Origin of the sequence: Shinella pollutisoli (assembly GCF_024609765.1) — a bacterium.
Lineage (GTDB): Bacteria > Pseudomonadota > Alphaproteobacteria > Rhizobiales > Rhizobiaceae > Shinella > Shinella pollutisoli.
Genome location: NZ_JANFDG010000012.1, coordinates 56,567 through 111,954, shown reverse-complemented (window position 1 = coordinate 111,954; position 55,388 = coordinate 56,567). Strand labels below are relative to the sequence as shown.

The following is a 55,388-nucleotide window of genomic DNA, read 5'->3' as shown; positions in this document are numbered from 1 at the left end:
GCTCGAAGCCCTCAATGTCGGCGCCGTCGATTTCGGTACGACCGGCGAGACGCCGCCGATCTTCGCGCAGGCCGCCGGTGCGCCGCTCATCTACGTCGCGCACGAGCCGCCTGCGGCGCGCGGCGAGGCGATCCTCGTGCCGAAGGACAGCCCCGTCAGGACCGTGGCGGACCTCAAGGGCAAGACGGTCGCCCTCAACAAGGGCTCGAACGTGCACTTCCTGCTGGTGAAGGCCCTGGAGGAGGCCGGTCTCGCATACAGCGACATCAAGACCTCCTTCCTGCCGCCGGCCGATGCGCGCGCCGCCTTCGAGCAGGGCGCGGTCGACGCCTGGGTCATCTGGGATCCCTTCCAGGCGGCCGCGGAAGTCGCGATCGAGGCGCGCGAGCTGCGCAACGGCGAGGGCATCGTGCCGAACCACCAGTTCTATCTCGGCGCGAAGACCTTCGTGGAAAACAATCCCGAGGCGGTCGACGTGGTGATCGAGGCCGTCGCCGAGATCGACGAATGGGCGAAGGCCAATACCGCCGCGGCGGCGGCCGAGCTTTCGCCCTCCGTCGGCATTCCCGAGGATGTGCTCGCCATCGCGCTGGAACGCCAGTCCTACGGCGTCAAGGCGATCGACGAGAGCGTCGTCAGGCAGCAGCAGGCGATCGCCGACACGTTCTTCGACCTCGGCCTGATCCCCGAGAGGATCTCGATCGCCGATGTCGTGCGCAAGGGCGGTGCCTGATGGCGGAGACGTCGGTGGCCGGTTATGCTGCCGGCGAGACCCGCAGACCCAACCTGAAGAGCCTGGGCGGCGCGCTCGCGCCCTGGGTTCTTCCCGTCGCGCTGCTGATCGTCTGGGAGATCGCCGCCCGCACCGGCCTCGTGACCGCCCGCCTCATGCCGGCGCCGACGACCGTCGCCGCCGCCTTCTGGCGGTCGCTGCTGGACGGTTCGCTGTTCTTCCACACGCTGGCCTCGACGCAGCGCGCGCTGATCGGCCTTGTCATCGGCGGCGGGCTCGGCTTCGTCGCGGGCGTCGTCAACGGGCTCTGGCGTCCGGCCGAGACGCTTTTCGACAGCACGCTGCAGATGGTGCGCAACATCCCGCATCTGGCGCTCATCCCGCTCGTCATCCTGTGGTTCGGCATCGACGAGACGGCGAAGATCTTCCTCGTGTCGATCGGCGTCTTCTTCCCGATCTACATCAACACCTTCTACGGCGTGCGCACCATCGACCCGCAGCTCGTCGAGATGGCCTCCGTCTACGGGCTCGACCGCAAGGCGCTCATCCGGCGGATCATCCTGCCCGGTGCGCTGCCCTCCATCCTCGTCGGCCTGCGCTACGCGCTCGGCTTCATGTGGCTGACGCTCATCGTCGCCGAGACGATCTCCGCCACCAGCGGCATCGGCTACATGACGATGAACGCGCGGGAGTTCCTGCAGACCGACGTCGTCCTGCTCGGCATCATCGTCTACGCCCTGCTCGGCAAGCTCGCCGACGTCGCGACCCGCCTGATCGAGAAGCGCGTGCTGGTCTGGCACCCCGCCTATCAGGCGAAGCCGGGAGGCGAGCCGTGAGCCTTGCCGATTTCTACGTGCCGGAAAGCGCCGGCGGCCTGCCGATCTCGCTCGTCCGGGTCGAAAAGGCCTTCGGCGCGCTCAGCGTGCTCGCAAATTTCAACCTGGAGGTCCCGGCGGGCCAGTTCCTCGCCGTCGTCGGCCGGTCGGGCGGCGGCAAGTCAACGCTGATGCGCCTCATCGCCGGGCTCGACGCGCCGAGCAGCGGCCGCGTCGGCATCGGCGGGCGCAAGGTCGAGCGCCTGCATCCGTCCGTGCGCCTGCTGTTCCAGGAGGCGCGCCTCGTGCCCTGGCAGACCGTCGTCGAGAACGTCGGCATCGCCCGCGGGCCGAACTGGCAGGAGAAGGCGAGGGGCACGCTCGCAGATGTCGGACTGGAAGGCCGGGAGGGCGACTGGCCGAGCGTGCTCTCCGGCGGCCAGCGCCAGCGCGTGGCGCTCGCCCGGGCGCTGGTCAGCGAGCCGCAGATCCTGCTGCTCGACGAGCCCTTCGGCGCGCTGGACGCGCTGACACGCATCGAGATGCACCGCCTGCTGGAGCGAATCTGGACGGGCCGCGGCTTCACCACGGTGCTGATCACCCACGACGTCGCGGAGGCCGTCGCGCTCGCCGACCGGGTCGTCGTGCTGCGGGAGGGCGCCATCGCCCTCGATATCGAGATCGATCTCGACCGTCCCCGGCAGGAGCTTGCCGACCCGCGGGCCGTCGATCTCCAGAGGCAGATCCTGGACGCGGTGTAGAGCCGCCGGGGCCGCGGGGCGGCCATCCGCTTCGCGACGAGGTCGAACCATGCCCGGACACGAGAACAACGTCGTTTTCCTTCCCGTCGAGGACGCCGCCCGCGGTGCCGTCGCCGCGCTCTGGGAGACCCTGCGGCAGGAGGCGGGTGCCGCGGCCCAGCGCGACCAGGCGCTGGCGCGCGCGATGAACTCGGCGGTGCTGATGCACGCGAGTTTCGGCCACGCGCTCTCGCACCGCCTGGCGATCAAGCTTTCCGACCACGACGTCGACCGCGACGAGCTGCTCGCGCTGATCCACGGCGCCTATACCGACAGGCCGGGCCTGCTCGGGGCGGCGGCAGCCGATCTCGAGGCCGTAAAGGACCGCGATCCCTGTAATACCGAGGTCCTGACGCCGTTCCTCTACTTCAAGGGGTTCTCCGCGCTGCAGGCCTATCGCGTCGGCCACTGGCTGTGGACGACGGGGCGCCGCCACCTCGCCCGCCACGTCCAGAGCCGGATCTCGGAGGCCTTCGCGATCGATATCCACCCCGCCGCGGTGATGGGTCGCGGCATCATGCTCGATCACGGCAGCGGCCTCGTCATCGGCGAGACGGCGGTCGTGGAGGACGAGGTCTCCATCCTCCAGAACGTGACGCTGGGCGGAACGGGCAAGGAGACCGGCGACCGCCACCCGAAGGTGCGCCGCGGCGTGCTGATCGGCGCGGGCGCGAAGATCCTCGGCAACATCGAGGTCGGCATCGGCGCCAAGGTCGGCGCGGGCAGCGTCGTCGTCACCCCCGTCGCGCCCTATACCTCCGTTGTCGGCGTTCCGGCGAGGCCCGTGGGCAAGCCGCATACGGCCCTGCCGGGCGTGACCATGGACCAGACGCTCAGCGAGCCGGAATACATGATCTGAGCCGGCCGGTCTCCGGGCCGTCGCCGGACGGAGAGTAAGCGCGTCTAAATTCTACAAAAATTATAGAATACTCTGCCTTCCGGGCGGCTCCGAAGCGAGCGATGCTCCTGCCGTCTGATATCGCGCTTAGGGGAGCAATGACATGACGGGAATCCGGGGCATTAAGATTTTTTCGGCCGTCGCTTCGGCGATGACGCTTCTCGCCGGACAGGCATCGGCGTCGGATGCGCTGGTCGATGCGAAATGGCTGCAGGACAATCTGTCGAACCCGAAGGTCCGCGTCTTCGAGGTCAGCGTCGATACCGGCGTCTACGAGCGCGGCCATATTCCAGGCGCCGCCCATCTCGACTGGCACACCGATCTCGTCGATCCGCAGAAGCGGGACATCGCCAGCCGCGAGGCCTTCGAGAAGGTCCTGCGCGACGCCGGCGTCGACAAGGACACGACGATCGTCCTCTACGGCGACAACAACAACTGGTTCGCCGCCTGGGGCGCATGGGTGTTCGAGGTCTACGGCCTCGGCAGCCAGGTCAGGCTGCTCGACGGCGGGCGCAAGCTCTGGGAAGCGCAGGGCCTGCCGCTCGACACCGCGGTTCCGGACCATGCCGATTCCACCCTGACGCTCGCCGAGCGCGACAATTCCGTGCGCGCGCGCTTCGTCGACGTCGTCGCGGTCGCGGAGGGCAAGCACGACATCAAGCTCGTCGATATCCGCTCGGCCGACGAATACGAGGGCAAGATCTTCGCGCCTGAGGGCGTGAAGGAACTGTCGGTGCGCGCAGGCCACATCCCGGGGGCCGTCAACGTTCCGTGGGGCAGGATCGTCAACGAGGACGGCACCTTCAAATCCGCCGACGAGATCAGGGCGATCTATGCGGAGAAGGGCGTCGACGGCTCGACGCCCGTCATCACCTATTGCCGCATCGGCGAGCGATCGAGCCATACCTGGTTCGCGCTGAAGAAGATCCTCGGCTACGACGTGCGCAACTACGACGGTTCCTGGACCGAATACGGCAACGCCGTCGGCGTGCCGGTGAACAACATCGCCGGCACGATCTGGACCGGGAAATAACGGCGATTCCCGAGGCGCGGCGCTCGCGCCGCGCGGGATGCCGACGCGGGCGGACGACCTCCCAGGTCCGCCCGCATTTTCATTTCGAGCCGCCGGATCGCCATGTCTCCCATCGCTGCCCGCCTTCTTTGCCTGTCGGTGCTCGTCCTCGTCCTCGCCTGGAGCATCTGGCTGGCGCAGGATGCCGGCGGGCGGGCTCTCTCCTTCTCGCTCGTCGCCGGCGCTGCGTTCGGCATCGTCCTGCAACGGGGCCGGTTCTGCTTCCTGTGCAACCTGCGCGACTTCGTCGAGGAGCGGGATGCGTCGGGCGTGATCGCCGTCCTGGTGGCGCTCGCCGCCGGGATCGTCCTCTACCAGGCCGTGCTCGGGGCCTGGGTGCCGGTGCCGCAGCCGGACCGCCTGCCGCCCAACGCCCATGTCGGTCCCGTCGGGCCGGTGCTCGCGGCCGCCGCCTTCACCTTCGGCCTCGGCATGGCCGTCTCCGGCTCCTGCCTCTCGGCGCATCTCTACCGGCTGGGGGAGGGCGCCTTCGGCTCGATCGCCGCCCTCCTCGGCGCCGCCGCGGGCTTCCTGATCGGCTTTTCGACCTGGAACAGGCTCTACACCCTGACGGTGTTCGACGACCCGCCGATCTGGCTTCCCGGCATCGCCGGCTATGCCGGCGCCACGCTCGCCGGCCTGCTTGTCCTCGGATCGATAGCATGGCTGGTTCTCCGCAGCGCCCGGCCGGCGCCGAAGAGCGAGCCGCACGCCGCTTCGCCGTACGAGGCGATCTTCGTCCGGCGCTGGCCCCCGGTCGTGACGGGGCTGCTGGTCGCCGCGATCGGTGCCTTCGCCTATCTGCGCGTGGCGCCTCTCGGCGTGACGGCGGAGCTGGGCAGCCTCGTGCGCACGGGAGGATTGTCGCTGGGCCTCGTTCCGGAGACCCTCGTCGGGCTGGACACGGTTCGCGGCTGCGTCAGCGCGGTGAAGGCGGCGCTGCTATCGCCCAACGGTCTCTTCGTTGCCGGGATGGTGCTGGCGAGCTTCGCCGCCGCCCTGGCGGCGGGGCGCTTCAGGCCGTCGTGGCCGGGCCTATCCGGCCTGGCCGCGCGCTTTGCCGGCGGCGTGCTGATGGGATGGGGAGCGATGACGGGCCTCGGCTGCACCGTCGGCGTCCTGCTGTCCGGCATCCAGGCCGGCGCCGTCTCGGGCTGGGTCTTCCTCGTCTTCTGCACGCTGGGTGCCGTGCTCGGCCTGGCGGCCCGCCGCCGGATCTTGCGGGCCGGCTGAGGCGCGGCCTTCGCGCCTCCGCTCCGTCCGGTCATGTCATGCGGCGGCATCCGGACGCCGGGCGCGCGTCGATATATTGCGCGAGGGCCGTGCCCTGGAGCGGCTTGCCGAACAGGTATCCCTGGCCGAAGTCGCAGCCCTGGCTCGCCAGGAATCCGCGTTGCTCCTCGGTCTCGATGCCTTCCGCGACCACCTTCAGGCCGAGGCTGTGGGCAAGGCCGATGGTCGCCCTGCAGATCGCCGCATCGCCGGGATCGCTCGTGCTGTCGCGCACGAAGGAGCGGTCGATCTTCAGGCGGTCGACGGGGAACTGCTTGAGATGGGTGAGGGAGGCGTAGCCGGTCCCGAAATCGTCGAGCGCGATCAGCACGCCGAGTTGCTTGAGCCCGACCAGCGCGCTCAGGATCTTCTCCGGCGCCCGGTCGAGGAGGACGTTCTCGGTGATCTCGATCTCGAAGGAGGACGGCGCGATGTCGTGGCGCGCGAGGCAGGCCGCGATCTGCTCGACGAAGTCGTCGGTCCGCAGCTGCGCCGCCGCGACGTTGACCGCGATCACGCCGTAGTCGAAGCCGTCGTCCCGCATCCGCCGCGCCGCCGCCAGGGCCCGCTCGGTGACCGCCCGGCCGAGGTCGACGATCAGTCCCGTCTCCTCGGCGACCGGGATGAAGGTCTGCGGCGGCACGTGCCGGCCGGCGCGGCTCCAGCGGGCGAGCACCTCGAAGCCGATATGGCTGCCGTCCACGAGGCTGACCTGCGGCTGAAGGGCGATGTCGACGCGTCCCGCGCCGATGTCGGCCTTCAGCCTGGCGGCCAGCCGCTCGCGCTCCTCGACCTTGCGCCGCATGCCGGTGTGGAAGACCCGGTAGCCGCCGCGGTTCGTCGCCTTCGCCTCGTAGAGGGCGATGTCGGCGCTCCGCATCAGCTCGTCCTTCGAGCGCGCCTGGTCCGGGAAGAGGCAGATGCCGAAGCTGCAGCGCGGCTCGATCGTGCGCGCGGCGATGGTGAGCGGCGCCTTCACCGCCCGCACCACGCGCTTCATCAGCCTTTCGACCGCCGCATGCCCGGAGACCCGCGACAGGATGAAGGCGAACTCGTCGCCGCCGAGCCGCACGGCGATGTCGCTCGCGCGCAGCGTCGCCTGCAGCCGACCGGCGATCTCGACGAGGAGCCGGTCGCCGGCGGCGTGGCCCAGCGTGTCGTTCACCCATTTGAAGCCGTCGAGGTCGGCGATGACGAGGGCGGCGGACTGCCCCGTCCGCTTCGATCGCTCGCAGGCGCGTTCGAGCGCCTCCGCAAGCACGGAGCGATTGTAGAGGCCGGTGAGCGAATCGTGCTCGGCCTGCTTCTTGATCGTGAACTCGGCGTTCTTCAGCTCCGTGATGTCCGTGCGCACGCTCACGGTGTTGCCTGAGGCCGACCGGCGCTCCTGCACCTGCAGCCAGGTGCCGTCGGCAAGCTGCTGGGTGTGCGGCCGCGTCGGCCTGCGGAAGGCGCGGATCCGGGTCTCCTTCCAGGCCGCCTTGCGCTCCGGGCTCGTGCTCGCGAGCCGCACCTGCTCGCGCTCGACGACGAGGTCGACGATCTCCTCGAACCGCATGCCGAGCGTGAGCCTGTCGGCGATGCCGGCATGGTAGTCGCGATAGGCCTCGTTGAAGAGGATCAGCTTCTCCTCCTCGTCGAACGCGGCGACGCCGCCCGGGATCGTCTCGAGGATGTCGAGCAGCAGCGCCTCGGCCTGCTTGCGCTTGGTGATGTCGTAGCGGATCGACACGAAGCCGCCGATCTTCTCCGTCTCGTGGCGGAAGGGGACGATCGTCGTGTCGACCCAGTAGAGGTCGCCGGTCTTCGCCCGGTTGCAGATTTCCGCCCGCCAGACCCCGCCCCGGGCGATCTTCTGCCACATCTCGACGAAGAAGCTGCGCGGGTGGTGGCCGGAATTGACGATGTTGTGGCGCTGGCCGACCAGCTCTTCGCTCGTATAGCCCGAGATGGCGCAGAAGGGCTGGTTCACGTGGGTGATCCGGCCCGAGGGGTCGGTGATGGCGACGATCGCGTGCTGGTCGAGCGCTGCCTTGTAGGCGTCGAGCTCGGCCTGCATGCCGGCGAGCTGCCGACGGACGGCCTCGTCATGGAGGCCGTGAAGGCTTGTGAGCGCCCGGCCGGGGAGGCCGGCATTATCGACGATATGAAGCGGACCGGCCTGTGCGGCAAGCGCGGCGCTCATGAGGGGGCGGGGCGGAGCGCCTCCCTCGTCCGTCAGCGAAAGACCCTGAGCGTGGGAAGAATGGTGGGGCGACATTTCTGTCTCCTGTCTGAAGCAGCGGTGAGGAATGGCCGGGGCCGTGCGTCAGAATTCCTCCCACTCGTCCTTCACTGCCGCCGCGCCGCCGCCGGCAAAGCTGCTGCCGATCCTGCGCATCAGGGCGCGGGCGGGGGACTGCACCTCCTTCGCCGGCGCGGAGGCCGTGGGCGCGCCGCCTTCGCCCAGCCGGAACTGGGCCAGCATCCTGTTGAGCCCGGCGGCCTCGCTGGTGAGGTTGTGGGCGGCGGCGGAGGATTCCTCGACCATGGCGGCATTGTGCTGCGCGTTCTGCTCCATCTCGGAGACGGCGCTGTTGATCTCCTCCAGCCCGACGGACTGCTCGCGCGCCGCCTCGACGATCGCCGCGACGTGGCGGTTGACCTCCAAGACCTCGGCGACGATCGCCTTCAGCGCCTCGCCGGTCTCGCCGACGAGGGCGACGCCGGCCTCGATCTGCCCGGCCGAGCTGGTGACCAGGGTCTTGATCTCCTTGGCGGCGGTCGCCGAGCGCTGGGCGAGCTCGCGCACCTCCTGGGCGACGACGGCGAAGCCCTTGCCGGCCTCGCCGGCGCGGGCCGCCTCCACGCCCGCATTGAGCGCGAGCAGGTTGGTCTGGAAGGCGATCTCGTCGATGAGCGCGATGATGCTGCCGATCTCGCGCGAGGAGGCGGAGATCCTGTCCATGGCGGCGACCGCCCGGTCGACCACTGCGCCGGACATCTCGGCGTGCTCGCGCGCCTTGCTCGACAGGGTGCCCGCCTCGCTTGCCCGCTTGCTCGATTCGCGCAGGTTGGCGGTCATCTCTTCGACGGCGGCGGCCGTCTCCTCGACGGAGGCTGCCTGCCGCTCCGTGCGCTGCGCCAGGTCGTTGGTCGCCGCGCTGATCTCCTGCGAGCCGGAATGGATGGCGCGTGCGCTCTCGCCGACCGAGATCAGTGCCTGCTCGAGCTTGGCGACGGAACCGTTGAAATCCGTCCGCAGCTTGTCGAGCTCGCCGGCGAAGGGCGTGGTGATGCGCTGGGCGACGTCGCCCTCGGCGAGCCGCACGAGGCCGGTGCCGATCGATTCGATGGCATGCTGCAGCTGCTGCGCTTCCAGCGCCTTCTGCTGCTCGCGCTCGCGGCGCTCGTCCTCGGAGCGGTTGCGGCCGTCCTCGGCCTCGGCCTCCAGGCGGCGGTTCTCCAGCCCGGCGTCGCGGAACACGGCGACCGCCGCGATCATCCGGCCGATCTCGTCGCGGCGGCGGGCAGGCGGCAGCGGCGCATCGAGATCGCCGGCCGCCAGCCGCGCCATCGTGCCGGTCAGCCGCTCGATCGGCCGGGTGATCCGGGTGATGACGATGAAGAAGGAGAAGGCGCCGAGCGCGATCGCCGCGACCAGCACCCCGATGCTGACGGCGACGCCGAAGCGGCCGTCGTCCTCGACCGTGCCGATATAGGCGTGCGCCGCCGTGCTGACGCTGTCGGACAGCGCAAGCAGGCTGTCGATGCCGCGCGTGGCGGCCGCGATCCATTCCTCGCTGCTCATGGAATAGCCCGCGCCGGCCGTGCCGGCGGCGTAGACGTCCTTGCGCACCTGCTCGTAGCTGCCGAAGAATTCGGCGCGTGCGGCGGCGATGGCGGTCAGGATGCCCTTGTTGGCGAAGTCGCGGCCGGCATAGGATTCGACCAGTCCCCAGGACTGCTCCAGCCGCCCGCGGTATTCGGCAAGCGCGGTCAGGTCCGCGGCCTCGATCGCGCCGCTGCGGGCGATGATCGCGGCGATCGCGGCCCGTTCGCGCCCGGCATATTCGCTCATCACCCACATGGCCTGCTTCAGGTCGAGCATCAGCTGCGAGCGGGCGAGCGCGTTCGCCGGCACGATCTGCGCGGCGATCCGCAGCTCCTGCGACGACATGATGAGCATCGTCGCTGTCGGCACCCAGCTCCTGACGATCTCGCGGTCCCGTTCCGGCCCCCGCAGGGCCATCTGGCGGTCGACGTCCTGGCGGAGCGCGAGCAGCCGGGAATGGTCCGCCTGAACCCGCGCGAGGAGCTTGTCGCGGCCGGTGAAATCGGCACCGGCGGCGATCGCCTCCATCGCGCGCAGGATCGCCGCGTCGGCCCGCTGGCGAAGCGTCGCGATCTGCGCGGCGACCTGGGCGTCGGCAGGGGCCGCGGCGTTGAGCGGCCCGTTGGTGAAGCCCCGCTCGGCCGCGAGCGCCCCGGCGCTTTCGAGGAACAGGTCGCCGATGTCGTTGTTGGAGCGCATCGCCCCTGCGGCCGCCGTCGACGTCCAGGCCGAGCGCAGGTTTATCGAGGCCACCAGAAGCAGACCGGCAACAAACAGGGAAAGTATGATAAGCAGTGACGCCTTGAGGCTTATCTGTCTTCCGGATGCCCTTGCATGTTTATTATGGGCGTGCGTGATGAACGCGTTGTCCACGCTTGAAGTCTTCATGGAATGTCCCCCAAAGCCCTTGCCGATCCCGAATCTGTCGCAAGGCGTAGCTGTTCCTCTTATGAAGACGATTACGCGACCGAGATGTTAATGAATTCCTTCAAGTTTTAGAGTTGTGTCCTTAGCGATATACTTGGCTGTCCTTAGCGACGACGCTGGCGCTTGCGTTCCACGGGCGGCGAGATCCTGCGCCACCAGTCCCGCGGCAGCGAGGCCTGCGACGCCTCGATCAGGCGGGCCTGCTTGCGGAACGCGGTCGGCGCGAAGCCGCTCCAGCGGCGGAACGCGTAGGAGAACGGGACGATCGAGGCATAGTCGAGCAGGCCGGCCACGCTTCCGAGCGGCGCGTCGGTCTCGGCGATCATGCGATAGGCCGTGTCGCGGCGCACGATGTTGCACACCTCGGAGAAGGACGTGTCCTCCTGGGCGAGCAGCCGCTGCAGCTTCTTCGCGCTGATATCCATGGCTTCCGCGATGAATTCCAGGGTGCACAGCCCCGTCCCCATCAGGCTGGCGACGGCGAGCTTGACGGTCGCGGTTATGGTCTGGTCGTACTGCTCCCGGCGCTGCATCTGGTATTCCAGGAACGCGCCGAAATAGGAGGAGAGCACGGTGGAGGTGACGGCGAGCGGCAGGTCCAGCACCGCGCGGTCGAAGACCAGCTCGTAATGGTCGGCGCTGAACTCCAGCCGGCAGCGGAACGCCTTGCGGTAGGGATCGAGGTCGATGGGCGCGAGGTGCGGGAAGCGGACGGCGAGGAACATCCCGTCGTCTATGTCGGCCATTCCCGCCATGATCGCGCGGGCGCCGCCCAGCATATACTCCATCAGCTGCCGCCCGGGGCGCATGATGTAGCGGTTGTCGAACCGGAGGGCGACCGCCCGGCGGGAAGCGCGGCCGGCCGGCTTCGTCTGCGGCGGCGGGACCTCGACGAGCTGCAGGCTGAAGGCGTTGGTGTGGAACCGCCAGTAGCGCATCGTCCTTTCCAGCCACCCGCCGACCGTTTTCGACTGGCCCGCGAGCAGGGAGATCGGCCCGGCGCCCGCGTAGGGCGGCGGCATGCGGACCGCCCATTCCAGCCCGAAGGCCGGATTCTCGCAGTCTCTCGCGGCGATCTCCAGCAGGTGCCCGAGCTTCTGCCAGGAGACCAGCGTCTCCTCGCCGTGCAGGACATTCGCCGGAATCCCCGCCTCGTCCAGGAACGCTTCGGCATCCCATCCGGCAAGGCTCACCGTTTCCGCGAAACCGTGCAGAGCCGCGCTTCTGATATAACGCTCACCACCTCCAACCTCCTTTAGCAAGCGACGTCCTCCCTGTCCCTACCTGTGGATTCTGCTGTCCTAAGATGTGTTGTTTTCGCAGCAAAGTGTTTGAAATGATTGGAAAATCACCTCACTTGACGCTGGTGTCCACCCATACGGCATTTTCTTTGAATGGCAAGTTGCATGCGGTTGCAGATATGCCGACGCGGGGGTGACGCTGGGCGGGATTCCGCCCCGCGCGCGGGCATGCCTCGCCCCTGCGCCGGTCACCGCGTGACCGCCGCCAAAGCCGAAAATCCTCCGTAATCGTTTGTCGGACCTGGCCGCTGCCGCCCCGAACCCGGGCGGCGGCGGTCTCGACGATTGCCTTCAATGTCTGCGTACCGGCGTCGACAGTGCGATTATGCACTCATCGGCGGACCGGGGTTTGACGCGGGTCAATGAGCAGGGCTTTCCCGTCGCCGCGCGCGGACGAAGCCACCCCCGGCAGTGCTTTGCGGAGGGTCCTGGCGCGGTTTCGCAGGAGGGGTGCGGCCCGCAGGCGGGCGGATATGGCCTACGTGCCGGTTTCCTCGATCTTCGGCAGGAACCAGGCGAGAAGGCCCGCGAGCGGCAGGAACGAGCAGATGGAGTAGACCGTCTCGACGCCGTAGCTGTCGGCAAGCACCCCGAGAAGGGCCGCCGCGATGCCGCCGAGCCCGAAGTTCAGGCCGTAGAACAGCCCGCCGATCAGCCCGACGCGGTGGGGCAAGAGCTCCATCGCGTAGATCAGGATCGAGGCGAAGGCGCTCGCCATGATCAGGTTGATCAGCACCGTCAGCACGCCGGTCCAGAAGAGATCGACATGCGGCAGGATCAGCGTCAGGGGAAGCGGCCCCAGGACGGAGATCCAGATGATCCGGTAACGCCCGATCCGATCGCCGACGATGCCGCCGAGAAGCGCTCCCGCGGCGGAGGCCAGCAGGAAGATGAACAGCATCATCTGCGCGGAAGGGATGGAGAGGCCGAACTTCTCCATGAGATAGAAGGTGTAGAACGACCGGAAGCTTTCGCCGTAGGCGTTCTTGGTGAACATTAGCAGCGTCAGGACCACCAGCCCGACGGCGATCGTCGCCGGCGCGTGGCTCGCCGCGCCGCCCGTCTTCCTGCCGTTCGCCCGCATCGCCGCGAACTCGGCGCTGATCTGGCGCTGCTTGCTGCCGATCCACACCAGGAGCGCCATGGCCATCAGGGCGAGGACCGCGAACCAGGCAAGGCTCGGCTGGCCCCAGGGCACGATGATCAGCGCCGCGAAGACCGGGCCGAGCGCGCCTCCGGCCTGGCCGCCGACCTGGAAGAGCCCCTGCGCCAGTCCCTGCCGCCCGCCGGCCGCATAACGCGCCATGCGCGTCGCTTCGGGATGGAAGATCGACGACCCGATGCCGATCAGGCCGACCGAGACGAGGATCACCGCATAGCTGTGCGCGAAGGCGAGGCTGACCAGGCCCGAGAGCGTGAACATCATCCCCACCACCGGCGAATAGGGCGCGGGATGCTTGTCCGTCACCATGCCGATCGCCGGCTGCAGCAGCGACCCGGCGATCTGGAAGGTCATCGTGATCATGCCGATCTGCACGAAATCGAGAGCGTAGGCGTCCTTCAGGATCGGATAGGCCGCCGGGATCAGCGACTGCATCAGATCGTTGAGGAGATGCGTGAGACCGAGGACCACCAGCACGGCAAGATGGGTCCTGGAGCGCGCGGCGGCGGGTACGGCGAGCGTCATGTCTGTTTTCGCGGTCGTGGGAATGCTGTGATGGGAAGGAGGGCGACAAGGGTCTGCGGGCTTGCCGCCCCCGAAGCGCGGTCAGAGCGAGCGGACGTTTTCCGCCTTCGACTTCCCGGTCTTGCGGTCCTGGCCGATGTCATAGCTGACCTTCGTCCCGTCGCGCAGCGGTTCCCCGGCCTGCACTGCCGACACATGGACGAACACGTCCGGTCCGCCATTGTCGGGGGTTATGAAGCCAAAGCCCTTGTCCTGATTGAAAAACTTAACGGTTCCGGTTGCCATGTCATCCTCGTGATCTGAGCGGCGTCCTGGCCGCCGCCGGAGCTTATGCATCGTCCGGCGGCGCTGCAACCGTTTATTCTCGCATGTGCCCCGGTGTTCGCCCACGGCGCCGTCATTGACAGCGTCACGCAGCCGCCTATCCTTCCTTCAACCTTGGGGGTGGCCAATGCGTCTCGGGACAATCTGCGGTGCCGTTTTGCTTTGCGCGATCCAGGCCGTTGCCGTGGCGCGTGCCGATACGGCATCGGATCTGGCCGTCTGCGCCGACGAGCGCGTCAAGACGGCGATGCTGCCGGCGGAGCAGCTGGCCGGCGCGGAGGCCGCCTGCACGCGCGTGCTGGAGGGAAGCGCGAGCGAGCCGGACCGGCAGAAGGCCGCGTTCTTCCGCGGCCTCATGCGCTTTCTGCAGGTGATGCAGGCGGGCATGGCCATGGATCTCAACGCCGACGGCTCGATGCCGGAATATACGCTTCCGACGCGGGAGGACGTGGCTGCGGCCCTTGCCGACGTCGAGACAGCGATCGGGCTGGAAGGGCCCCTGAAGGGCGAGGCGCTTGCGCTGCGCGTCACGATAAACCAGACCGTCGGGCAGCCGGACGACGTCGCCGGCGACATCGAGGCGGCGATGCGCGACGCGCCCGCGGACGCGACGCCCTTCGTGCAGCGGGCGCTGGAGGCCGAGCGCCGGGGCGATACCGGCGCGGCCTTCGCGGACCTCAATCGCGCCCTCGAGATCGACCCGAAGTCCGGCCCGGCGCTGACCGCCCGCGCGCTCCTGCTGCGACGGGTGGGGCACCTGGCGAAGGCGCGCGAGGACCTGGCGGCGGCGATCGCCCTCGGTTCGCCCTTCCGGCGCTTCGCGCTGATCCAGAAATCGGAAGTCGAGATGCGGACGGGCGATCTCAGGGCCGCGTTCGACGACATGCTGGCGGCGACGCGCGAGACCGGCGACATGTCGGCCGAGGACGCGGGCGCGATGAACATCGACCTGCTGATCCGCGCCGGCGACCTCGCGCTCGACAGCCTCAAGGACCCCGATACCGCCGAGACCCTCTTCAACGAGGCGGCGAAGCTCTCGCCCGGCGACTGGCGCTGGCGGCTCGGGCTCGGACGGTCGGCCGAGGCGCGCGGGGAGACGGAAAAGGCGATCGGCATCTACGAGCAGATTCTCGACGGCACCCGCTCGACCCCGAACCTCCTGGAGCGCAACGACGCCGCCTGGCGGCTCAAGCGCTTGACGCAGCCCGCCCTGCAGCGGCGCGCCGGGGAGTTCCTGCCCGGCTTCGAATTCGGTATCGTGCCCGAAAACCCGTCGCCCGACGGGTTGAAGCGCCTCGCCTTCGTCATCGGCTCGGGCAACTACACCGAGTTGCCGAGCCTGCCCAACGCCCGGCGCGACGCCACCGTGATCGCCAACCGGCTGGCCGACATGGGCTTCGACGAAGTGGAGATCGCCGAGGACGTCGACCGCAGGAACCTGATCGACCTGCCCGCCTATATCGCCGGGCGGGCGCGCGAGGCCGACATCGTGATCGTGTTCTATGCCGGCCACGGCGTCGAGACGGGTGGCGTCAACTATCTCGTTCCCGTCGACGCCGCGCTGGAAAACGAGACGGAACTGCAAACAACGGCGCTCGCGCTGCAGGACCTGACGGCGGCGGCGAGCGAGGCGCGCCGCGGTGCGCTCGTCATCGTCGACGCCTGCCGGGACGATCCGTTCGTCGAGGCGAAGGCGGTCGCCGCCTCGCGCGGCCTCGCCCGCCCGTCGCAGGATCCGGTGCCGGAGAGGATGCACATGGGCCTTGCCGTGTCGCCCGTGCCGCCGCTGAACAATGTCGTCCTCCATTCCACCCAGCCCGGAAAGACCGCGGCCGACGGCACCGGGCTGGACAGCCCCTTCGTGATCGCCCTGCTCCAGACGCTGTCGACGCCGGGCCTGACGCTCGACGAGGTGGTGCGGGAGACGGCCGCGCGCGTTTCGGACCTGACCGACGGCAAGCAGGTGCCCGCCGCCTACGGCGACGCGTCCGCCGTCCGCATCCTGCCCGGCGAAGCGCAGGACTAGCGGCCCCGGCCATTCCGGCAGGGTGCGCGGCGGCCTGCGCCGGGCGTCGCCTATCCTAGGGGTTCACCGTCAGGATCACCTGGCCGCGCCCGGTGCGCCCTTCCACGTCGACCGCCTCGATCGCGATGGCGTGCTCTCCCGGCGGCACGACGACGGCCGGCGCCTCGATGCCGTCTGCGGATATGAATTCCCTGAGCCGCGCCGTGAGGTCGATGTGCGGCTCGCGCAGATAGGTGACGCGCACGGCCTCGGGATCGATCTCGACGCCGTTGCGCGGCTTGAACTTCACCGCGAAGCGGAAGGTGCCCGTCACGCCGACGGCGGACGGCGACACGGCGTCGATCCCCGGGCCGCGCGTGATGTTGCGGACGGTGTCGTCCGATTCGGAGGGCGGCAGTCGGGCCTCCTCCGCCGTGATGAGCTGGACGGGCTCGGTCGCGCCCGCGGGCGCGGCACCTGCCGAAAGGAGTGCGCCCGCCACGAGCGCCGCCCGGATTCCCGATCGTAAAGTCATCCCGATAACCCCATGATTCCTGCAAAGAGCCCGGCGATCGCCGACATCACCGTGCCGGCGAGCAGGACGATCAACTCGATCGCCTTCAGCGTGTCCAGAGGTATGCTCTTGTTGACGCTCAAGAGCCCCTGCCGCAAGTGCGGCAGGCTGGTCAGCCCGCGGCTGCCCAGCGCCATGATCGACATGCGCAGCAGCATGCCGGACAGCATCGAGGCGGCGATGCTGAACATGTAGTACATGGTCTCGCGCCATTCGGCCGTATCCTGCGGGAGGATCGGAATGGAGTCCACGAAGCCCAGCAGGGCGCTCATCGAGAACACCGCGAGGCCCGAGAACAGGACCGCCGCCAGCGCATCGACCCGGTGCAGTTTGTACCGCGTGCCGAGATAGGCGAAGCCCGCCGCGAAGGGGATGACGATCGACGAGGCCCGGAGAACCGAAAGCGGGAGATCGAGCCAGAGGACGACCGTGGCATAGGCAAGCAGGAGGGCGGCGAAACCGGCCGGCAGCGACCAGAGCCGCCGCCTGCCGGAGGCGGGCCTTTCGACGGCCGGCCAGGCCGCGGGAGCGGGCAGCAGGGCCTGGGCCGGGCCGGCCGCTCTCAGCGATGCCTCGAGCTCGCCGAAACGGGTCTCCAGCGCCGATATGCGCGACAGAAGCGGCAGGACCGGCGTCAGGTCCCGGCCGCAATGGCGGCAGGAGAGCACGCCCGTTTCCAGCACCGCGCGGCAATAGGGGCAATGGATTGCCTCTTGCTTTGGCGGTTCGATCCTCAAGGCCGGCGTCCTCTTTCCGTCCGGAACCGCGTGGGCCTGAACGGAGGCATTTGGTTGTCGGGCGAACACGCCGCGCGCCGTTTCCGGCGGCCGCCTGCGGGTGCCCTCTTGCCGCATCCTGCACAATCTTGCCGCGAGAAGCCAGCAAAGAATATCGGGCGCAAGAGGGGATCGGGGCGCCTTTCGTGATGGCCGTCCGTTCCGGCTCCGGCGCCGCCGTTGCGTTCCGTCCGCCTGCGTCCTCGGAGGATTCCGTTCGCGGCGTGGGGCGCGACAAATTTGCCCTTGCGTCCGTTCGTAAAAGAAGCATTCTGGATGCATCTTTAAGGAGGCCGACCATGGTGCCGGATCGCGAAACCGCCGACCGCCGCGAAAGGGCGCGCTCCGCCGAGCGCGCGGAGTGCCTCGAGATGATGGTGGCCATCGGCAGCCAGGGGCTCGGGGATTGCCCGAACTGGGTCGTCATGGAGCTCGAGGATTGCGAACGGACCCGCCGCAGGCCCGCCGCGGACGAAAAGAGGTGAGCGCCATGCCGCAGGCAACCGATACCCGATCGTCGCGCGACGAACGCGCCGCGGAGGCACGCACGGGCTTTCCCGGCTTCTTCGACGAGGTGCCGGCCGTCACGCTGCGCGAGCCGCTGGCGTCGTTCCTCGGCGCATCGGCGAGCGGCGTCATCACCTATTGCTATGCCGACGCCGTGAAGCTCGCCGGGCATTCCTGCCCGACCGTCGCCGGCGCCTACCTGATGGTCCGCAACGGCCTCGCCCGCCTCTACGGCGACGAGCTGCCCGAGCGCGGCGGCATCGAGGTCCACATGCGCGACGCGCGCGACGAGGGCACGACCGGCGTCGTCGCCGCGGTCGCCACGCTGCTGACGGGGGCGGCTGCGGAAACCGGCTTCGGCGGCATCGGCATGGACCGCCGCTTCGCGCGCCGCGACCTCCTGCATTTCGACGCGCCCGTCGACGGCCTCATGGCGCTGCGGCGGCGCGATACCGGCCGCGGCGTCGTCCTCGACCTCGACACGTCGCAGGTGCCGCCGGACGCGGGGATGAAGGCGCTCTTTCCGAAGATCGCGGCGGGCTCTGCGAATGGGGACGAGCAGGCGCGTTTCGCCGCGCTCTGGCAGGACCGGGTGGCACGCATGCTGCTCGACCATGCCGACGATCCCCGGCTCGTCCGGGTGTCGGCGTGGCGGGCTGCCGCTTAGGCCATGCACAGCGGAGGCGGACACGGGATGCTGAAGGACCGCCTGCGTCCGGTTCTCATCGATCAGGCCCGGACCGGGAGCCTCGTCACCTACAGGGAACTCGCCGACCGGCTCGGCCTGACGCCGCCGCAAACCATTCATCGCGTCACGCAGGCGCTCGAGGCGCTGATGGCGGAGGATGTCGGGGAGGGGCGGCCGCTGCTTGCAGCGCTTTGCGTCAGCCGGTTGCAGCAGAGGCTGCCCGCCCGCGGGTTCTTCGCGGCCGCCGCGGCCCTGGGCGTCTTCACGGGAGACGCCGAAGGCCCGGAGGCGCGCGCTTTCCACGAGCGCGAGCTTCAGCGCGTCCTTGCCCGGTACCCGCGGTCATGAGGCCCGGGGGAAGGCCGTGCGGCATCGCTCATCCCGGCGGGCCCTGCCGGTTCGACGCCGGCTTGCCGAGATAGATCCGCCTGGCGGCCGGCAGGGCGGCGCAGACGATCATTGCGAAGAGACCCGCCGCGATGCCGATCATCGTCTGGAGATCGAACCATTCCGCGAGCCATCCGAGCACGAAGGCGCCGAGCGCCGGGGCCGCGCGGAAGACGAGCGTGTAGAGCGCCAGCACCCGGCCGCGCATGGCGGCAAGGCTGAGCGACTGGGCCATGGACTGCATGGCGATGTTGCACACGACGTGGAACAGGCCGGCGACCGCGATCGCCGGCAGGGCGAACAGGGCGGATTGCGCAAGGGCGAAGACGACGAGCGCGGCGGCGATGCCGAGGGCCGCGGCATAGCTCGTGCGCGCGAGCGCCGGCGTGCTCTGGCGCCGCAGCATCCAGCTCGCCCCGACGAAGGCGCCGAGCCCCTGCGCGCTCATCAGCATGGCCAGCATCTGCGGCCCGCCGCCGAACGAGCCGCCGGCGAGCGCGGGGAACAGCTCGGTGAAGGGGCGGGCGAGCAGGGAGAACGACAGCGTCAGCACGAACAGCATCGCGATCGGCGGCTCCGTGCGGATGTAGCGGAAACCGGCGAGAACGTCGCCGGAAAGGCGTGCGGCGCGGACGGCGGGCGGGGGATGGTCGATCCATCGCCGCACATGCAGCAGGGCGGCGAAGACGACGGCGAACGAAAGCGCGTTGAAGAGGAAGACGCTCTCGATCCCGCTCCGGACGATGAGGAGGCCGGCGATCGCCGGGCCGGCGGTGCGGGCGACGTTGACGGCGATGGAATTGGCGGCGATCGCCTGCGACACCCGTCCCTCGGGCGCGAGCGTCCCGGTCACCATCATCCGCACCGGCTGGTTGAAGCCCTGGAACGTGGCGTCGGCGACGGCCCAGGCGAGCAGCGGCCACGGTGAGACGAGCCCCGCCGCGACGAGGAACCAGAGGACGCAGCAATTGACGACCGTGAGCGTCTGGGTCAGCCAGATCAGGCGATAGGGGTTGCTCCGGTCGGCGACCGCACCGGCGAGCGGCGCCACCCAGAACGCCGCGATCAGATCGGAAAGCGCCACTGCGCCGACCCAGGCGGGCGACTGCGTCAGCTCCCAGGTCAGCCAGCCGACGGCCGTCTTCTGTCCCCAGGCGCCGGTGAAGCTCGCGCATTGCGCGATGCTGAAAACGATGACGTTTCGGTTGCGCGGCGCCGGCCGCGGGGCGGCGAGGCTGTCGTCGGGGATGGCGGTCATGTGGGATGGCTCTATTCGTCGACGCCGAGCGCGCCCAGCAGCGCGGCGCGCAGGTCTGCGAAGGCGCCGTCGGTCTTGACGCGCGGCCTGGCGAGGCCGACCCGGCGGTCGAGGACGATCTCGCCTTCGCCCATCACCATGACGCGGTCGGCAAGCGAGAGCGCCTCGTCGACGTCATGGGTGACGAGCAGCACGGTCGGCCGGTAGATGGAGACAAGCCGCGTCAAAAGCCCGTGCATGCGGATGCGCGTCAGCGCGTCAAGGGCGCCGAAGGGCTCGTCGGCGAGGATGAGGTCGGGCCGGCGCACAAGCGAGCGGGCGAGCGCGACGCGCTGCTGCTCGCCGCCGGAGAGCATGTTCGGCCAGGCGTCCTGGCGGCCGCCGAGGCCGACGTCCTCCAGCACGGACAGGGCCCGCGCGCGGGCGTCCGGCGAGCGCAGCCCGAGCGTGATGTTCTCCAGCACGGTGTGCCAGGGCAGGAGGCGGGAATCCTGGAAGAGCACGGAGAGGTTTTCCGGTGCGTCGATCGTGCCGCCGCCTTCCGCGTCGTCGTCGAGCTGCGCCAGCGCGCGCAGCAGGGTGCTCTTGCCGGAGCCGCTCTTGCCGATCAGCGCCACGAACTCCCCGGCGGGGATGTCGAGCGAGACGTCGTTCAGCACGACGCGGCCGCCGAAGCCGCGGGTGAGGTTGCGGATGCGCACCGGCTGGTCGTGGCCCGTGGCCGGCATGGGCTCCGCGATCATGTTCCGATCACCTTTCGATAGGAGAGCGCGCGGTTTTCGAGAAGCCGCACCAGCGCGTCGGACAGGAGGCCGAGCACCGCGTAGATGACGAGGCCGACGACGATGATCTCCGTCTGCCCGTAATCGCGCGCGCGGCTCATGAGGTAGCCGATGCCCTTGGTGGTGTTGATCTGCTCCAGCACGACGAGCGCCGTCCAGCAGGTGGTGACGGCAAGCCTCAGGCCCGTGAAGAAGCCGGGCAGCGCGCCGGGGATCGCGACCTGGCGGATGAACTCCCGGTGGGTCAGGCCGGTCGTCCGGGCGAGCTCGACATAGCGCATGTCGATGCCGCGCAGCGCCGCGTGCGTGTTGATGTAGACCGGCACGAGGACGCTCGTGACGATGATGGTGATCTTCATCACCTCGCCGATGCCGAGCCAGAGGATCGCGAGCGGTATCAGGGCGAGCGTCGGCACGGCGCGCTTGATCTGCACGAGGCCGTCGATGGAGGCCTCGCCGACCCGGGTGAGGCCCGAGAGGAGGGCGAGGACGAGGCCCAGCGCGACGCCGACGGCAAGGCCGAGATAGGCCCGCGTGGCGGAGGCGAGGAAGTGCTTTCCGAGCGTGCCGTCGGCCGCAAGCCCCGTCCCGACCGAGAGCACCGTCGCCGGGGCCGCGAGGATGTTCTCCGGCAGCCAGCCGAGCGACGAGGACAGCTGCCAGACCGCGACCATGGCGAGCGGGCCGAAGAGCAGGGCGGCCGGCGAGATCTTGCGGGGAACGAGCGGGCGCCCGCGCTGGCGGCCGGAGGCCGGCGCGAAGCGCAGGGCCGGCGTCGGACGGAGGCGGCGCTGGGACGTCCGGTCGACGAGGAAGCCGGCGGGTTCGATATTCGCGTGGTCGGTCATGGGCCTCTCCTTGACGGTCGTTGGACTAGTGGGCGGGACCGGGCTTCGCCTGCGCCGAGAGGATGTCGGCGGAGAGCGTGCCCGTGTCGGTCAGCCTGCGCAGGGCGGGGAAGCGCCAGGCGCACAGGGCGGCAACGAGGATCGTGCAGACGCCGCCGATCGCCGCCGCCGGGACGACGCCGAGCCAGCCCGCGACCGCGCCGGCGCGGAAATCGCCGACCTCGTTCGAGGCGCTGATGAAGATCTGCGAGGCGGCGCTCACGCGTCCCCGTATCGCGTCCGGCGTGCCCAGTTGCAGCACGGTGTGGCGCATGACGACGCTGACGGTGTCGGCCGCGCCGCTGATGCCGAGCGCGACAAGGGACAGCGCGAAATCCCGCGACAGCGCGAAGACGAGGACGGACAGCCCGAAGAGCGCCGTGAAGCCGAGCATGGCCGCCCCGGCATTGCGCTGCGGCATGGCGCGCACGAGGACGAAGGCGGTGAGGATCGCGCCGGCGGCGGGGGCCGCACGCAGCACGCCGAGACCGGCCGGCCCGACGTCCAGCACGTCCCGCGCGAAGGCGGGCAGCAGCACGACGACGCTGCCGAACAGCACGGCCAGGAGGTCGAGCAGGATCATGCCGAACAGGACGGGCGTGTTGCGGATATGCGCGAGGCCCCCCGTCAGCCGCTGCATCACGCTCTCCGCGCCGGGCACGAATTCGGGGACGCGGGCCTGCGCCGCGAGGCGAAGGGCGAGCACAGCGCCGGCGAGGGAGGCGAGGCCGACCCCGGCATAGCCGGCGGCCGGCCCGGCGAGGAGCAGCAGGCCGCCTGCGGCCGGTCCCGTGATCGTCGCGAACTGGCCGCCGATCGTCGAGATGTTGACGGCCGCGGCGAGCCGCTCCGCGGGGACGACCTGCGGCAGCAGCGCCCAGAGCGCCGGCTTCGTCAGCGCGACGGCGGCGCCGAACAGGAGGGCCAGCGCATAGACGGCTTCCAGCGCCGGGTCGGGCCGGAGCGCGAGGACGAGAAGCCCCGCGGCCGCGGCACCGCCGGCCAGGAAGCCGGCGGCGACGAGGACGGCCCGGTTGAAGCGGTCGGCCCAGTCCCCGGCGAAGATGCCGACGGTCGCCGCGGGCACGAACATGACCAGCCCGACGAGGCCGAGATGCAGCGGATCGCCGGTGAGGTCGTAGACGTGCCAGCCGATCACGACGACCAGCATGCGGGTGACGAGATGGAACGCGAAGCGGCTCAGGAGATAGACCGGGTATCCCGGCAGATGCCCGAGCTCGCGGAGCGTCGTCGATGCGGAAGCGGTCACGATGCCAGCCGGCTGCCGGTGAAGCGGTTGGCCGGCCGGCGCAGCCCGTAATGGTCTCTCAGCGTGTGACCGTCGTAGTCGCGGCGGAACCTCCCCCTGTCCTGGAGGATCGGCACGACCTTGTCGACGAAGTCGGCGAGCGATCCCGGCAGGTAGGGCGGCATGATGTTGAAGCCGTCGGCGGCGTTCCGGTCCACCCAGCCGAGGATGCGGTCGGCCACCTGCTCGGGCGTGCCGACCACCGTGCCGTGGCCGCGCGCACCGGCAAGCCGCCAGAGCAGCTGGCGCAGGGTGAGGCTCTTCTCGCGCTCGATGAGGTCGTAGATGAGCTGCGACCGGCTCTTGGCGCCCTGGACGTCGTCGGGCCTCGGAAGCGCGTGCAGCGGCACCGGCCCGTCGAGCGGGTAGGACGACAGGTCCGCGCCGTCGAAACGGGCGGCGATATGGCGAAGGCCGACCTGCGGGATCGTCGCCTCGTTGAGCTCGCGCTCGATCTCGCGGGCCTCGGCCTCGGTGTCGCCGACGATGGGCCCGAGGCCCGGCAGGATGACGATGTCGGCCGGCGTGCGGCCGTAGCTGCGGGCCTGGGTCTTCACGTCGGCATAGAAGGCCTGCGCCTCCGCGAGGTCCTGCTGCGCGGTGAAGATCGCCTCGGCGTAGCGCGCGGCGAAGGCGCGGCCGGTCACAGAGGAGCCGGCCTGCAGCAGGACGGGATAGCCCTGCGGGCTGCGCGCGACGTCGAGCGCGCCCTTGACCTTGAAATACCGGCCGACATGGTCGACCTCGTGGATGCGGTTGCGGTCGGCGAAGAGGCCGCTTGCCCGGTCGGCGACGATCGCGTCGTCCTCCCAGCTGTCCCAGAGCTTGGTGACGACCTCGACGAATTCCGTCGCCCGCGCGTAGCGCTCCGTATGGGAGGCCCGTTCGGTGCGGCCGAAATTCCCCGAGGCGGCGTCGGACCACGAGGTGACGATGTTCCAGCCGGCGCGGCCCTCGCTGATGTGATCGAGCGAGGCAAAGAGGCGGGCGAGGTTGTAGGGTTCCGTATAGCTCGTGGAGGCGGTGGCGATCAGGCCGATGCGCGACGTGGTGGCGGCAAGCGCCGAGAGCAGGGTCAGCGGCTCCAGGTGGACGCCCGGGCCGAACTCGTAGTTCCGGCCGACCGCGAGATGATCGCTCAGGAACAGCGAGTCGAATTTTCCGCGCTCGGCGATTGCCGCGATCTCCCGGTAGTAGGACAGCGAGAAGATCTCGCCGGGGCGCGCGCCGCGATGGCGCCACGAGGCCTCGTGGTGACCGGTGGTCGGCAGGAACAGGTTGAGATGGATTTGCCTTGCGTCGTCGGTCACGGCGATCTCCCGCATGTCGTTTTCCGGAGGAGGGCGGCGCCCCGCCGGGGGCGCCGTCTCTCAGTTGATGTCGCTTGCCGTCTGGTCGTCGGCCGTCAGCTTGGAGAAGCGGAAGTCGAACTCGTCCTCGGCCTTCAGCTCCTTGTCGGCGAAGGAGCCGGCGTCCTGCAGGAGGTCGATGGTCGCCTGCTGGGTCTTCAGGAGCTCGTCGGTGAAGCCCGGGGTCGAGGCCTCGCCGTCGCCGGCGAGGATCGCCTTTGCGTCCTCGGGGCTCACGCCCTGTTCCTTGACGAGATATTTGCTCAGCCAGACGTCCTGGTTTGCGTTGCGCCAGCGCTCGGCGCGGTACCAGTGGATCACGTAGTCGCGGATGGCGGCGGTGAGCGCCGGGTCGGCGAGCGCCGCGCGGCTTGCGTAGAGATAGTGAAGCCCCGTGTTGGCGCCCTCCGCGCTCGGGATGGAGATCGCGCCGTCCTTGCCCGCGCGGGCGAGATAGCGGGCGCCGGCCGGCTGCTTCAGCGGTGCGGCGTCGACCTCGCGGCTGACGAGCGCGTCGGAATAGTAGCTCGGCGCCAGGATGACGGGCTCGATGTCCTTGAGCGTGAGGCCGACCGAGCGCAGGTTGCGGATGACGGTCGCCTGCGCCGCCGTCGCTTCGCCGAACGCCACGCGCTTGCCCTTGAGGTCCGCCAGCGTCCTGATGTCGGAGCCCGGTGCCGTGCCGATGCTGAGGCCCGTGCCGTCGCGCCGGACGACGGCGACGATCAGCACGTCGGCGCCGGAATAGTGCGCGAGGATCGGCGGCACGTCCGCGACCTCGCCGACATGGACCTCGCCGGCGCGGATCGCCTCCAGGCCGATGGGGCCGCTGCTGAAGTTGACGAAGGTCACGTCGGCCGCCAGCTTCTCCCGCTCGCCGGAGAGGTTGAACAGCGTCTCGAAGCGGTTGGCGTCGTCGGTCACGACGAGCTTGGTGCCGGCCGGCACGGCGAAGGGCAGGTCTTCCGCCGCCGCGTCCGGCGGCAGGAGGCCGGCGGTCACGCCGAGCGCGAGGGCGAAGGCGGCGCCGCGAAGCAGGCTGCGCCGCGCGAGGGTCCATGCATGGGTCATCTGTCTCTCCATTGGGCTGCCGGACTATTCGGCGGCGGTTGCGACTGCGTATCTGTCGAAGAAGGTCAGGCCGACGCTGCGGTGCAGGCCCGCCCGCTGCGCGGCAAGCGTTCCCGCGTCGCGCAGGTCGAGGTTCTCGATGTTCACGTCCGGGCCGAGCTCGCGGAACAGCCAGGCGGCGATCCTCGCGCCGCCGGCCGGGCCGATCTCGAAGACGAGACGGTCGAGGGGAATGCGTTCGGCGAGCCGGTGCAGCTCGTCGCCGTTGCGCTCGACGATCTGGACGATGTCGCTGTTCTCGACGACGATCTTGCCGGCGCCGGCCTCGAGGTCGCGCGCGGCGATCTCTGCGACGGCGTCCACGTCGAGCGGCGCGTCCGGATACTTGCGGCCGACCTCCGTGAAGACGGAGAGGCCCGCGGAAACGGCGAGGCGGATATGGGCGGAGCGCGTCTCGGCCGATTGCGGCTCGATGACGTCCTCGCTCACCTCCACGCCGGAAAGCCCGAGTTCCGCCGCGCGGGCAAAGAACTGCGGCACCTTGTTCTGCACCACCGCGACCTCGTAGATCACGCCGCCGAGCGTCGTGCGGATGCCGGCCTGCCCGTAGATCGCGATCTTCTCGCGCAGCCAGCCTTCCGTGTAGCGGGCGATGTGGCCGTAGTGATCGGGCAGCTTGACCCAGTCGACGAACGGCGCGGCGGTCTCGGCGAACCCGCGGGCCTCGTCCAGCGAATAGCCCTGGTCGCTGGCGATCGTCAGGCCGCTCCGGCGCGGCTTCGGCGCCGGCCGATGGACCTCCAGGAAGTCGAAGACACCGAGCCGGTCATGCTGTATAGTCATTTGGATACCTTTCCCTCGCCGCGAACGGGCTGAACAGGAAGGCATTATGAGTAAATTCCATAGATTTTATAGATAATATCTTCTGCGTTTCCGCAAGTTTGGGAAAACGGTTCACGGCGCGGGTTCGTGCCGTAGAACGCGGCCGCTCCTTGGCGAACACGTTCGCTGCCGCCCTCCTCGGCGGAGAGGCCGGGGAGGGGACGGCCGTTCGCGTGAACGTCGCGGTGAAATCCGGTGCCGTTGATGGCGCCGGCCCGGGCGGGCCGGAGGCTCCGCCTCCGCTCGCCCTTGCCGTGCCTCGGCGCCTAGCCCGCGGCTCGCATCCCCGAGTGGGGGATCGGCCGGCCGAAGGCGTTGGCCGCCATGGCGGGCATGGCAGGAGCCGCGACGAGCGGCATGCCGGCCTCCAGGCAGGCAGCGATGAAGGTCTCCCGGGCGACGGCCGCCGGGGTCGACCTGTTCAGCGCGCCCCAGCACGTGCGGACGGCGCGCTCGTAGCGCTGCCCGCGCCGCATCGGCCATTCGTTCTCGAGGAAGTCGAGGGCCTCGTAGACCGACGCGAATGTCCGCTCGAGGCCGCACTGGAGCCGGATCGTCAGCGGGACGGACCAGGGCAAATCCGGGATGTTCATGATATCCTCCTTTCACATACAAGCCGGATGAAAAAGAAGCGGACTTGATATCGGCGCGCCCGGCGCGGTCTTCAAGGGGGAGGCGCGGAACCGGGCCCGGCTTTCCACGTTAACGCGCCATGGAAGACAGACCGCCTCTCGATCGTGTTATGGCGAATGCCCTGTGGTCCGTGGACCGCGGGCGCTCGCCGCTCATCGGCACCGCGATCCACAACGGCCATCTGCTGCGATCCGGTCTTGCTGCGGGAATGGCGATCGGCCCGGCGGAGCGCCTGCGCGAGGAGGACCCGTTCACCGAATGCTTCATCGGCGATATCCCCAACCGCGTCGTCGTCCACCGCTCCCGCTTCGAGGTCGACCTCAACCGCCCGCGCGAGGGGGCGGTCTATCTCAGGCCGGAGCAGGCCTGGGGCCTGACGGTATGGCGCGAGACGCCGGATGCGGAAGCGGTCGAGGACGTCCTGCGCCAGCACGACGCCTATTACGCCATGCTGCGGCAGATGCTCACCGACATCGAGGCGACGCACGGGCGCTTCGTGCTCCTCGACATGCACAGCTACAACCACCGCCGCGACGGGGCGGAAGCGGCCTGCACGCCGCAGGAGGCCGCCCCCGACATCAATATCGGCACGTTCTCGATGGATCGGGCCTACTGGGCGCCGGTGATGGACGCCTTCCTCGCCTGCCTGCGCGAGCAGCCTTTCCCAGGCCGGCGGCTCGACGTGCGCGAGAACGTCGCCTTCGCCGGCAAGGGCGAGCAGACGCGCTTCGTGCACGCGCATTTCCCGCGCACCGGCTGCGCCATCGCGGTGGAGTTCAAGAAGATCTTCATGGACGAATGGACCGGCGCGCCCGACGCCGAGGCGATCGCGGCGCTGCGCGCGGCGATCCGCGCGAGCCTGCCGGTGCTGGAAGCGGCGCTGGGGGCACGGCCGTGACGGGCGGCGGCAGGCCGAAGGGCGATCTCGAACGGGTGGCCGAGGCGCTCGCGCAGGGCATGCCGATCCGCCTCGACCTCGCGCGCCGGGGCCGCCTCTATATCGACCGGCCCTTGCCCTTCATCGCCGTCCATGTCGGCCGCCGGGCAGCACCGGCCGCCCGCGCGGCGGCGATGGCGAATGCCGCCTACCTGCTCGCCGGCACGCTTGCCGAGGCGGCGGGCGTCGTCCGGCTGGTGGGGGAGGCGATGCGCGAGCAGTTCGGCGCTTTCCTGGTGATCGACCTCGGCGAGCTTTCCCGCGACCAGCTCGCCGCCGACGCGCCCTATCTCGCGCCGTTCGAGATCGCCGTCTCGGCCTCGGCCGACCGGGCGGCGGAGGCGGCGCTGTCGGCCTTCGTCGGCGCGGTGGAGAAGATCGACGCCCGCTATCGCGCGCCGCGCATCGTCCGCCATCCGCTTTCCGGCGATCCCCATGCCGGCCTCGCCCGCCGGCTTTCCGCCTTCCCGACGCTCACCATCCGCTTCGCGCCGATCTACCGGGCGCCGAAGTCCCGCGCGATCTATCCGGAATTGCAGGAGCGGCTGGTCGCCCATATCGTCGATGCCGGCCTTAAGGCCGCCGGGCAGTTTTCCCGCACGCAGACGGCGCTTGCGCCGCCGACGCACCGCGCGCTCGGCCGCCGCGTCTTCGTCGACGCGGTGGTGCGCGCCGACCGCGCCATCGACGAGATCGCCGCGAGCTTCGACTTCCTGCTCGCCGTCACGCCGATCAACGCCGATGCCGCCTGGACGGAATTCGAGGCGGCCGGCTGCGCCCGCGCGCCGACCTTCCTCTACCGGCCGCTGGAGATCGACGTCGCCGCGCGCAAGAAGGCGCTGTTCTCGATCGCGCTCGACCGGTTCGAGGACCCGGTGCTGGCCGGCCTCTACCGCGAGAAGCAGCAGGAGCTGGACCTGCAGCTCTCCATGCTCGCCGCCCGCGAGGATAGCCGCTTCGTCGAGATGAGCCGGGCGCTCTACGGCTCGGTCGACCACCGGCTGGAGGCGGCGGCGCGGCGGATCCTGGAAGAGACGGCCGCCGCCGCGCGCCGGCGCGCGCCCGAGACCGTCGACTATCGCTTCGTGGAGCGGCGGGCGAAGGCGATGATCGCCCGCTACGCCGGCGAGTCCCAGGCCTTCTCCCCCGCCGTCGAGGTGCGCGACGACCTGCCCTCCGGCCTCATGGTCTCGAACGACCGGCTCCTGATCGCCCGCACGACCGCGGTCGCGCGCGACCGGGTGGAGGCGCTGCTGAGCCACGAGGTCGGCGTGCATCTCCTCACCTACTGCAACGGCTCGGGCCACGGCCTCAGGCTCTTCCGCTCGGGCCTTGCCGGCTACGAGGGGGCGCAGGAGGGGCTGGCGGTGCTCGCCGAATATCTCTCCGGCGGCATGACGGTCGCGCGGCTGAGGCTGATCGCCGCCCGCGTGGTCGCCTGCGCGGCGATGCTCGACGGCGCGGATTTCGTCGAGACCTTCCGGCTCGTTTCGCGCGACCACGGCTTTCCGGCGGCGACGGCCTTCAACCTGGCGCTGCGCATCCATCGCGGCGGCGGCCTCGCCAAGGACGCGATCTACCTGCGCGGCCTCATGGAGATCCTCGCGCATCTCGGCGGCGGCGGCGTGCTGGAGCCGTTCTGGCTCGGCAAGATCGCCGCCCGCCACTTCGCCGTCATGCAGGAGCTGAGCCAGCGCGGCCTCCTGAAGGCGCCGCGGCTGACGCCGCAATTCCTTTCGGCCAGGGGCGCCGGGGAGCGCCTCGCCCGGTTGCGGACCGGCCTTTCGCCCATCGATCTGATCAACTAGGAGGCCAGCATGCGCATCGCGTTCTTCGTCAATTCGATCGCCGACGAGACCCCGCAATACACGACCACCGCGCTGGCGCTCGCCGCGCTCAACCGCGGCCACGAGATCTGCTACGTTACGCCGGCCGGCTTCGTGCTGAGCCCGGACGACGGCCTTTCGGTGCGCGGGCTGGTGCTGCCCTCGTCGGGCTACAAGAAGCCGGAGACGCTGCACAAGGACCTGCAGGGCGACGGCACCGAGACGAAGAAGTTCGACATGGCGGAGATCGACGTGCTGTTCCTGCGCAACGACCCGTCGCTCGACGTCACCGAGCGGCCCTGGGCGGCCCATGCCGGCACGCTGTTCGGGCGGCTCGCCGCCCGGCGCGGCACGCTGGTCGTCAACGATCCGGACGGCCTCGCGCAGGCGCAGAACAAGCTCTATCTCCAGGATTTCCCGGCCTCCGTGCGTCCCGCCACGCTCGTCTCCAAGAACATCGAGGAGATCCGCGCCTTCATCGAGGGCGAGAAGAAGGGGGCGATCATCAAGCCCCTGCAGGGCTCGGGCGGCAAGAACGTCTTCAAGATCGCCTCGCCGAAGGACCAGAACCTGAACCAGATCTTCGAGGCCGTCAGCGGCGAGGGCTACCTGATCGCCCAGAGCTTCATTCCCGAGGCGAGCGAGGGCGACGTCCGCTTCTTCGTGATGAACGGCCGGCCGCTCGTGCGCGACGGCCGCTACGCCGCCTTCCGCCGCGTGCCGGCCGAGGGCGAGATCCGCTCCAACGTGCACGTGGGCGGCGGCCCGGCGGCCGTGGAGGTGACGCCGGCGATGCTTTCCATCGTCGAGGCGGTGCGGCCGAAGCTGGTCGAGGACGGCATGTTCCTGGTCGGGCTCGACATCGTCGGCGAGAAGATCCTCGAGATCAACGTCTTCACGCCCGGCGGGCTCGGCAACCTGTCGCAGCTCTACGGCACCAATTTCTCCGACAGCGTGATCGCCGCGCTGGAGGACAAGATCGCGATCCGCGACGCCTATGGCGGCCGTCTCTCCAACAGCCGGCTCGCCACGCTCTGACGACGACGGCCCCGGCGGTGCCGGGGCCGTCGCTGTTCCTGCCGGGATTGTTGCCTACTGGTCGGTGCCGTCCGGCGTCACGCTCTGGCTCTCGCCGCCGGTGCTGGTTTGCGGCGTCGGATCGCGGTCGGTCTGCGTCGGCTCGACCACGTCCGGATCGGCCGCCGGCAGCCGCTCGCTCGTCGAGGTGGTGTTCTGCGCATCGTTGGCCGGCTCGCCCGGCGGCAGCTGCATGCCCCACAGCTCCAGCGCCGCCCAGACCAGGAGGGCTATCCCGAGGCTGATCAGCAGCACCTTGAGGATGGGCCGCCCGAGGCGGCCCTGGCGGGCCTCGGTGGCGACATAGGTCTTGCGGGCGGGGTCGTGCGTGCGGGTGAGGGGATCGCCGCGTTCGTCTGTCTGGTGGGTCATGAACCTGCTCCTTGGTGAGGCTTGGCCTGCGGGCAGAACCGCGCAGGCGCGGCGATTGTTCCATGCCGGCGGGCAGGCGCGCGGCGGCTGGCAAAGAGGAAAGCGGCAGCCTATATTGTGGCTGCGCCGCGCATGGTCCAACGGCGCCCGGAAACATCCGGGACGTTGCGGCGACCTATGGATGTATCGATGGGGCAGAATGTTCCGATTTCCGGCCAGGCCGGCGTTCCCACCTTGCCGGACGAGCATGTCCGGCGGGCGCGCGAGGCGAGCGCCTGGCTGCAGGCGGTCGTCGAGAATTCGGACGACGCCATCCTCAGCAAGACGCTCGACGGGATCATCACCACCTGGAACCGCGGCGCGGAACGGCTCTTCGGCTTCACGGCGGAGGAGGCGGTGGGGCAGCACATCACCATCGTCATCCCGCAGGACCGGCGGGCGGAGGAGGAGGACATCCTGCGGCGCCTGCGCTCCGGCGAGCGCGTCGACCATTTCGAAACGGTGCGCCGGCGCAAGGACGGCGAGCTGGTGGAGGTGTCGCTCACCGTCTCGCCCGTGCGCAACGAGGCGGGCGAGATCCTCGGCGCCTCGAAGATCGCCCGCGACATCACCGAGCAGAAGCGCGCCCGCGCGCAGCAGGCGATCCTGCTGCGCGAGATGAACCATCGCGTCAAGAACCTCTTCAGCCTCGCCGCCGGGCTTCTTTCGCTGAGCGCGCGCAAGTCCGAGACCGTCGAGCAGCTCGCAAGCGACCTCGGCGCGCGGCTTCACGCGCTCGCCCGGGCGCACGACCTGATCCTGCCCGATCACAACCGCGAGGTCACGACCGCGCCGCGCACGACCACCTTCTCCGCGCTCGTCCAGTCGATCCTCGCCCCGCACAGGCAGGAGGACGATCCGCGCATCGTCGTGACGGGGGCGGATGCCGCGCTTGCCGGCGACGCGCTCACCTCGATCGCGCTGCTGCTGCACGAGCTCACAACCAATGCCGTCAAGTACGGCGCGCTCTCGGTGCCCGACGGCCGGCTTTCCGTGCGCCTGGCGGTCGAGGGCGGGGAGCTCAGGGTCTTCTGGGAGGAGACGAACGCGCCGCCGTCCGACGCGGCTTCGCGCCGGCAGGGCTTCGGCACGACGCTGGAGCAGGCGGCGTTGCGCGGCATCGGCGGCACGATCTCCCGCGACTGGCGGGACGGCGGCGTGTCGATCGCGCTCGCGATCCCTCTCGATCGCCTCGTCCACTGAGCGGCGCGGGAACAAACCGGCGTCACCACCGTTATACGGAGGTGTGAACGGAGGACGTCATGGGAAGCCAATCGCATATCCAGCTGCATTTCGATTTCCTGAGCTGCCGGGCGCTGCTGTCGCTCGAGGACGGGCGCGAATACGTCCTGCCGGACGTGTATCCGAACAAGGAGGCGGCGCAGGCGGCGGCGCAGAAATTCGCCTGGGAGAAGCTCGGCCTGAACGGCGCGCGCGGCCATGCCCGCGAGCCCGTCGAACTTGCGATCTGGCTGCGCTGAGGCGCGCCTTTCGAGACGGAAAAAGGGCGGCGTCCGCGGACGCCGCCCTTTTGCCGCGATGGGCGGCGTCAGGCCGCCTTCTTCTGGGCGGCGGCGTTGACGGCGCTCTCGGCGAGCGTGGTGAGGGATTCGTCGGTCTTCGATTCCTCCTGGAGGGTCTGGTCGAGGAGCTTCACCGCCTCGCGATGGCCGAGCTGTTCCGCCCAGGCCTTGAGCGTGCCGTAGCGGGTGATCTCGTAGTGCTCGACGGCCTGCGCCGAGGAGATCAGGCCCGCGTCGAGCGCCTTGGTGCCCTTGAATTCCTCCATGATCTCCTCGCCCTCGGCGAGAATGCCCTGGATCGCCTCGCAGGTCTTGCCCTGCGCGCGCTTGCCGATCAGCTCGAACACCTGCTGCAGGCGCTCGACGTGTCCTTCCGTTTCGTCCCTGTGCTTCTCGAAAGCCTTCTTCAGCTCCGGCGACTGGGCGCCGCGGGCCATCTTCGGCAGCGCTTTCAGGATCTGCCGCTCGGCATAGTAGATGTCCTTCAGCGTATCGTAGAACAGGTCGTTGAGGGTTTTCTCGGTCATGTCCTTCTACTCCTTCCTGCGTCCGGCCGCGCGCCGGACAGGAGCGGAAACACCCGCCGCGGCGCTATGTTCCGGCGCGGCGCCGGAATTTGTCGGAAAACCGGCCGGCGCGGCCTTCCGCCCCCTTTGATCTCGGCGGCCTGCGCCCTATTTGAGCCTCGCGACCTTGCGCGGAACGACGAGGTCTGCCGAAATGCCGGCAAGCGGGGGAAGGACGTGGCGGTGCAGCAGCAGGACAACGGCGGCGTGGACGGGCGATATCCGTTTCTCAGCGGCGGCGGCGAGGCGGCGCGCCTGATTGCGGCCTTCGACTGGTCGGGAACGCCGCTCGGGCCCGTCGACGGATGGCCGCAGAGCCTCAAGGGCACCTGCAGCCTGATGCTGCGCTCCCCCGTGCCGATGGTCGTCCTGTGGGGGACGGACGGCATCATGATCTACAACGATGCCTATTCCGACTTCGCCGGCGGCCGGCATCCCGCCCTCTTCGGCAGCAAGGTGCGCGAGGGCTGGCCCGAGGTCGCGGACTTCAACGACAACGTGATGAAGGTGGGCCTTGCCGGCGGCACGCTCGCCTATCGCGACCAGCCGCTCACCCTCTACCGCAACCGGGGCGAGCCGGAGCAGGTGTGGATGAACCTCGACTATTCGCCGGTGCTCGGCGAGGACGGCAGGCCCGCCGGCGTCATCGCCATCGTCGTCGAGACCACGGGCAAGGTGAAGGCCGAGGAGCGGCTTAAGACGGAGGGCGAGCGGCTCCGGCAGATGTTCGAGCAGGCGCCGGGCTTCGTGGCGACGCTCACCGGCCCCGACCACGTCATCGAGACGGCCAACAACGCCTATCTCCAGCTCGTCGACCACCGCGACATCGTCGGCAAGCCGCTGCGCGAGGCGCTGCCGGAGATCGTCGAGCAGGGCTTCGTCGATCTCCTCGACCGCGTCCACGCCACGCGCCGGCCCTATGTCGGCCGCGGCGTGCGGGTGTTCCTGCGCCGGCGCCACGGCGCGGCCCCCGACGAGCGCTACCTCGACTTCATCTACCAGCCGGTCTTCGGCGAGGACGGCCGGGTGACGGGCGTCTTCGTCCAGGGCCACGACGTGACCGAGCAGCGGCTCGCCGAGGACGCGCTGCGCGAGAGCGAGACGCGTTTCCGGCTGGTGGCCGACAGGGCGCCCGTCATGCTGTGGATGGGCGACGAGGCCGGGCGCTGCGTCTATCTCAACGCCGCCAAGCGGGCGTTCTGGGGCGTCGAGCCGGAGCAGCTCGACACCTTCGACTGGGGCGAGACGATCCACCCCGACGACCGGGCAGCGACCGCGGCGGTGCTCGCCGACGCGATGGCCCGCCACGTGCCGTTTTCCGTCGAGGCGCGCTACCGCCGCAAGGAGGGCTGCTACCGGCTGCTGCACACCCAGGCCCAGCCGCGCTTCGGCGGCAACGGCGAGTTCCTCGGCATGATCGGCGTCAACGTCGACGTGACGGAGGTGCGCGCCGAGGAGAGCCGGCGCAACGCGCTGATCGAGCTCACCGACCGCTTCAGCGAGCTGACCGACCCCGCCGACATCGCGTTTGCCGCCGCCGAGACGCTCGCCAGGGTGCACAATGTCAGCCGCGCCGGCTACGGCACGATCGACATCGCCGCCGAGATGATCACCATCGAGCGCGACTGGAACGCGCCGGGCGTGACGACGCTCGCCGGCGTGCTGAACTTCCGCGACTACGGCAACTATATCGACGACCTGAAGCGCGGCGAGACGGTCGTGGTCGCCGATGCGGAGAAGGACCCGCGCACCGCCGCGACCGCCGATGCGCTGAAGGCGATCAAGGCGGCCGCCTTCATCAACATGCCCGTCACCGAGCCCTCCGGCCTGGTGGCGCTGCTCTATCTCAACCACGAGACGGCGCGCGAATGGTCGGCGAGCGAGCTCGCCTTCGTGCGCGACGTGGCGGCCCGCACCCGCATCGCCGTCGAGCGCCGGCGCGCCGAGCAGAAGCTCGAACAGCTCGCCAACTCGCTCGAGCGCCAGGTCGGCGAGCGCACGGCGGAGGTCAACCGCCTGTGGCGCAACGCCCGCGATCTCCTCGTCGTGACCGGCGGGGATGGCGCGATCCGCTCGGTCAACCCGGCCTGGTCGGCGGTCCTCGGCTTCGCCGCGCGCGACAGCGTCGGCCGGCGCCTTTCCGCCTTCGTCTGGCCGGAGGACGAGGCGGCCTTCGCCGCCGGCTGGCAGGGGACGACGGCGGACCGGGAGGTGCGCTTCCGCCACGCCGACGGCTCGCCGCGCTGGATCTCCTGGCGCGTCTTCTCCGAGGACGAGCTCACCTTCGCCTACGGCCGCGACCTCACCGCCGAGCGCGAGCAGGCGAAGGCGCTGGCGGTGGCGGAGGAGCAGCTCCGCCAGGCGCAGAAGATGGAGGCGATCGGCCAGCTCACCGGCGGCGTCGCCCACGACTTCAACAACCTGCTGCAGGTGATCTCCGGCAACCTCCAGCTCCTCGGCAAGGACGTCGCCGGCAATCTCCGGGCGGAGACGCGCATCGCCAATGCGCTCGCCGGCGTCAGCCGCGGCTCCAAGCTCGCCAACCAGCTCCTCGCCTTCGGCCGCCGCCAGGCGCTGGAGCCGAGGGTCATCAACATCGGCCGCTTCATCGTCAACCTGGAGGACCTGCTGCGGCGCACGATCGGCGAGTCGGTCGAGATCGAGACGATCTGCTCCGGCGGGCTGTGGAACACCTTCGTCGATCCCTCGCGCATCGAGAACGCCCTGCTGAACCTCGCCATCAACGCGCGCGACGCGATGAACGGCGTCGGCAAGCTCACCATCGAGGCGAGCAACGCCTATATCGACGACATCTATGCCCACCGCCATCCGGGCGTCGGCCCGGGCCAGTACGTCGTGCTGGCGGTGACCGACACCGGCGAGGGCATGACGCCCGAGGTGATGGCGCGCGCCTTCGATCCCTTCTTCTCGACCAAGCCGGTCGGCAAGGGCAGCGGGCTCGGCCTCTCCATGGTCTACGGCTTCGTCAAGCAGTCCGGCGGCCACATCAAGATCTACAGCGAGCCGGGCGAGGGCACGACGGTGCGCATCTATCTCCCCCGCTCCGTGGAGGAGGAGGACCGGCTGGCCGAGACCGATTTCGGCCCCGTCACCGGCGGCACGGAGACCATCCTCGTGGCCGAGGATGACGACGAGGTGCGCTCGACCGTCGTGGAGATGCTGGGCGACCTCGGCTATTCCGTGCTGAAGGCGCGGGACGCGGCCGGCGCGCTGACGGTGATCGAGAGCGGCGTTTCCGTCGACCTGCTCTTCACGGACGTGGTGATGCCGGGGCCCCTGCGCAGCGCCGACCTCGCCCGCAAGGCGCGCGAGCGCCTGCCCGACATCGCCGTCCTCTTCACCTCGGGCTACACGGAGAACTCGATCGTGCACGACGGCCGGCTCGACGCCGGCGTCGAGCTCCTCTCCAAGCCCTACAGCCGCGAGGCGCTGGCGCGCAAGGTGCGCGCGACGCTGAACGCACGCCGCAAGGCGGCCCCGCCGCCGCCCGAGGAGCCGGCGCGGCGGGAGCTGAAGGTGCTGCTCGTCGAGGACGACTTCCTGATCCGGCTCAACGCGGCCGATCTCCTGCAGGAGCTCGGCCATGCCGTCGTCGAGGCGGGTACGGCGGAGGAGGCGCTGGAGATATTGAAGGGTGAGCGCTTCGACGTGCTGCTCACCGACATCGGCCTGCCGAAGATGTCGGGCAGCGAGCTTGCGGCCGAGGCCAGGGCGCTCGACGCGGCGATCGGCGTCGTCTTCGCGACCGGCCACAACACGCTGCCGCCGGTGCCGGGCGAACGCCCGCCCGTGCTGCTCCAGAAGCCCTACGACACCGAGGCCGTCGCCGTGGCGCTGGAAAAGGCGCTCGCCTGAAAAACCTCCCCCGCCGGAACTTTCCGCCGCCCGACGCGTTGCGTGGCGGGGAGGGCACCGGACAATCATGGGGGCACATTCATGAGCTATTCCTTTTCCGAACTCGATTTCATCAAGCCGGAGCTTGGTGCCGAGTTCACAGGCGAGGGCACGCATTTCGCGGTCTTCTCGGCCCATGCCGAACAGGTGGACCTCTGCCTGTTCAGCGCGGACGGCCGCGAGGAGACGGCGCGGCTGCCGCTGCCGAAGCGCGAGGGCGACATCTGGTCGGGCTATATCGCGGGGCTGAAGCCGGGCACGGTCTACGGCTACCGCGCGCACGGGCCCTACGATCCGGGCAACGGCCACCGCTTCAACCCGAACAAGCTGCTGCTCGACCCCTATGCCAAGCAGGTGGTGGGCGAGCTTGCCTGGGACGACGCGCTCTACGGCTACAGGATCGGCGACGCCGAGGAGGACCTGTCCTTCGACGAGCGCGACAGCGCGCCGTTCATGGTCAAGGGCGTCGTGCAGGATCCGGACTTCGACTGGGCGGGCGACGCCGCCATCCGCCGGCCCTGGACGGAGACGATCATCTACGAGACGCATGTGCGCGGCATGACGATGACCCATCCCGGCGTGCCGGAGGAGCTGCGCGGCACCTTCCTCGGCATGGCGAGCGACCCGATCGTCGAGCACCTCGTCTCGCTCGGCATCTCCGCCGTCGAGCTCCTGCCGATCCAGTATTTTCCCGACGACCGCTATCTCGTCGAAAAGGGGCTGCGCAACTATTGGGGCTACCAGACGCTCGGCTTCTTCGCGCCGCAGCCGCGCTTCCTGTCGGCAAGCCGGATCACCGAGTTCAAGACGATGGTCAAGCGCTTCCATGCCGCCGGCATCGAGGTGATCATGGACGTCGTCTACAACCACACCGCCGAGGGCTCGGAGCGCGGCCCGACGCTCTCCTTCCGCGGCCTCGACAATCTCAGCTACTACCGTCTCTCGCCCGACGACCCGCGCCACACCTACGACACGACCGGCACCGGTAACACGCTCAACGTCGCCCATCCGATGGTGCTGCGCATGGTGCTCGACAGCCTGCGCTACTGGGTCGGCGTCATGCATGTCGACGGCTTCCGCTTCGACCTCGCCAGCACGCTGGGGCGCACCCGCCACATCGAGTTCGACCGCGACGGCACCTTCTTCAACGCGATCCGGCAGGACCCGATCCTCTCCGGCGTGAAGCTGATCGCCGAGCCGTGGGACGTCGGCGACGGCGGCTACCAGGTCGGCGGCTTCCCCTATCCGTTCCGCGAATGGAACGACAAGTACCGCGACGACGTGCGCCGCTTCTGGAAGGGCGACGGCGGGCTGGTGGCCGGACTTGCCGAGAGGGTGTCCGGCTCCGCCCGGCAGTTCCACCATTCCGACCGCGGCGCTACCTCCTCCGTCAACCTGCTCAGCGCCCATGACGGCTTCACGCTGATGGACACGGTCTCCTACGACGACAAGCACAACGAGGCGAACGGCGAGGAGAACCGCGACGGCCATTCCGACAACCATTCCGACAATATGGGCGCCGAAGGCCAGACCGGGGACGAGGGCATCCGCGCCGCGCGCGACCGGCGCCGGCGCAACATGATGGCGACGCTGCTGCTCAGCCAGGGCGTGCCGATGATGCTGGGCGGCGACGAGCTCGGCAACGGCCAGGGCGGCAACAACAACGCCTACTGTCAGGACAACGAGATCGGCTGGATAGACTGGAGCGGCCTCGACGATCCGTTCCTCGCCTTCTGCCGGAAGGCCGTGGCCTTCCGCAAGGCGCATCCGGTGCTGCGGCAGGAGCGGTTCCTGACAGGCGAGGCGGACGAGGACGGCAATGTCGACATCGCCTGGTACCGCGCCGACGGGGCGCCGATGGACGAGGACGCCTGGAACGATCCCGAGCTGCGCGTGCTCGGCGTCTTCCTCTGCCGGCCGGCGAACGGCGAAGGGCTCGACCGGCTCTTCCTCGTCTTCAACGCCGGCGGCGACTGCGAGGTGCAGCTCCCGCACGTGGACGGTGTTTCCGGATGGACGCGGGTGCTCGACACAGGCGCGGAAGAGGATGCCTTCGCGGAGCATCCGGCGGAGGATCCGGCGATGGTCTATGCCGCAAGCGTCGCGGTCTTCGTCCCGGCGAGGTGAGGCGGGATATCCGTCCGACTGTCGCACATGCAGGTTTGCCCCTCACCCTAACCCTCTCCCCGCAAGCGGGGAGAGGGGGCTTGCCCCACGAAACGACAGCGGTTCAGGAAGACGATGCGGCATATTTCCTTCTCCCCGCTTGCGGGGAGAAGGTGGCCGGCAGGCCGGATGAGGGGCTTGGGGTATGATATGCAATAGTGCTGCCCTGCCGAAGCGCTTCACGCCGCCCGGCGGTCGTGGCGGCCTTCCTCGACCTCCTCGACGATCTTGGCGACGAAGGCGTCGAGGTCGTCCGGCGAGCGCGAGGTGATGATGCCCTTGTCGGTCACGACCTTCTCGTCGCGCCATTCGGCGCCGGCATTCTCGACATCCTTGCGGATCGAGGCATAGGAGGTCGCCTTGCGTCCGCGCAGCGCATCCGCCTCGACCAGCAGCCAGGGCGCATGGCAGATCGCCGCCACCACCTTGCCGGAGGAAAGGAAGTCGCGCACGACGCGCATGGCGCTTTCCTCCCTGCGCAGGAGGTCGGGATTGATCTGGCCGCCGGGCAGCACCAGCGCGTCGAAATCGCCGGAGGCGACGTCCGCTGCCGCGAGGTCGACGTCGACGGTGTCGCCCCAGTCCTTCTTGTCCCAGCTCTTGATCGGGCGCTTTTCGGGCGAGGCGATCTTCACGGTCGCGCCGCGCTTCCTCAGTTCCTCCAGCGGCACGCGCAGTTCGGAGCGCTCGTAGCCGTCGGTGGCGAGGATGAGGATGCGGGCCTCTTTGATGGAAGGCATGGCTTGTCCTTTCTCGTGACGCCGCGGGTGAATCAAAGCCGCGGCCGGGGGCGTCGGAGCCGGCCGCGGTCGCGATGGATGCGGGTTCCCGTCAGGCGGTCGGCCAGAGGTTGACCTGGAAGCCCGCCTCTTCCGCCGCGGCGATGAAGGCTTCGCGGGCGAGCGCCGGGTCGTCGTCGCCGGCAAGCCCGCGTTCGCAGAGGTCGATCGCCTCCCTGCGCACGCCGCCGTCCTTGCGCGGCCAGTGGTTGCGCAGGCAGAGCAGGGCGTCGCGCGTGCTCTGGACGCGCAGCACCTGCCGCCCGCCCTCCAGGATCACGGCGTCGTGCCACAGCCGATCCGTCTGGTAGGGCGTCATGGCCGGCCGCCCTCCGTGTCGGCGGAGGGCAGGTCGGACAGGGTGACGATGCCGACCGTGCGGCGCTCGCCGTCGACGACGACGAGGCGGCGCACGCCGAGTGCGCGCATGCGCTCGGCGACGGCGGCAGTGTCGTCGTCCTCGTGGCAGGTCTCGGTGGCGACGGTCATGAACTCGGCGACCGCCGTCGAGCCGGAGAGGCCCTGGGCGACGACCGAGACGACGATGTCCCGGTCCGTGACGATGCCGACGATGGCGCCGGTGCCCGGCACCTCCACCGGCAGGGCGCCGATCTCGGCGTCGAGCATCAGCCGGCCGGCCGACTGCGCCGTGTCGTTCGGCGATATGGTGATGACCTGCGGCGACATCACGTCCTTCACGCGCATGGCGGTCGCCCCCTCAAAGCCGGCCGTCGATCAGGCTGCGCCCGTTCGGCGCGGCCGGAACGGCGACCTCTTCCGGGCGCGAATCCGTGAGCGGGAGGTCGACCTGCTGCGGCACGATCACCCGCGACTCCCAGGCGTTGCGCCGGCGCCGGTTTCTCGTGCCGGGCTCCGATGCGGCGGCGGTCTTGCGGGAAAGCGGCTTCTGCTTCTTCTGGTTCTGGCGCACGGCGGACTCCCTCGGCTGGTGACGTACCTGCTTGAAACGCGACGGGCAGGCCTTGGTTCCCGCAAATCGGTCCGCCGGGAACCGCTTGCCCCGCCGGGCATTGTTGACGGTCGGCGCCGCGACGGTCGCCTCAGCCAGGAGGGTTTCATGCTGTTTGCCGGGAAAGCGGCGCTCGTCACGGGCGCGGGATCGGGGATCGGAAAGGCGACGGCGCTCGCGTTCGCCCGCCACGGTGCGCGCGTCGCCGTTCTGAGCCGCAGCGGCGAGGAGGTGGAGGCGGCGGCCGAGGAGATCCGCGCGCTCGGCGGCACCGCGCTCGTCCTCGTCGCCGACACGGCCGAGGAGGCGCCGATGCGCGCGGCGACGGAGCGGCTTGCGGCCGATTTCGGCGCGCTCGACATCGTCGTCGCCAATGCCGGCATCAACGGCGTCTGGGCGCCGATCGACGATCTCCGCCCCGACGAATGGGACGCGACGATCGCCGTCAACCTGCGCGGCACCTATCTCACGCTGCATCTCGCCGTGCCGCTCCTGAAGCGGGCGGGCGGCGGGTCGATCGTCGTCGTCTCCTCGATCAACGGCACCCGCACCTTCACGACGCCGGGCGCCACCGCCTACGCGGCGACCAAGGCCGCGCAGGTGGCGATGGTCCAGCAGCTCGCGCTGGAGCTCGGCAGGAGCCGCATCCGCGTCAACGCCGTCTGCCCGGGCGCCATCGGCACGGATATCGACGACAACACCGAGCAGCGCGGCGCGGAGGAGACGGAAATCCCCGTCGTCTGGCCCGAGGGCGACATCCCGATCACCGGCGGCAAGGCGGGCACGGCCGAGGAGGTGGCGGACGCGATCCTGTTCCTTTCCTCCTCCAAGGCGCGCCACATCACCGGCACGCCGCTGTGGATCGACGGCGGGCAGGGATTGCTGCGCTGAGAAAGGCGGCGGCGAACCTTTTGTCCCGCCGGGCGTTGCCCGTGGATCAAAGGAAAGGAGGCATGCCAATGCCCGCAAAATCCAAGGCCCAGCAGATGGCGGCAGGTGCCGCGCTCTCCGCCAAGCGCGGCGAGACGAAGAAGAGCGAGCTCAAGGGCGCGTCCAGGCAGATGGTCGATTCCATGAGCGAGAAGGAGCTCGAGGACCTCGCCGCCACCAAGCGCAAGGGAAAGCCCGCCCGCGCCGGACGATCGTAGCGGCTACTTGAAGATCTCGTTCAGCGTGGCCGCCAGGCGGTGGCCGGCCTCCTTCAGGCGGCGCTGGGCGATCGGCCAGCTCGCCTCGAGGTAGCGGTCGTCGAGCCTGACGCCCTTGGCGGCCTTCGACCGCATCAGCCTGGAGGTCAGGATGTAGTCGCGCGCGATGTTGCGGCCCTCGATCGCCCAGCTCGACGGCTTTCCGCTCGAATCGACCGGACGGTCGTCGGAGGCGTCCACGTCGCGGGCGAGCTCGGGCGGCTTCCTGCCGCGCGCGTTGAAGACGACGATGTCGCTGTCCCAGATCATGTGCAGCGTCGTGTCCTTGCCGTTCAATTGCACGGGCCAGCGCCCGGTGTCCTTGCTCGCATGGAGCGGCTCGTGGATGTCGCCGACGAAATGCACGAGATATTTCAGTGCGAAGAGCTTCGCCTGCGCGGTCGTCTTCCTGCTTCTCAAAGCCTGTTTCTCAAGTGCGATCTGCCAGACGATGCAGCGCTTTTCCGGGCAGTCGCGGTTGAGCTGGAAGCTGTTGTCGCCGTCGAGCGGCAGCCGGACGGAATGCATCGGCCCGTGGTCGCCCTCGACCGAGCGGATCTCGTCCGCCCAGGTGGAGACCTCGGCCAGGCTCGACTTATTTTCCAGCGCGAGCAGGCGCTTGACCTCGGCGGAGGCGGCCGGCGTCAGGTGCGCGTCGGCGATATAGCCGACGACCCTGTGGCCCGTGGTGCCCCAGGCGAAGGCCGGTTGGCTCGACAGCGAGAGCAGAAGTGCCGCAACCAGATAACCCCGCATGCCCCGAATCCCCCTTATCGAACGGCGAAACGCGTTCATAACCGAGGATTCCCGCCGCATCCACCCAAAATCGCCGTCTGCCGCCGACGCGCGGCATGGTAGAGCGCCGCCCGCTGCGCCTTCCTGATTTCATGTCGTCAGATATGAGCTAGATGCGTCATCCGCCTTGCAGAATCCACATGAACGTGATTTTTTTTCCTCATTGGCTGCTGGCCGGGAGGAGGAGTTGTGAACGATACCGAACGTCACCGGGCGATCGTCGACCTTTTGCGCGAGACGCCGTTCGCCTCGGTGCGCGACCTGCAGGAGCGGCTCGGCGTGTCGCCGGCCACCGTGCGGCGGGACATCGACAAGCTCAACGAACTCGGCCGGGCGCGCAAGGTCCATGGCGGCATCTCCGCCGTCGAGGGGCCGGACCGCGCCCGCTTCCCCACGCCGCCCTATGACGAGAACCGCGACATCGCGGTCGAGGCCAAGCGGGCGATCGCCGCCCGGGCGGCCGCGCTGGTGCGCGACGGCGATTCGGTGATCGTTCATGCCGGGTCCACCTGCTATCACCTCGGCGTGCTGCTCGCCCGGCGCAACCTGCGCATCTGGACCAACTCGATGCCGCTTGCCGCCTATCTCGGCGAGCACGGCACGTGCCAGCTCTCGCTTGCCGGCGGCGTGCTCGTGCGCGAGCCCGGCATCGTCTACGACCCGGCGGCCGGCCCGCCCGCCTTCTTCGCCTCGCGCTTCTTCGTCGGCACGCAGGGCATCGGCAGCCACGGCCTGCTCGAATCGCATCCGCTGCTCGTCAAGGTGGTCGGCGAGCTCGCCACCTGCGCCGACGAGGTCGTGCTTCTCGCCGACAGCCGGAAATTCTCGATGCAGCCGCGCAACGTCGTCCTGCCGCTGTCGCGCATCGACACGCTCGTCACCGATGACGGCCTCGGCGACGCGGCCGCGAAGATGATGGAGGACGCAGGCGTGACCGTCCTGATCGCCAAAATGGGAGGCCCGACTTGACCAACTCCGCCATCGCCGTCTTCGATCTCGGCAAGACCAATTCCAAGCTCTTCGTCTTTTCCGCCGACGGCGAGGTGATCGACGCGGCGCGGCGCCCGCCGGTCTGGCGCGACGAGGGCGGCCTGACCGTGCTCGACGAGGCGGGCCTGTTCGCCTGGATGCGCGCGGAGCTCGCCCGCGTCGCCGCCGCCCACGGCGTCGACCGCGTCACCTTCTCCGGCCACGGCTGCACCTTCGCGCTGGTGGCGGGCGACCGGCTGCTGCACCCGATCCTCGACTACGAGCAGGAGCCGCCGGCCGACGTCGCCGTCCGCATCGACCCGCTGCTGCCGGATTTCCGCGAGACCTTCGCGCCGCGGCTGCCGCTCGGTCTCAACACGGCGCGCCATGTCCTGTGGCTCGCCGAGCGCGCGCCAGAGCTCTTCCGGCAGGCCGACGCCATCCTGTTCTACCCGCAGTTCTGGGGCTGGCGCTTCGGCGGGCGCAAGGTCTCGGAGGTCTCCTATCTCGGCTGCCATTCCGCCCTCTGGGCGCCGCTCGCGGACGATTTCAGCAGCCTCGTCGACCGCATGGGCTGGCGCCGCCTCATGCCGGATTTCGCCCGGGCCGGCGCGGATATCGGCCGCCACCGCCTGGCGCTCGACGGCGGCGGCACGGCGGAGATCGTCATCCACAACGGCGTGCACGACAGCAACGCGGCGCTCTACTTCTATCGCTCGCTCGGCTTCTCCGACTTCACCCTCGTCTCGACCGGGACCTGGGTGATCGTCTTCAACCCGGCAAGCCCGCTCGACGGGCTCGATCCCGCGCGCGACATGCTGGCGAACGTCACCGTCGACCGCCGTCCCGTCCCCACCATCCGCTTCATGGGCGGGCGGGAATACGACGTGGCGAGCGGCGGCTGGGCGAAGCCGGTCTCGGCCGGGGCGATGGCCGCGGTGATCGAGAAGCAGGCCTTCGCGCTGCCGGCCTTCGCCGCCGGCGGCCCCGTGCCCGGCCACGAGGGACGCTTTGCCGGCCCGGCCGTCGAGGGCGAGGAGCGGGCGGCCGCGGCCCTGCTCTACGTGGCGCTGATGACCGACCTGTCGCTCGATCTCATCGGCTCGCAAAACGCCATCGTCATCGACGGCGGCCTCGTCAAGACCGGGCTCTATGCGCCGGTGCTGGCGGCGCTGCGGCCCGGCCAGCCGGTGCATACCAGCAGCCACCCGGAGGGCAGCGCCTTCGGCGCGGCCGCGCTGGTCTTCGAGGCGACGGGCAGGAATCCCTTTACCAACGACTGCGCGCCGGCCGCCCCCGCGGCCTTCCCTGGCCTTGCGGCATATAGGCAGGAATGGCGCCGTCTCGTGGACGCGATGACCGGCCGCTAGCCGCGGCCCGGCGCCCGGATTGCGGCCGGCTGCATTTCTGCATAGCATCGGCGCGAGCCCTTCGGGTCCCGGGAAGGAGATCCTGCAGCATGGCCAAGCTCGTGTTCGCCTTGAACCAGTCCCTGGACGGGTATGTCGACCATACGGAATTCGCGCCCGATCCCGTGCTCTTCCGTCATTTCGTCGACGACGTGCGCGGACTCGCCGCCAGCGTGTACGGCCGCCGCATGTACGAGGTGATGCGGTACTGGGACGACGACCATCCCGACTGGGACGCGGCGGAACGCGACTATGCGGCGGCGTGGCGGGGCCAGCCGAAATGGGTCGTGTCGCGCTCGCTGACGTCCGTCGGTCCGAACGCCACGCTCGTCTCGGATGACGTCGAGGCGACGATCCGCGGGCTGAAGGCCCGGCTGGAGGGCGAGATCGAGGTCGCCGGGCCCGAGCTCGCATGGAGCCTGGGCGACCTCGGCCTCGTGGATGAATACCGGCTGTACATCCATCCCGTCGTGCTCGGCCGCGGCAAGCCGTATTTCGCCGGCCCGCGGCCGCCGCTGCGTCTCGTCGCGACCGAGCGGATCGGCGGCGACGTGATCAGGTTGACCTATCGTCCTGCATAGCCGCGGCCGCCCAGGGACGCGCCGGGTCATCGCGCGTCGGACGGTGCCTTCCGGGGGGGCGGCAATCCTAGTCGCGGTCCGGTGCGCCGAGCGGGAAATATTTCCGGTAGGGCCGGGCCTCGTCCACCGCGCGGGCGAAGGCGGGGCGGGCGAGCAGGCGCCGGCGATAGGCGTGCACGTTGGCGAAGGCCGGGTCGATGGCATGCGTCCAGTCGGCATAGAAGAGGAACGGCCCGGCGCCGCAGTCGGCCAGGGAGAAGCCGTCGCCGGCCGCCCATTCGCGCCCCGCCATGTGCCGGTCGAGCCAGGCATAGGCCCGCTCCAGCATGTCGCGCGCGTCCTTCACGCCGTAGGGATCGCGCTGTTCTTCCGCGCGGATCGCGTCGAAGACAACCTTCTGCTGCGGCGTCGAAATATAGTTGTCGAAGAAGCGGTCCATCATGCGGACCTCGAGGGCGGCGGCCGGATCGTCCGGGACGAGCTTCACGGGGCCGGGATGGTGCAGTCCCAGATATTCGATGACGACGCTCGCCTCGACGATGGTGCGCTCGCCGTCGACGAGGATCGGGAAGCGCTTTATCGGCCAGCGTGCGGCGAAGTCGGCGAGGGTTTCCGGCGCACCCGGATCGAGCAGGCGGTATTCGAAATCGGTGCCGTTCTCGTAGAGCGCGGTCAGCACCTTCTGGCAGTAGGAGGAGAAGGGATGGGCGTAGAGAGCAGGCTTCATGGCGACCTCCGCGTCGGCTGCGCGGCGATTGTCGCAAATCCGGTTGCATGATGCAATCGGTTTGTCGTTTTCATTTTTCTTGCGGTTTGTTTGGAATCTTGTGGCTTTCTAACCGATTTTGTGGTTTTGTGCGGGAATAATCAAAAATGGTGGGGAACATGGAACGCAAACCGGAAGAATATGCGCGGCTGCTGGCCGCCGCGCTGTGCAAGCTGCATGCCGCGGAATGCCGCGGCCCGTCGCCGCTCGTGTCGGAGGACAGCGTGCGCGTCATCCGCGAGACGATCGCGGCGGCGATGGAGGCGGCGCGCAAGACCCAGGTCGAGCTGACGCTCGCCGCCCTGCGCGACAAGGACGAGCGCGTCTACCTGCATTCCTGAGCGGCTGCCTCAGCGCCGCGGCTCGCCGCCCGCGGCATAGGCCGTCTTCTGCTGGAAGCGGAAGACGTGGCCGCAACGGCAGCGGATCATGTGCCTGTCGGGATATTTCGACGCCCGTTCGGTGAGGAAGCCGCGCGGCAGCGCGTCGACGGCGAAGTCCGGATGGGCCCGGCTCGGCATGTCGTCCTCGGAGACTTCCGCATAGCCGGAATGGCCGCACATGGCGCATTCGAGCTTGCGCGAGTAGCGGTCGCGTGCGGCCATGGCAAAACTCCTTCGTCTGTCGCCGCCCGTTCATAAGCGGGCGGCTGCGCCGTTTCAAGGACCGGCGGCGAGCAGCGTCTGCATGATCGAGACGATCCGCCGATGCTGGTGGGCGTGGCGGGTGCGCACGTTGACGGCGGCATAGACCGTCTGCGGGATCGGCTCGACGCCCGCGACCCGGCTCACGGCCCCCGTCCGCAACAGCCGCCTGGCGTCCGGCGCCATGACGAAGGCCGAGCCGCCGAGCTTGGCGAGCAGCGCGAGGATCGCCGTCGTCTCGCCGCTGGCGATCGGCGCGGTGGACAGCTGCGGCAGCGCCTGGCGGTGCAGCCGGTCGAAGGAGGGGGAGTAGACCGCCTGGATGTAGTGCTCCGGCTGCACGTCCTCGATGCGCGTCACCCGGTTGCTCACCATCTCGTAGTCGACCTCGCCGATGCGCTCGTAGTGCAGGTCCGGCAGGTGGTGCGGCGTGTAGAGGATGGCGAGGTCGAGGTCGCCGGCGCCGAGATCGCGGTTCATCTGGCTCGAATAGTCGATCTCCACGTAGATCGAGGTGCCGGGTAGCTCGCGGCGCACGGCGGCGAGCCAGTCGCCGGCATAGTGGGCGGCGAGGTCGTGCTGCAGGCCGATGCGCATCGAGCGCTCGTAGGCGCCGGCCGTCTCCACCGCGCGCGCCGCCTCGTGCCACTGGTGCTGCAGCGCCTTGGCGTGGTCGAGGAAGCGGAGCCCCGCCGCCGTCGGCTGCGTGCCGCCCTTGTTGCGGGTGAAGAGCGGGCGGCCGAGCGTCGCCTCCAGCGCCTTGACGCGGTGCGAGACGGTCGACTGCGTGAGGTTCAGCCGCTCCGCCGTGCGGTTGAAGCTGCGGGTCTCCATCAGGTCGAGATAGGTCTCGATGAGTTCGATCTGCATGGGCGGGTCCTGCCGTTGCCGCCCCTCATCCGCCTGCCGGCATCGTCTCCCCGCAGGCGGGAGAAGGGGATGCCGCGCCGGTTTGCCTTGGCAGGAAACCCCTGCGGCTCGCTTCCTTCTCCCCGCCTGCGGGAAGAAGGTCGCGGCAGCGGGATGAGGGGCCATGTCTTCCCCGCAAGCTAATCGAATTCCTCGATCAATAAAGCGGAATCTGCGGCTTGCCGCCGATCGGTTTGGTTGCCACAAATCCGCTCAAAGAAGGGGAAGCGAGAATGTCCGGACTGCCATCGCATGCACGCGTCGTCATCATCGGGGGAGGGGCGGTCGGCGCCTCGGCGCTCTACCATCTGGCCAGGGCCGGCTGGACGGACTGCGTGCTGCTCGAGAAGAACGAGCTGACGGCCGGCTCCACCTGGCACGCCGCCGGCAACGTGCCGACCTTCTCCGCCTCCTGGTCGATCATGAACATGCAGCGCTATTCCGCCTCGCTCTACCGGGAGCTGGGTGCGCTGGTCGACTATCCGATGAACTACCACGTCACCGGCTCGATCCGCCTCGGCCATTCGAAGGAGCGGCTGCAGGAGTTCAGGCGCGTCGTCGGCATGGGCCGCTACCAGGGCATGGACCTCGACATCCTCTCGCCCGACGAGATGCGCGGCAAATACCCGTTCCTGGAGACGCACGACCTCGTCGGCGCGCTCTACGATCCCTATGACGGCGACATCGACCCGGCGCAGCTCACCCAGGCGCTCGCCAAGGGTGCGCGCGACATGGGCGCGAAAATCTTCCGCTTCTGTCCGGCGACCGGCGCGCGCCGCGAGGGCGACGAATGGGTGATCTCGACGCCGCAGGGCGAGATCCGCTGCGAGAAGGTCGTCAACGCCGCCGGCTACTATGCCCGCGAGGTCGGAAAATGGTTCGGCCGCGACGTGCCGATGATGGTGATGAGCCATCAGTACATGCTGTTCGAGGAGATCCCGGAGCTCGCCGCCTGGACGAAGGAGGTCGGCCACAAGCTGCCGCTGCTGCGCGACGTCGATAGCTCCTATTATCTCCGGCAGGAGAAGACCGGCATGAACCTCGGCCCCTACGAGCGCAACTGCAAGGCGCACTGGGTGACGCCCGACGATCCGATGCCGGACGACTTCTCCTTCCAGCTCTTCCCGGACGACCTGGACCGGCTGGAATGGTATCTCAACGACGCCGTCGAGCGCGTGCCGATCCTCGGCACGGCGGGCCTGTCGCGCATGATCAACGGCCCGATCCCCTATGCGCCGGACGGCAATCCGCTGATCGGCCCGATGCCCGGCGTGCCGAACGCCTTCGAGGCCTGCGTCTTCACCTTCGGCATCTGCCAGGCGGGCGGCGCCGGCAAGGTGCTCGCCGAATGGGTGACGGAGGGCGAGACGGAGTGGGACATGTGGTCCTGCGACCCGCGCCGCTATACGTCCTTCGCCGCCGACATGGACTATTGCGTCGCCAAGGGCATGGAGGTCTACGGCCACGAATATGCCATGCACTTCCCCAAGCACGCCTGGCCGACCGGCCGCGACAGGAAGCTGTCGCCGATCCACGACCGCATCAAGGCGCTCGGCGCGCAGTTCAAGCCTTATAACGGCTGGGAGCGCGCCATGTGGTATGCGAAGCCCGGCGACGACACCTCGCAGGAGGCGACGCAGACCTGGAACCGCGAGGGACCGTGGCGGCCGCGCATCGAGGAGGAGTGCCGCGCCGTCACCGAGGCCGCCGGCATCCTCGACCTTCCCGGCTTCTCGCGCTTCCGCGTGAAGGGCACGGGAGCGACGGCTTGGCTCTCCTCGCTCGTCACGGGCAAGGTGCCGAAGCCCGGCCGCATCGGCCTTGCCTATTTCGCCGACGACAAGGGCCGCATCGTCACGGAAATGTCGGTGATGATGCTGGACGAGGACTTCTTCTTCCTCATCACCGCCGCGACCGCCCAGTGGCACGATCTCGAATGGCTGCAGAAGCACCGGCCGGCGGACGCCGCCTTCACCATCGACGACGTGACGGACGCCTTCTCCTGCCAGATCCTCTCCGGCCCGAATTCCCGCGCCATCCTCGCCGCGGTGACGGAGGCCGACCTTTCGAAGCCGTGGCTGACGCACCAGTCTGCGCAGATCGCCGGCCGCTGGTGCCAGCTCGTGCGCGTCTCCTTCGCCGGCGAGCTCGGCTGGGAGATCCACACGAAGGTCGAGGATACGGCGCCGGTCTTCGACGCCGTCTGGTCGGCGGGGCAGAGGCACGGGCTGAAACCCTTCGGCATGGAGGCGCTCGACAGCCTGCGCATCGAGAAGGGCTACCGCGCCTGGAAGGGCGACCTTTCGACCGACTACACGATCCTTGAGGGCGGCCTCGACCGCTTCGTCGACTGGGGCAAGCCCGCGTTCAAGGGCAAGGCCGCGCTGGAAAGCGAGAGGCAGCAGGGCGTTTCCAAGCGCTTCGTGCTGCTCACCGTGGAGGCCGGCGATTGCGATGCGCCCTACATGTCGACGCTCTGGCACGAGGGCAAGGTCGTCGGCGAGACGACCTCCGGCAACTGGGGCTACCGCGTCGGCCGGTCGGTCGCGCTCGGCATGCTGCGCGCCGACTTGGCCGTCCCCGGCATGGAGATCGAGGTCGAAATCTACGGCGACCGCTTCAGGGCGACCGTCCAGCCCGACGGCCCGCTCTTCGATCCCGGCAACGAAAGGCTGCGCGCATGAGCACGCTTGCAGAACGCCACCGGCGCTTCCACGACCTGCACCAGTCGGGCTGCTTCGTCATCCCCAACCCGTGGGACATCGGCTCCGCCCGCATGATGGCGGCCGCCGGCGCCGTGGCGCTCGCCACCACGTCCGCCGGCTTCGCCTTCACGCTCGGCCGGCCGGACATGGGCCGCGTCACCCGCGAGGAGGCGCTGAAGCACGCCGAGGACATCGTGCGCGCGACGCCGCTTCCCGTCTCCGGCGATTTCGAGAACGGCTTCGCCGACGCGCCGGAGGATGTCGCCGAGACGATCCGGCTTGCCGCCGAGGTCGGGCTCTCGGGCTGCTCGATCGAGGACACGCGGATGGTCGAGGGCAATCCCGCCTACGATCTCGACATCGCCGTCGAGCGCATCCGCGCCGCCGCCGATGCCGCCCGCTCGCTCGGCCGGCCCTTCGTGCTCTGCGCGCGCGCCGACGGGGTGATGAACGGGGTCTACGATCTTAACGAGGCGATCCGCCGCATCCAGGCTTTCGAGAGGGCCGGCGCGGACCTGCTCTACGTGCCGGTGCCGCCGGGGGCGGAGGAACTGCGCCGCGTCGTGCGGTCCGTCGCAAAGCCGGTGAACGCGCTGCCGGCCGGGCCGCTGCGCAAGCTCACGGTGCGGCAGTTCGCCGAGATGGGCGTGCGCCGCATCTCGCTCGGCTCGCTGATCGCCCGCGTCACCCACGCGGCGATCGCCGCGCAGATGGAGGCCATCGTCAGGGACGGCAGCTTCGCGAACCTGTCCGCCGCCGCGTCGGGCGACACGATCAATGCCATACTGGCCGCAGGTAGCGGGGGAGACGGATCATGAGTGAACAGGCAGTTCTTTCCCGGCGCTCCGGCGGCCGCGCCGCCCGTGTCGCCATGCGGGCCGCGCCGCTTGCGGAAAACGTCCGCCCGGTGCGGCCGGGCCTTTCCGGCGGGCAGTACAAGCCTTTGACGGAGGCGGGCGTCCGGCGCATCCACGAGGCGGCGCTCGATGCGCTGGAGAACATCGGCCTCGCCAATGCGCCGAAATCCGGCATCGAGATCCTGACCGGCGCCGGTGCGATCCTGGGCGAGGACGGGCGCATCCGCTTTCCCCGGGCGCTGGTCGAGGACATGCTGGCGCTCGCCGCGCGCGACGTCACGCTTTTCGGCCGCGACCCGAGATACGACCTCGAGCTCACCGGCACCCGTGTCTACTACGGCACGGCGGGGGCGGCGGTGCATATCGTCGACGTCGAGAAGCGCGAATACCGCGAATCGACGGCGAAGGACCTGTTCAACGCCGCCCAGCTCGTCCATCACCTCGACAACATCCATTTCTTCCAGCGGGCGATGGTCTGCCGCGACGTGGCCGACAATTTCCTGATGGACATCAACACGCTCTACGGCTGCTGCGCCGGCACCTCGAAACATGTCGGCACCAGCTTCTCCGACCCTTCCCACGTGGCCGGCTGCTTCGACCTCATCCACATGATGGCGGGCGGCGAGGACAAGTGGCGCGAACGGCCCTTCGTGTCGAACTCCAACTGCTTCGTCGTGCCGCCGATGAAGTTTGCCGAGGAGAGCTGCATCACCATGGAGGCCTGCATCCGGGCCGGCATGCCGATCCTGCTGCTCTCGGCGGGGCAGGCGGGCGCGACCGCACCGGCGCCGCTCGCGACGGCGATCGTCCAGGCGGTGGCGGAGTGCCTGGCCGGCGTCGTCTACGTCAACGCCATGGCGCCCGGCCATCCGGCGATCTTCGGCACCTGGCCCTTCGTCTCCGACCTCCGGACGGGCGCCATGTCCGGCGGCTCGGGCGAGCAGGCGCTCCTGACGGCGGGCTGCGCGCAGATGCATCAGTTCTACCGCCTGCCGGGCGGGGCGGCGGCCGGGATTGCCGATTCCAAGCTGCCGGACATGCAGGCCGGCTGGGAACAGGCGATCTCCAACGTCATGGCCGGGCTCTCCGGCCTCAACATGGTCTACGAGGCGGTCGGCATGCATGCCTCGCTGCTCGGCTTCTGCCTCGAAAGCCTCGTGCTCGGCGACGATCTGCTCGGCCAGGTGCAGCGCTGCGTGCGCGGCATCGACGTCACCGAGGATTCCGTCTCGCTGGAGACGATGCGCTCCGTCTGTCTCGGCGGGCCGGGCCACTATCTCGGCGACCCGCAGACGCTGTCGCTGATGCAGACGGAATATGTCTATCCCGCCGTCGCCGACCGCACGAGCCCGAAGGAATGGGCCGAGATCGGCCGGCCCGACCTCGTCCGGAAAGCGATCGAGCGCAAGAACCGCATCCTCGCCGAGGCCGGCGGCCCGCTCTTCGACTTCGCGACCGACCGGGCGGTGCGGGAGAAGTTCAAGATCTACTTTTAGGATGGAACGTTTCTGCCCTCCCCTTCTCCCAGGCGGGGAGAAGGGGAGGGCAAAGCCGCTCTAGCGATAGGCGCGCGGCTCGCGCACGCTCCATTCCCATTGTGGCACGGCGACGGGCCTCAGTTCGCTGCCGGGGAAGACGGCGAAGGTGGTGAAGTCCTGCGTCTCGCCCGGCAGCACGCGCTGCACGATCAGCGCGCTGTCGCGGCCGACCTCGCGGCAGACGCCGTCCGGGCAGTCGGAGAGCACGACGTCGAGGCGGAAGGACTGCAGCGGCACCGCGCCGCGATTGGTCAGGCGTCCCTTCACCTGGTAGCTCGTCTTCGTCTGGCCGGCGCTGAAGGCGAGGTCGGAAAGCGCGATGTCGGCGGCTTCGAGCGCCGGCGACGCCGTCGTCTCGACGGTCGGCCCGCCGGAGGGCGCGCGCTCGTCGACGAACCAGACGAGGATGGCGGCGGCAAGGCCGATCGCCACGGCGATGGTGAGCACGGGCTCGACCCAGCTCTGGAACCGCCGGAAACGCAATGCGAGATAGAGCGTGGCCACTGCCGCCACCGCGAATGCCCAGATCATCCGTATCCTCCTGGACTTCCCTAATAGCGTGCGCGGCGGGCGACAGGAAGGGCGGCGCGGTCAATTCGCCTTGAGGCTGATCCAGTAGGCGCCGTCGAAGGGCACGGCGGCGAAGCGGTCGTTGATTTCCTTCAGCGTTTCGTCGGGGTCGACGTCGGAAAAGATATCCGGCCGCAGCCAGCGGGCGAAGGCCTCGGCGGCCAGCACGTTGAGCGGCACGGCGTTGAAGAAGTTCCAGAGCCCGTGCACCCGCCCGTCCTGCACCGCCTTGAGGCTGGCGAGGAACGGGCTCTCGACGGCGCGCGCCAGCGTTTCGCGCGCCTCCTCCGGATCGACGCCGGGACCGACCGAGAAGCCGCTGTAGGTGCCGCCCGGCGAGGCGGTGGCGATATAGACCTCCGGGTTCGCCGCGACGATGAACTCGATGCTGACCAGCCCGCCCTGCGGCGGCAGGCTCTCGGCGATGTTGCGGCTGCCGGTGATGGCGATGAAGGCGCCGAGCCCGCCGGTGCCGTAGGCGTAGCAGCACTTCTCCGGGTTGGGAAAGGCGTCCATCAGCACCGTCGGGCCGGGCTCGGGATGGGCGGCGACGCGCTCGCGGATGCGGGCGATGCGGGCATCGTAGAAGTCGGCGAAGGCGTTCGCCTGTTCCTCTCGGTTGAGCACGCGGCCGAGCAGGCGCATCGTGTCGGCGGTGTTGTCCAGCGCGTCGTTGTTGAAGTCGACGACGACGACCGGCACGCCGGTCCGTTCGAGATAGTCGATCGCCTGGCGGCCGAGGTCGCTGTCGGCCTGCCAGTTGGCGAGGATGGCGAGGTCGGCCTTCAGCGACAGCGCCGCCTCGAACGACACCGTCACGCCGTCGCCGATGATCGGCACGTCCTCGATCGCCGGGAATTTCTCGCGGAAGCGGGCGTAGATCTCCGGGTTGTCGCCCTTCATGTCGCCGGCCCAGCCGGCAAGCAGGCTCACCGGATCCGGATGGATCAGCGACAGCGCCACCAAGTTGAAGCCGCTGCCGAGCAGCACCGCCTTCGGCTCGGCCGGCACCGTCACCTCGCGGCCGAGCGAATCGGTGACGGTCAGCGGATAGGCGACCTCGGCGCGCGCCGGCAGGGCGGCGAGGAGAAAGGCGGCGAGGAGGAGGGAGAGGAGGCGCATGGTCATTGCTTTCTCAGTTCCGGCAGGGCGCACAGTTCGCCGCAGCCGGGGACGCCGGGCAACCGGTAGCGCAGGCAGCAGACCTTGCGGCGACAGTGCGTCTGCCCGTCTTCCGTCTCGTGCCGCAGGCAGCCGTGGAACGGGTTGCGGCTGCCGTCGGCAAGATGCGGGCACTCGAAGAGCGGCCGCGCCGGCCAGTGGTCGTCGCCTTCGGGGGGCGAAAGGTCCGTCGCGTTGAAGGCATAGTCTATATAGACGGCGGCGTTGTTCCAGGCGAGCTTCGCGGAAATCCCCGCCTTTTCCTTGAACAGCGCGACGACGCGGGCGAGATGGCCTTGCACGAGCGGCGTAACGCAGTCGACGAGGCCGCCCGCCTCGCGCCAGTCCCCCTCGTACGGCAGGCCGAAGGCGCGCG

Annotated in this window: 54 protein-coding genes (2 of these 54 running past the window's edge); 26 read left to right on the top strand and 28 right to left on the bottom strand. The window is 69.4% G+C overall.

Annotated elements, in window-relative coordinates:
* The 6 genes from NNZ72_RS11730 to NNZ72_RS11700 all read left to right on the top strand — a co-directional run.
* Nucleotides 1-733: the 3' portion of a sulfonate ABC transporter substrate-binding protein gene (locus NNZ72_RS11730; protein WP_257315499.1), read on the top strand. The gene continues 221 nt to the left of window position 1, outside the view; only the last 733 of its 954 coding nucleotides appear in the window; its start codon lies off the left edge, out of view; its stop codon occupies nt 731-733.
* On the top strand, nt 733-1,569 hold the full coding sequence (gene ssuC, locus NNZ72_RS11725) for an aliphatic sulfonate ABC transporter permease SsuC (RefSeq protein ID WP_257315498.1): 837 nt from the start codon (nt 733-735) through the stop codon (nt 1,567-1,569). Before NNZ72_RS11730 ends, ssuC begins: the two co-directional genes overlap by 1 nt.
* Complete coding sequence (locus NNZ72_RS11720; RefSeq protein WP_257315497.1) at nt 1,566-2,309, top strand: ABC transporter ATP-binding protein; 744 nt, start codon at nt 1,566-1,568, stop codon at nt 2,307-2,309. Before ssuC ends, NNZ72_RS11720 begins: the two co-directional genes overlap by 4 nt.
* Nucleotides 2,310-2,358: 49 nt before the next feature.
* Nucleotides 2,359-3,207, top strand: coding sequence for a serine O-acetyltransferase (gene cysE, locus NNZ72_RS11715; RefSeq protein ID WP_306766281.1), 849 nt, complete (start codon nt 2,359-2,361; stop codon nt 3,205-3,207).
* 190 nt (nt 3,208-3,397) lie between these two features.
* Nucleotides 3,398-4,279 (top strand): sulfurtransferase, encoded by an 882-nt coding sequence (locus tag NNZ72_RS11705; protein ID WP_257315531.1) that lies wholly within the window; start codon nt 3,398-3,400, stop codon nt 4,277-4,279.
* Between the two features lie 102 nt (nt 4,280-4,381).
* A complete protein-coding gene (locus tag NNZ72_RS11700; RefSeq protein WP_257315496.1) occupies nt 4,382-5,551 on the top strand; it encodes a YeeE/YedE family protein in 1,170 nt (389 codons plus the stop codon).
* A gap of 31 nt (nt 5,552-5,582) precedes the next feature.
* On the opposite strand, the gene NNZ72_RS11695 is transcribed toward NNZ72_RS11700, so the two are convergent.
* The 5 genes from NNZ72_RS11695 to NNZ72_RS11675 all read right to left on the bottom strand — a co-directional run bounded on the left by NNZ72_RS11695 (nt 5,583) and on the right by NNZ72_RS11675 (nt 13,604).
* A complete protein-coding gene (locus NNZ72_RS11695) occupies nt 5,583-7,850 on the bottom strand; it encodes a sensor domain-containing protein (protein ID WP_257315495.1) in 2,268 nt (755 codons plus the stop codon).
* A 48-nt stretch (nt 7,851-7,898) separates the two neighbouring features.
* A complete protein-coding gene (locus NNZ72_RS11690) occupies nt 7,899-10,157 on the bottom strand; it encodes a methyl-accepting chemotaxis protein (RefSeq protein ID WP_371747751.1) in 2,259 nt (752 codons plus the stop codon).
* A gap of 278 nt (nt 10,158-10,435) precedes the next feature.
* Nucleotides 10,436-11,524, bottom strand: coding sequence for an AraC family transcriptional regulator (locus NNZ72_RS11685; protein ID WP_257315494.1), 1,089 nt, complete (start codon nt 11,522-11,524; stop codon nt 10,436-10,438).
* 586 nt (nt 11,525-12,110) lie between these two features.
* Nucleotides 12,111-13,319, bottom strand: coding sequence for an MFS transporter (locus tag NNZ72_RS11680; protein WP_257315493.1), 1,209 nt, complete (start codon nt 13,317-13,319; stop codon nt 12,111-12,113).
* Nucleotides 13,320-13,400: 81 nt separating this feature from the next.
* Nucleotides 13,401-13,604 (bottom strand): cold-shock protein, encoded by a 204-nt coding sequence (locus NNZ72_RS11675; RefSeq protein WP_257315492.1) that lies wholly within the window; start codon nt 13,602-13,604, stop codon nt 13,401-13,403.
* A gap of 223 nt (nt 13,605-13,827) precedes the next feature.
* Between NNZ72_RS11675 and NNZ72_RS11670 the strand changes: the two genes are divergently transcribed.
* Nucleotides 13,828-15,669 carry a caspase family protein gene (locus tag NNZ72_RS11670; protein ID WP_257315491.1) on the top strand — a complete coding sequence of 614 codons (1,842 nt, stop codon included), beginning with the start codon at nt 13,828-13,830 and terminating at the stop codon, nt 15,667-15,669.
* A 55-nt stretch (nt 15,670-15,724) separates the two neighbouring features.
* Here the strand turns inward: NNZ72_RS11670 and NNZ72_RS11665 are convergent, their stop codons facing one another.
* Together NNZ72_RS11665 and NNZ72_RS11660 are read right to left on the bottom strand one after the other, a co-directional pair.
* Nucleotides 15,725-16,150, bottom strand: coding sequence for a hypothetical protein (locus NNZ72_RS11665; protein ID WP_257315490.1), 426 nt, complete (start codon nt 16,148-16,150; stop codon nt 15,725-15,727).
* A 29-nt stretch (nt 16,151-16,179) separates the two neighbouring features.
* Entirely contained in the window at nt 16,180-16,959 is a 780-nt protein-coding gene (locus NNZ72_RS11660) for a zinc ribbon domain-containing protein (protein ID WP_257315489.1), read from the bottom strand.
* A 338-nt stretch (nt 16,960-17,297) separates the two neighbouring features.
* On the opposite strand from NNZ72_RS11660, the gene NNZ72_RS11655 reads away from it, so the two are divergent.
* From NNZ72_RS11655 to NNZ72_RS11645, 3 genes are read left to right on the top strand one after another with little or no spacing between them, the layout of a single operon-like run.
* Entirely contained in the window at nt 17,298-17,483 is a 186-nt protein-coding gene (locus NNZ72_RS11655; RefSeq protein WP_257315488.1) for a hypothetical protein, read from the top strand.
* A gap of 5 nt (nt 17,484-17,488) precedes the next feature.
* Nucleotides 17,489-18,172, top strand: coding sequence for a hypothetical protein (locus tag NNZ72_RS11650; RefSeq protein ID WP_257315487.1), 684 nt, complete (start codon nt 17,489-17,491; stop codon nt 18,170-18,172).
* Between the two features lie 27 nt (nt 18,173-18,199).
* Complete coding sequence (locus NNZ72_RS11645; RefSeq protein ID WP_257315486.1) at nt 18,200-18,541, top strand: hypothetical protein; 342 nt, start codon at nt 18,200-18,202, stop codon at nt 18,539-18,541.
* A gap of 28 nt (nt 18,542-18,569) precedes the next feature.
* Here the strand turns inward: NNZ72_RS11645 and NNZ72_RS11640 are convergent, their stop codons facing one another.
* From NNZ72_RS11640 to NNZ72_RS11605, 8 genes are all read right to left on the bottom strand, one after another.
* A complete protein-coding gene (locus tag NNZ72_RS11640; RefSeq protein ID WP_257315485.1) occupies nt 18,570-19,838 on the bottom strand; it encodes an MFS transporter in 1,269 nt (422 codons plus the stop codon).
* Nucleotides 19,839-19,849: 11 nt separating this feature from the next.
* Nucleotides 19,850-20,581 carry an ABC transporter ATP-binding protein gene (locus tag NNZ72_RS11635; RefSeq protein WP_257315484.1) on the bottom strand — a complete coding sequence of 244 codons (732 nt, stop codon included), beginning with the start codon at nt 20,579-20,581 and terminating at the stop codon, nt 19,850-19,852.
* Nucleotides 20,578-21,468, bottom strand: coding sequence for an ABC transporter permease (locus NNZ72_RS11630; protein ID WP_257315483.1), 891 nt, complete (start codon nt 21,466-21,468; stop codon nt 20,578-20,580). The genes NNZ72_RS11635 and NNZ72_RS11630 overlap by 4 nt, the downstream gene beginning before the upstream one ends.
* Nucleotides 21,469-21,493: 25 nt before the next feature.
* Nucleotides 21,494-22,777, bottom strand: coding sequence for an MFS transporter (locus tag NNZ72_RS11625; RefSeq protein ID WP_257315482.1), 1,284 nt, complete (start codon nt 22,775-22,777; stop codon nt 21,494-21,496).
* Nucleotides 22,774-24,141, bottom strand: coding sequence for an LLM class flavin-dependent oxidoreductase (locus NNZ72_RS11620; RefSeq protein WP_257315481.1), 1,368 nt, complete (start codon nt 24,139-24,141; stop codon nt 22,774-22,776). Before NNZ72_RS11620 ends, NNZ72_RS11625 begins: the two co-directional genes overlap by 4 nt.
* 45 nt (nt 24,142-24,186) lie before the next feature.
* Entirely contained in the window at nt 24,187-25,236 is a 1,050-nt protein-coding gene (locus NNZ72_RS11615; RefSeq protein ID WP_257315480.1) for a PhnD/SsuA/transferrin family substrate-binding protein, read from the bottom strand.
* A gap of 24 nt (nt 25,237-25,260) precedes the next feature.
* The gene (locus NNZ72_RS11610; RefSeq protein WP_257315479.1) at nt 25,261-26,079 is read right to left on the bottom strand and encodes a phosphosulfolactate synthase; all 819 of its coding nucleotides are present in this window, start codon (nt 26,077-26,079) and stop codon (nt 25,261-25,263) included.
* 305 nt (nt 26,080-26,384) lie between these two features.
* Nucleotides 26,385-26,711, bottom strand: coding sequence for a DUF982 domain-containing protein (locus tag NNZ72_RS11605; protein WP_257315478.1), 327 nt, complete (start codon nt 26,709-26,711; stop codon nt 26,385-26,387).
* Nucleotides 26,712-26,860: 149 nt separating this feature from the next.
* On the opposite strand from NNZ72_RS11605, the gene NNZ72_RS11600 reads away from it, so the two are divergent.
* From NNZ72_RS11600 to NNZ72_RS11590, 3 genes are read left to right on the top strand one after another with little or no spacing between them, the layout of a single operon-like run.
* Complete coding sequence (locus tag NNZ72_RS11600) at nt 26,861-27,649, top strand: N-formylglutamate amidohydrolase (protein ID WP_257315477.1); 789 nt, start codon at nt 26,861-26,863, stop codon at nt 27,647-27,649.
* Nucleotides 27,646-29,496, top strand: coding sequence for a flavohemoglobin expression-modulating QEGLA motif protein (locus NNZ72_RS11595; protein WP_257315476.1), 1,851 nt, complete (start codon nt 27,646-27,648; stop codon nt 29,494-29,496). The genes NNZ72_RS11600 and NNZ72_RS11595 overlap by 4 nt, the downstream gene beginning before the upstream one ends.
* 9 nt (nt 29,497-29,505) lie before the next feature.
* Nucleotides 29,506-30,552, top strand: coding sequence for a glutathione synthetase (locus tag NNZ72_RS11590; RefSeq protein WP_257315475.1), 1,047 nt, complete (start codon nt 29,506-29,508; stop codon nt 30,550-30,552).
* Nucleotides 30,553-30,606: 54 nt separating this feature from the next.
* Here the strand turns inward: NNZ72_RS11590 and NNZ72_RS11585 are convergent, their stop codons facing one another.
* Nucleotides 30,607-30,963 (bottom strand): hypothetical protein, encoded by a 357-nt coding sequence (locus NNZ72_RS11585; RefSeq protein WP_257315474.1) that lies wholly within the window; start codon nt 30,961-30,963, stop codon nt 30,607-30,609.
* 189 nt (nt 30,964-31,152) lie between these two features.
* Here NNZ72_RS11585 and NNZ72_RS11580 point away from each other — a divergent pair, with 189 nt between their 5' ends.
* Both NNZ72_RS11580 and NNZ72_RS11575 read left to right on the top strand, forming a co-directional pair.
* A complete protein-coding gene (locus tag NNZ72_RS11580) occupies nt 31,153-32,205 on the top strand; it encodes a PAS domain S-box protein (protein ID WP_257315473.1) in 1,053 nt (350 codons plus the stop codon).
* Between the two features lie 59 nt (nt 32,206-32,264).
* On the top strand, nt 32,265-32,483 hold the full coding sequence (locus NNZ72_RS11575; protein ID WP_257315472.1) for a hypothetical protein: 219 nt from the start codon (nt 32,265-32,267) through the stop codon (nt 32,481-32,483).
* A gap of 68 nt (nt 32,484-32,551) precedes the next feature.
* Here the strand turns inward: NNZ72_RS11575 and NNZ72_RS11570 are convergent, their stop codons facing one another.
* A complete protein-coding gene (locus NNZ72_RS11570) occupies nt 32,552-33,052 on the bottom strand; it encodes a YciE/YciF ferroxidase family protein (RefSeq protein WP_257315471.1) in 501 nt (166 codons plus the stop codon).
* 216 nt (nt 33,053-33,268) lie between these two features.
* Between NNZ72_RS11570 and NNZ72_RS11565 the strand changes: the two genes are divergently transcribed.
* Both NNZ72_RS11565 and glgX read left to right on the top strand, forming a co-directional pair.
* A complete protein-coding gene (locus tag NNZ72_RS11565; protein WP_257315470.1) occupies nt 33,269-36,967 on the top strand; it encodes a PAS domain S-box protein in 3,699 nt (1,232 codons plus the stop codon).
* An 81-nt stretch (nt 36,968-37,048) separates the two neighbouring features.
* Nucleotides 37,049-39,133, top strand: coding sequence for a glycogen debranching protein GlgX (gene glgX / locus NNZ72_RS11560; RefSeq protein WP_257315469.1), 2,085 nt, complete (start codon nt 37,049-37,051; stop codon nt 39,131-39,133).
* Nucleotides 39,134-39,351: 218 nt separating this feature from the next.
* On the opposite strand, the gene NNZ72_RS11555 is transcribed toward glgX, so the two are convergent.
* From NNZ72_RS11555 to NNZ72_RS11540, 4 genes are all read right to left on the bottom strand, one after another.
* Nucleotides 39,352-39,912 carry a type 1 glutamine amidotransferase domain-containing protein gene (locus NNZ72_RS11555; protein ID WP_257315468.1) on the bottom strand — a complete coding sequence of 187 codons (561 nt, stop codon included), beginning with the start codon at nt 39,910-39,912 and terminating at the stop codon, nt 39,352-39,354.
* Between the two features lie 91 nt (nt 39,913-40,003).
* Nucleotides 40,004-40,270 (bottom strand): DUF982 domain-containing protein, encoded by a 267-nt coding sequence (locus NNZ72_RS11550; RefSeq protein WP_257315467.1) that lies wholly within the window; start codon nt 40,268-40,270, stop codon nt 40,004-40,006.
* Nucleotides 40,267-40,656, bottom strand: a complete 390-nt coding sequence (locus NNZ72_RS11545) for a CBS domain-containing protein (RefSeq protein WP_257315466.1) — start codon at nt 40,654-40,656, stop codon at nt 40,267-40,269. Before NNZ72_RS11545 ends, NNZ72_RS11550 begins: the two co-directional genes overlap by 4 nt.
* Before the next feature lie 13 nt (nt 40,657-40,669).
* Nucleotides 40,670-40,882 carry a hypothetical protein gene (locus NNZ72_RS11540; protein ID WP_257315465.1) on the bottom strand — a complete coding sequence of 71 codons (213 nt, stop codon included), beginning with the start codon at nt 40,880-40,882 and terminating at the stop codon, nt 40,670-40,672.
* Nucleotides 40,883-41,029: 147 nt separating this feature from the next.
* On the opposite strand from NNZ72_RS11540, the gene NNZ72_RS11535 reads away from it, so the two are divergent.
* Nucleotides 41,030-41,812, top strand: a complete 783-nt coding sequence (locus NNZ72_RS11535; protein WP_257315464.1) for an SDR family oxidoreductase — start codon at nt 41,030-41,032, stop codon at nt 41,810-41,812.
* A 68-nt stretch (nt 41,813-41,880) separates the two neighbouring features.
* Complete coding sequence (locus NNZ72_RS11530; RefSeq protein ID WP_257315463.1) at nt 41,881-42,069, top strand: DUF3008 family protein; 189 nt, start codon at nt 41,881-41,883, stop codon at nt 42,067-42,069.
* Between the two features lie 3 nt (nt 42,070-42,072).
* Here the strand turns inward: NNZ72_RS11530 and NNZ72_RS11525 are convergent, their stop codons facing one another.
* Nucleotides 42,073-42,864: a S1/P1 nuclease gene (locus NNZ72_RS11525; RefSeq protein WP_257315462.1), complete on the bottom strand. Its 792-nt coding sequence runs from the start codon at nt 42,862-42,864 to the stop codon at nt 42,073-42,075.
* Between the two features lie 228 nt (nt 42,865-43,092).
* On the opposite strand from NNZ72_RS11525, the gene NNZ72_RS11520 reads away from it, so the two are divergent.
* From NNZ72_RS11520 to NNZ72_RS11510, 3 genes are all read left to right on the top strand, one after another.
* Nucleotides 43,093-43,872, top strand: a complete 780-nt coding sequence (locus NNZ72_RS11520) for a DeoR/GlpR family DNA-binding transcription regulator (protein ID WP_257315461.1) — start codon at nt 43,093-43,095, stop codon at nt 43,870-43,872.
* The gene (locus NNZ72_RS11515; protein ID WP_257315460.1) at nt 43,869-45,242 is read left to right on the top strand and encodes an FGGY-family carbohydrate kinase; all 1,374 of its coding nucleotides are present in this window, start codon (nt 43,869-43,871) and stop codon (nt 45,240-45,242) included. The genes NNZ72_RS11520 and NNZ72_RS11515 overlap by 4 nt, the downstream gene beginning before the upstream one ends.
* A gap of 89 nt (nt 45,243-45,331) precedes the next feature.
* Complete coding sequence (locus tag NNZ72_RS11510; protein ID WP_257315459.1) at nt 45,332-45,862, top strand: dihydrofolate reductase family protein; 531 nt, start codon at nt 45,332-45,334, stop codon at nt 45,860-45,862.
* A gap of 67 nt (nt 45,863-45,929) precedes the next feature.
* Here the strand turns inward: NNZ72_RS11510 and NNZ72_RS11505 are convergent, their stop codons facing one another.
* Complete coding sequence (locus tag NNZ72_RS11505; RefSeq protein ID WP_257315458.1) at nt 45,930-46,589, bottom strand: glutathione S-transferase family protein; 660 nt, start codon at nt 46,587-46,589, stop codon at nt 45,930-45,932.
* A 158-nt stretch (nt 46,590-46,747) separates the two neighbouring features.
* On the opposite strand from NNZ72_RS11505, the gene NNZ72_RS11500 reads away from it, so the two are divergent.
* Nucleotides 46,748-46,969, top strand: a complete 222-nt coding sequence (locus tag NNZ72_RS11500) for a hypothetical protein (RefSeq protein ID WP_257315457.1) — start codon at nt 46,748-46,750, stop codon at nt 46,967-46,969.
* A gap of 9 nt (nt 46,970-46,978) precedes the next feature.
* On the opposite strand, the gene NNZ72_RS11495 is transcribed toward NNZ72_RS11500, so the two are convergent.
* Together NNZ72_RS11495 and NNZ72_RS11490 are read right to left on the bottom strand one after the other, a co-directional pair.
* A complete protein-coding gene (locus tag NNZ72_RS11495; RefSeq protein WP_257315456.1) occupies nt 46,979-47,233 on the bottom strand; it encodes a hypothetical protein in 255 nt (84 codons plus the stop codon).
* Between the two features lie 54 nt (nt 47,234-47,287).
* Nucleotides 47,288-48,142, bottom strand: a complete 855-nt coding sequence (locus NNZ72_RS11490; protein WP_257315455.1) for a LysR family transcriptional regulator — start codon at nt 48,140-48,142, stop codon at nt 47,288-47,290.
* 272 nt (nt 48,143-48,414) lie between these two features.
* Here NNZ72_RS11490 and NNZ72_RS11485 point away from each other — a divergent pair, with 272 nt between their 5' ends.
* From NNZ72_RS11485 to NNZ72_RS11475, 3 genes are read left to right on the top strand one after another with little or no spacing between them, the layout of a single operon-like run.
* Nucleotides 48,415-50,865 carry a GcvT family protein gene (locus NNZ72_RS11485; RefSeq protein ID WP_257315453.1) on the top strand — a complete coding sequence of 817 codons (2,451 nt, stop codon included), beginning with the start codon at nt 48,415-48,417 and terminating at the stop codon, nt 50,863-50,865.
* Nucleotides 50,862-51,704, top strand: coding sequence for an isocitrate lyase/PEP mutase family protein (locus NNZ72_RS11480; RefSeq protein ID WP_257315452.1), 843 nt, complete (start codon nt 50,862-50,864; stop codon nt 51,702-51,704). The genes NNZ72_RS11485 and NNZ72_RS11480 overlap by 4 nt, the downstream gene beginning before the upstream one ends.
* On the top strand, nt 51,701-53,239 hold the full coding sequence (locus tag NNZ72_RS11475; RefSeq protein WP_257315451.1) for a trimethylamine methyltransferase family protein: 1,539 nt from the start codon (nt 51,701-51,703) through the stop codon (nt 53,237-53,239). Before NNZ72_RS11480 ends, NNZ72_RS11475 begins: the two co-directional genes overlap by 4 nt.
* Nucleotides 53,240-53,299: 60 nt before the next feature.
* On the opposite strand, the gene NNZ72_RS11470 is transcribed toward NNZ72_RS11475, so the two are convergent.
* The 3 genes in view from NNZ72_RS11470 to fhuF are tightly spaced (at most 60 nt apart) and all read right to left on the bottom strand, a layout consistent with a single transcriptional unit that may run on beyond the window.
* Nucleotides 53,300-53,812 carry a hypothetical protein gene (locus NNZ72_RS11470; protein WP_257315450.1) on the bottom strand — a complete coding sequence of 171 codons (513 nt, stop codon included), beginning with the start codon at nt 53,810-53,812 and terminating at the stop codon, nt 53,300-53,302.
* Between the two features lie 60 nt (nt 53,813-53,872).
* Complete coding sequence (locus tag NNZ72_RS11465; protein WP_257315448.1) at nt 53,873-54,979, bottom strand: ABC transporter substrate-binding protein; 1,107 nt, start codon at nt 54,977-54,979, stop codon at nt 53,873-53,875.
* Nucleotides 54,976-55,388 carry the 3' portion of a siderophore-iron reductase FhuF gene (gene fhuF / locus NNZ72_RS11460; protein ID WP_257315530.1) on the bottom strand. The gene runs 250 nt beyond the window's last position, so 413 of the gene's 663 nt are visible here — the last part of the coding sequence; its start codon lies beyond the right edge, outside the window; the stop codon is at nt 54,976-54,978. Before fhuF ends, NNZ72_RS11465 begins: the two co-directional genes overlap by 4 nt.

Excerpts from the sequence above, each read along its gene's own strand:
- ssuC (WP_257315498.1), top strand. The coding sequence starts at position 733 with ATGGCGGAGACGTCGGTGGCCGGTTATGCTGCCGGCGAGACCCGCAGA.
- cysE (WP_306766281.1), top strand. The coding sequence starts at position 2,359 with ATGCCCGGACACGAGAACAACGTCGTTTTCCTTCCCGTCGAGGACGCC.
- NNZ72_RS11705 (WP_257315531.1), top strand. The coding sequence starts at position 3,398 with ATGACGCTTCTCGCCGGACAGGCATCGGCGTCGGATGCGCTGGTCGAT.
- NNZ72_RS11700 (WP_257315496.1), top strand. The coding sequence starts at position 4,382 with ATGTCTCCCATCGCTGCCCGCCTTCTTTGCCTGTCGGTGCTCGTCCTC.
- NNZ72_RS11695 (WP_257315495.1), bottom strand. The coding sequence starts at position 7,850 with ATGTCGCCCCACCATTCTTCCCACGCTCAGGGTCTTTCGCTGACGGAC.
- NNZ72_RS11680 (WP_257315493.1), bottom strand. The coding sequence starts at position 13,319 with ATGACGCTCGCCGTACCCGCCGCCGCGCGCTCCAGGACCCATCTTGCC.
- NNZ72_RS11675 (WP_257315492.1), bottom strand. The coding sequence starts at position 13,604 with ATGGCAACCGGAACCGTTAAGTTTTTCAATCAGGACAAGGGCTTTGGC.
- NNZ72_RS11655 (WP_257315488.1), top strand. The coding sequence starts at position 17,298 with ATGGTGCCGGATCGCGAAACCGCCGACCGCCGCGAAAGGGCGCGCTCC.
- NNZ72_RS11650 (WP_257315487.1), top strand. The coding sequence starts at position 17,489 with ATGCCGCAGGCAACCGATACCCGATCGTCGCGCGACGAACGCGCCGCG.
- NNZ72_RS11645 (WP_257315486.1), top strand. The coding sequence starts at position 18,200 with ATGCTGAAGGACCGCCTGCGTCCGGTTCTCATCGATCAGGCCCGGACC.
- NNZ72_RS11640 (WP_257315485.1), bottom strand. The coding sequence starts at position 19,838 with ATGACCGCCATCCCCGACGACAGCCTCGCCGCCCCGCGGCCGGCGCCG.
- NNZ72_RS11635 (WP_257315484.1), bottom strand. The coding sequence starts at position 20,581 with ATGATCGCGGAGCCCATGCCGGCCACGGGCCACGACCAGCCGGTGCGC.
- NNZ72_RS11630 (WP_257315483.1), bottom strand. The coding sequence starts at position 21,468 with ATGACCGACCACGCGAATATCGAACCCGCCGGCTTCCTCGTCGACCGG.
- NNZ72_RS11620 (WP_257315481.1), bottom strand. The coding sequence starts at position 24,141 with ATGCGGGAGATCGCCGTGACCGACGACGCAAGGCAAATCCATCTCAAC.
- NNZ72_RS11615 (WP_257315480.1), bottom strand. The coding sequence starts at position 25,236 with ATGACCCATGCATGGACCCTCGCGCGGCGCAGCCTGCTTCGCGGCGCC.
- NNZ72_RS11610 (WP_257315479.1), bottom strand. The coding sequence starts at position 26,079 with ATGACTATACAGCATGACCGGCTCGGTGTCTTCGACTTCCTGGAGGTC.
- NNZ72_RS11605 (WP_257315478.1), bottom strand. The coding sequence starts at position 26,711 with ATGAACATCCCGGATTTGCCCTGGTCCGTCCCGCTGACGATCCGGCTC.
- NNZ72_RS11600 (WP_257315477.1), top strand. The coding sequence starts at position 26,861 with ATGGCGAATGCCCTGTGGTCCGTGGACCGCGGGCGCTCGCCGCTCATC.
- NNZ72_RS11590 (WP_257315475.1), top strand. The coding sequence starts at position 29,506 with ATGCGCATCGCGTTCTTCGTCAATTCGATCGCCGACGAGACCCCGCAA.
- NNZ72_RS11585 (WP_257315474.1), bottom strand. The coding sequence starts at position 30,963 with ATGACCCACCAGACAGACGAACGCGGCGATCCCCTCACCCGCACGCAC.
- NNZ72_RS11580 (WP_257315473.1), top strand. The coding sequence starts at position 31,153 with ATGGGGCAGAATGTTCCGATTTCCGGCCAGGCCGGCGTTCCCACCTTG.
- NNZ72_RS11575 (WP_257315472.1), top strand. The coding sequence starts at position 32,265 with ATGGGAAGCCAATCGCATATCCAGCTGCATTTCGATTTCCTGAGCTGC.
- NNZ72_RS11570 (WP_257315471.1), bottom strand. The coding sequence starts at position 33,052 with ATGACCGAGAAAACCCTCAACGACCTGTTCTACGATACGCTGAAGGAC.
- glgX (WP_257315469.1), top strand. The coding sequence starts at position 37,049 with ATGAGCTATTCCTTTTCCGAACTCGATTTCATCAAGCCGGAGCTTGGT.
- NNZ72_RS11555 (WP_257315468.1), bottom strand. The coding sequence starts at position 39,912 with ATGCCTTCCATCAAAGAGGCCCGCATCCTCATCCTCGCCACCGACGGC.
- NNZ72_RS11550 (WP_257315467.1), bottom strand. The coding sequence starts at position 40,270 with ATGACGCCCTACCAGACGGATCGGCTGTGGCACGACGCCGTGATCCTG.
- NNZ72_RS11545 (WP_257315466.1), bottom strand. The coding sequence starts at position 40,656 with ATGCGCGTGAAGGACGTGATGTCGCCGCAGGTCATCACCATATCGCCG.
- NNZ72_RS11535 (WP_257315464.1), top strand. The coding sequence starts at position 41,030 with ATGCTGTTTGCCGGGAAAGCGGCGCTCGTCACGGGCGCGGGATCGGGG.
- NNZ72_RS11530 (WP_257315463.1), top strand. The coding sequence starts at position 41,881 with ATGCCCGCAAAATCCAAGGCCCAGCAGATGGCGGCAGGTGCCGCGCTC.
- NNZ72_RS11525 (WP_257315462.1), bottom strand. The coding sequence starts at position 42,864 with ATGCGGGGTTATCTGGTTGCGGCACTTCTGCTCTCGCTGTCGAGCCAA.
- NNZ72_RS11510 (WP_257315459.1), top strand. The coding sequence starts at position 45,332 with ATGGCCAAGCTCGTGTTCGCCTTGAACCAGTCCCTGGACGGGTATGTC.
- NNZ72_RS11505 (WP_257315458.1), bottom strand. The coding sequence starts at position 46,589 with ATGAAGCCTGCTCTCTACGCCCATCCCTTCTCCTCCTACTGCCAGAAG.
- NNZ72_RS11500 (WP_257315457.1), top strand. The coding sequence starts at position 46,748 with ATGGAACGCAAACCGGAAGAATATGCGCGGCTGCTGGCCGCCGCGCTG.
- NNZ72_RS11495 (WP_257315456.1), bottom strand. The coding sequence starts at position 47,233 with ATGGCCGCACGCGACCGCTACTCGCGCAAGCTCGAATGCGCCATGTGC.
- NNZ72_RS11490 (WP_257315455.1), bottom strand. The coding sequence starts at position 48,142 with ATGCAGATCGAACTCATCGAGACCTATCTCGACCTGATGGAGACCCGC.
- NNZ72_RS11485 (WP_257315453.1), top strand. The coding sequence starts at position 48,415 with ATGTCCGGACTGCCATCGCATGCACGCGTCGTCATCATCGGGGGAGGG.
- NNZ72_RS11480 (WP_257315452.1), top strand. The coding sequence starts at position 50,862 with ATGAGCACGCTTGCAGAACGCCACCGGCGCTTCCACGACCTGCACCAG.
- NNZ72_RS11475 (WP_257315451.1), top strand. The coding sequence starts at position 51,701 with ATGAGTGAACAGGCAGTTCTTTCCCGGCGCTCCGGCGGCCGCGCCGCC.
- NNZ72_RS11470 (WP_257315450.1), bottom strand. The coding sequence starts at position 53,812 with ATGATCTGGGCATTCGCGGTGGCGGCAGTGGCCACGCTCTATCTCGCA.
- NNZ72_RS11465 (WP_257315448.1), bottom strand. The coding sequence starts at position 54,979 with ATGACCATGCGCCTCCTCTCCCTCCTCCTCGCCGCCTTTCTCCTCGCC.